The sequence below is a fragment of the Motilimonas sp. E26 genome (genome assembly GCF_021278025.1).
GTDB lineage: Bacteria > Pseudomonadota > Gammaproteobacteria > Enterobacterales > CBDFNC01 > Motilimonas.
Window position 1 is genome coordinate 1 of sequence record NZ_JAIBHJ010000010.1, and the last position, 53,420, is coordinate 53,420.

A 53,420-nucleotide genomic window follows, 5' to 3' on the forward strand; every position below is an offset into this window, starting at 1 on the left:
TCAGCCAATGGTGATCTGTCACCAGTGGAGTTTGAAAATTCTCAACTAAAGGTGTCCAGTTTTGGTTGACCAGAACAAACATTTTGAAACACGGCGTTGAGACTGTAGAATTGCCCTTTTTTAATAAAAACTGTAGTGCTCAACTAAAACTGGCCATCTCGTTATAAGTTTTGAAGTATTCTGCTTCAGCCTTTTGTGGCGATAGCCCTTGTTAAACTGGTGAGGCCTGTACCGATTAAATAACCGGTAATGTACCTGTTAATCGATTCAATACCCGCTGCAAATGACTGATAACCTGACATTGGCATCCATTCGGTTTTAAAACTTCTTAAAACGTTCTGTGGGTTGCGCTGACACCTTTCGCGTCATACTTCGACCGCGATGATGTAGCTGTCCATTGGCTTTTAATACCCGATAAAACGTCGATTCAGAGTCATAATACTCATTATTATCTAATAGCGCTGGCACGATTTGTGACGGTGGTAAACTGGCAAATTTACTCAAGTTACACACCTCAATAATCTTTGCTTGCTCGGCTTCTGTTAGCTTGTTCGCCGGTGTCGGACGGACCGCATCCGGCCGCTTATCGGCGGAGATACTGCCATCGCGATACCAGCGCCGATAGGTACGTAAAGTGATCCCCGCTTCACGGCAAGCAACATTGAGCCGAGCGGCAGACTGATTTGCCTCTTGTATCCATGACACGTATTTTGTGCGCAGTGGGAATGAGGTTAGTCGTCTTCGCTGTCGCTCTCCCAAAGCGCATTTAACTTTTTTCGCAGCACCAAGATCGCCGCGGTTTCAGCTAGCGCCTTTTCTTTTTCGCGTAGCTCGCGTTTTAACTGTTTTATTTCTTTCTTATCTGCCTGCCGCTGGCGTTTCACTTCAATTTCATGTTCGCGAGAGCTCATAAAACCTCTAAGTGAATCAGCTTTCCAAGCTTTAACTTGGTCAACATAGAGCCCTTTTTCACGGCAATATTCACTTAATTCGGCTTCGTTTAAACTGGCAGTTTCAATGACCGAGGCCAGTTTAGCTTCAGCAGACCATTGATCAGATGTTGGTTTATTTCCGGGCACAGGACGACCTTGTTGTTTGGCTTTATCGCGCCAATTATACAAGGTTTGCAGGCCAATCCCTTCATTTCTAGCGACTTGTGCAACAGTCATGTTGAAGGGAGGTAATAATTTATTCAAAACCTGCTGTTTTCGTTCTTCAGTGTAGCGTGGCACAATCAAGCCTTAACCCCCAACTGGTTAAATTTTAAGTAGTGACAACTATCCTGCCAGAGGGGGCAACAGTAAGAGCCGTTCGAAACTCACTCGACAACCCATTTTCTGCATCTTCCAGAGTCGATTCAATGCTCCCCCTTAACCCCCCATACTTTTTGGAAGCTTTAATATTGAATTCAGACAATAAGGCTAATAATTGATTCTTTGCTGCTGTTTTGTGCCTGACACTTAGCTCCCTCAGTCGCATGACGGATTGCAATTGTTGCTGATCCATTGTTTTCCCTGAAATAAAGGCGATATCTGGTAGCGAGGACGCTTGAACAATGGCTAAAGCATCATTTTTGTCTGTTTTCTGATTTTGCCTCACTGAAGCGACTAATTTAGTGGAGATTAATCGAGCGTCATGCCCTAAGGATGCTGCAAGCTGCTTCCAGTAATTCGAAGTCCCACAAGCTTCAAATGTAACAGTTACTGTTCTGAATTTGCCAACTAAGAAGTAAACTCATTCGGTGTCATTTCTGTATTAGAACGCATTTTTTTGTTCGCATAAACGCAAACTTGAATCACTCTCTTGGCTAAATCTACACCAGCAACTGTCTTCATCATGTTGAACTTCAATTATTTTTCTACTAGCAATTAGAGGCTACGACTTATGAGGGGGGGAGTCCAATTATCTATCCTGCCAGAGGGGGAGGAGCTCTCAGAGGATAATTACCCTAGCAGGCTGGCGTTGTCTGTGAGCGAGCTAAAGTGAAAGCTTCAAGGTACATGTCCTACTCACACAAAATGAGTATAAGATCACGATTGCTTTTAGGCGTCAAATAAAATCGAGTGATTACTTAAAAAACGCTCTCGATCCTGCCCTAGGAACGGTTTTTTCTAACAATCTATTCTTAATAGATATTCTTCATGGTTTTGATTCTCATTAATATTTATTGCTCCTATATTTAATTATAAATCGATAAAAATATTGCCGTTTTTTATAATGTGATTCAAATCAATTGATGGTTATTTATAAAAACCAATTAAATTAATCTGTTATGTGATTGGTGTTTTGTTTTTTGTAGTTGTATTTTTTAATAGGTTTTTTTTATAAAACTTTGCTCTTTAATATTGTGATTGTTATTAATAAGTTACATTTTTATTCATTTTAAGATGAGATGGAGATCTTACTTTGATTACTTTCAAGGTGTACTAATGCTTTTCTAATGCTAAATTGAAGTAACTGAAGCAATTCAGTGTCGCGTTGAAAAAGGCAGCACATTCGAAAGGGTGTTACGCAAAGCTACTGGTCTAAGGGAAACTATGATGGCAGAGCTACCAACGGAGTTAGTTTTATACAACCTCCAATTTTTTCCGCGAGAAAACTAATTGTTAATTATTAATTAATTATTGAGGTAATTGTATGAAAACTATTTCGTTCAAAAAAACTTTATGTAATATAGCAATATTAAGCGCTATGTCCCTTCCTGTATTTAATTCTTCAGCATTTGAGTTATGTGAACCGGCACGGTCTGATAACCCTCCTGTGATAGCAGCCTCTCAAGGTGAAAGTCTATCATTAAGAGGCTTTGTTAATTGGAGTAATACTGAAGAATTTACTGTAAGCGTAGAGTGGACAGGTAGTGGTGTTCAGTATCTTTCTAACAGCCATTCTGAAGATGTAACCTTCTCCGGTTTCATCCCTGCTGTCTACGAGTTAACTAAAACTGTAACGAGTAACCTTGGTAATGTATCAGTCATTCCATATACCATAGAAGTCATTCATAAAGAATTGCCTCAAGTTGAGTTCTTTGAAAACAGCACTCCAACTAAATTAGTAACTGATTATGGTATGCATCCAGATGATAATATTGATGACTCGGTAGCGTTTAAAGCAATGTTAGAAAACCTAAATGATGGTGATGTAATTGAATTTCCTAGTGGAACATTTATTTTTGAAAAAACGGTTAGAATATTAGACATAGCTAAGAATATTACCATTCAAGGTAATACTGGAACGGTAATTAAAAAAACAATCGCGCCAGGTAGTAATCCTGATCTTAGAGATTCACTAATATTTATTGATAATAGTGAAGGTTTAATTATACAGAATTTAAGCTTCGTTGGTGTGTTTAATTCAATAGGAGAAGCACCTAGATGGACTCATGATGGTTTATATATAGGTAGTGCAAATGATGCAATAATTAGGCAAAACACTTTTTTTGGTTTTGGTGATGCATGTTTGAGGGTGAATACTTCACCTTACCATGAGATAGGTGGAATTTATTCTAATAACGTGCTGGTTAGTAATAATGTATTTGAACAGTGTATGCAAATATCTACCACCATTAAGATTGATAAATTTGGCGGTGTTAATAACCTTGAATTTTCTGATAATACTTTTAAAAATATGCGTGGACCGCTTAAGTTGGCAACAAGGCAACCAACATTCGGCTTGAAAGTTATTCGGAATAAATTTATAAATGGCTATACACATGCAATGGATATTCTTGGTTACAGTGATGTCGAAGTAAAAAATAACCTTATTAAAGATTATCCAAATGGATACTTTCTTGATATACGCCCTAATGATGAAATAGAAAAAACCTTAGAAATAAAAAATATTGATGTTAGCGAAAATGTAATTCTTAACACTGGTAGAGGATTGAGGATTCAACCACTTGATATAGATGATGAACTTATTCCGATGTCAAATGTGAAAGTTGAACGTAATTATTTTGAAAATACACGAATTGCCGCCAGTGCAACAACTCGATCTGTTACTTTGGCTAACTATTACCTTGATATATTTACTGGGCTAAAAATAAATGACAATATATACTGGGAGCCTAACTATCAAAGGGCGGATATGTTTTTAGATATGGAACGTATAGATAGAGCTGCTGATATATGGGAAGCTAAAAATAATGTAAACCATCAGCTTGACATTAATTTGTTACGAGTTCCAAAAGTTTAAGTCGACTATCCTTTCTTTACTATAAAACCTGCCGCATGGATGCGGCCATAAAATTTACTTACTTTCTAGCTTTAGATATTACCCTTTAATATTGCAAATCACTTGACGAGTTTTACCATTTTTTGTTTTGGGGATTATATCGACTAATTCAATTTCGATCTCTAGAGATGCTCCTAAATCTTTTTTTGCGCTATTTATTAATTTGGTTTTCTGAAAACTGTCAAACTTATTTTCATCTACAACAAGTAGTAACTTTATCTTCGTTTGGCTATCTTGCAAAAACTGTGCCGCAATAATTCCAGGAATGGCTTTAGTTATTTGGCTTAAATGGTAAACCTTTTGACCATCTTCTGCGATTAAGTAGTCTCCTCTGCGTCCTTTAATGTGGTCAATAATAGGGTATACTCTGCCACATGGACAATTTTTTTTATTCGACAAAGCGACATAATCACCTGTCCTATAACGAATTAATGGGTGAATTCTATTGTTGAAGTTAGTCCCCACAATTTCATGATAACCGTTGTCCTCTTCGAGTAACTCAACATGGGAATAGTCAGTTAATATGTGGTAGTTATTATGTTCACAGCTGGCTATCGCCGCAACTCTCTCGAATAAACCATACCAATCAAAAACTGTGCATTTAAAATGCTTTTCAATAAGTAACTTATGCTCTAGTGATAAAGATTCAGACGATGTAACAATAGATTTTAATTTTCCTTGATAATAAGTGTCGTTCATTTCGAGGTATTTAGCCAAAGTAACAACTGATGATGGGGCTGCTTGAATAATATCAACTTTGTTATCTTCCATCGCTTTTATATACATTGGAATTACTTCTTTTGTCATATGAAAAGCAGAAAAAAATATCATGTTATTAAAGTAGGAAAAGCGCCAGTAAGGCGGCTTCTTTTGTTGCATTGGAACGATTTTATCTCCTCTAAGCCAAGCAATTTTATCGCCCTTTTTGAATCCTGCCCATTGAAGGTGACGGTCGGTAAATGCTTTTTCAGCTCTAACTGAAGATATGTCTTGATAAATAGTAAGAGACTTACCTGTTGTGCCGCTAGTTTGACCTGATATTTTTATTTCTTTCGACTTGCAGTTTATAAACTGATTAGTATGCTTCCTAACATCTTCTTTACTTGTATAGGAAAAATCACTGATATTTAAGTTTTTTTTGTTTTTATACTTCGAATAGTACTCTGTATTATTTATTGCATTGTTAATTACACTTTCTAATTTATTTTTACTATATTCTTCTAATGCTTTTGAGTCCTTTTCGTGTGAAATAAGTTGCTGCATGAGAGCATTGCTTGATTTAGTTGCTCGTAATTTTCTTTTTATTAGTTCGTGGCAGCTTAACAATAAATTTTGTATGAATATTGGTGAATATTTATACGCAACACTATTTAACATTCTGGTGTAACCTCGGTCATAAATTTTTAAACGTTAAGTTTGTTGTGCACATGTTAAATGAGGTGCAGAGAGGCATCAAAAGCACCGCTTGAGATAGCTTTATCTGTGAAAAATAGGACAAATATCACAAATTTACTCTAACTAAAGCTTAAAAACAAGCATTTGTAGGCCTTCTTACAGATGAACTATTCAGTAAAATCAATCACATATGGGCTTAGTGTTGATATAGTGTATTAGTCTGGTTTTAGTAGGTTTTTATTATTATTTTACCTGTTTTAGTCGTTTATCGAGTGAATATTGCTGTCATTTTTTTAAAAATTAGAGTTGGTTTTTGTTTTTATTTAATGGTTTTTGTTGACTTCGTAGCTGATAAGACTGAAATTTAGTTAATACTTTTCCTATTCGTCGACTAACTTGAGCTAAATAGAACTTTATTCTGGTATTCTTTACTAAACTTTTTCCTAAGTTGAATGGGTTAGCATGAGCACATTTAAAACCACATGTGTTCCATTCTCCCCCATACTAGTCTTTAATTACCATAATCATCCAACGGATCTGGAGTGTGTTATGTTACTTCCTGTGATCATGGCTGGCGGCTCTGGAACTCGCTTGTGGCCGCTTTCTCGTAAGCTACATCCTAAGCAATTCCTATCGTTATACGGTCAGGCGACAATGTTACAAGCTACAGCTAGGCGGCTGGTTTCTATTCAACATCAACCACCGTTGATCATCTGTAACGAAGAGCATCGTTTTACGGTGGCAGAGCAAATGCGCCAAACGGATTTGTCTCATAGTGGTATTTTGTTAGAGCCAGAAGCGAAAAATACCGCGCCGGCGTTGGCGCTGGCGGCGTTTCAAGCCTTGGCTCAGCATCCCGATGAGGATCCCTTATTGTTAGTGTTAGCGGCGGATCACGTGGTGAAAGACGAGCAAGCTTTTTGCAATGCTGTAAATGTGGCAATGGCGGCGGCGCTGGCGGATCATTTAGTGACGTTTGGCATAGTGCCGGATCATCCTGAAACCGGTTATGGCTATATAAAACGAGGTAAGGCGGTGCAATTTCCCGATGCCACGGGTGATATTTTTCAAGTGGCTCAGTTTGTTGAAAAGCCTGATTTAGCGACGGCAAAAGAATATGTCAGCACTGGCCATTATTCGTGGAATAGCGGCATCTTTTTGTTTAAAGCCAGTGTGTTTTTGGCTGAGTTGAAACAACACAACCCTGATATTTACCACGCTTGCCAAGCGGCCACACGTGAGTTTAATCCCGATTTAGACTTTATTCGCATTGATGCAGCGGCCTTTGCTACTAGCCCTGAAGACTCTATCGATTATGCGGTGATGGAAAAAACCAGCCAAGCCGTGGTGATCCCAATGGATTGCGGTTGGAGTGACGTGGGCGGTTGGTCGGCGCTGTGGGAAGTGTCTGACAAGGACGAGCAGGGCAATGTGTTTCGTGGTGATGTGTTAGATATCGACTCACATAACTCGTATGTTTATGCCCAGGATACGCTGGTTGCCAGCATTGGCTTAAAAGACATCATAGTGGTGAAGACCAAAGATGCGGTGTTGGTGGCCGATAAGTCACGGGTGCAGGAAGTGAAGCACTTGGTTGAGCAACTAAAAGCGGCGCAGCGCAGCGAGGTGTTACATCACCGTGATGTGCAGCGTCCTTGGGGTAAGTATGATTCTATCGATACCGGCAATCGGTTTCAGGTTAAGCATATTACGGTGAAACCAGGCGCTAAATTATCGGTACAAATGCATCATCATCGCGCCGAGCATTGGGTGGTGGTGTCGGGAACGGCCAAGGTAACCAACGGTGAGCGCACCTTTTTACTCAGTGAAAATGAGTCTACTTATATTCCTATTGGCACTACTCACGCTCTTGAAAACCCTGGTAAGGTGCCTCTTGAGTTAATTGAAGTGCAGTCAGGCTCGTATTTAGGTGAAGACGACATAGTACGTTTTGAAGATAGATACGGTAGGACTGAATCATGAGTGTGGCGAATATCATTAAGAACAGCGGCATCGCTTTTGGTACTAGCGGGGCGCGCGGGTTGGTGGTGGATTTTACTCCCGAGGTGTGCGCAGCATTTACCTTGGCTTTTATTGAGATAATGAGAGAACGCTTTCGTTTTTCACGAATCGCTATTGCTGTTGATAATCGCCCGAGCAGCCCTGAAATGGCACAGGCTTGTATTGCTGGCGTTCGAGCTGCAGGATTAGAGGTGGATTTTTATGGCGTGCTGCCAACGCCAGCGCTGGCGGTAACTTCAATGGCCGATGGCGTACCTGCGATTATGGTAACGGGCAGTCATATTCCTTTTGATCGCAATGGTTTAAAGTTTTATCGTCCTGATGGTGAAATCACTAAGATAGACGAGCTGGCAATTTTAAGTGCGCAAAGTGAGCTGGCAGCGCTGGATTTAAGTGGCTTGCCACAAGCTTCGGCTCGTGCCGCTGATGCTTATATGGCGCGCTATCTTGATATTTTCCCCACTGATTTATTAGCTGGTAAACGCATTGGTATTTATGAGCATTCTAGCTCTGGTCGTGATCTTTATGGCGATTTGTTTACACAGTTTGGCGCAGAGGTGATTAGCCTTGGCCGCAGTGACAGCTTTGTGCCCATTGATACCGAAGCGGTGGGCTTGGCTGACATAGAACAAGCGCAAGATTGGCAGCGTGAATTTGAGTTAGATGCGCTGTTTTCTACCGACGGTGATGGCGATAGGCCGCTGTTATCTGATGAAACGGGCACTTATTTACGCGGTGATATTTTATGTTTACTGGCCGCGCAGTATTTAAAAATTGATGCGTTAGCGGTGCCGGTAAGTTGTAATTCTGCCATCGAAGCCTGTGGCGAGTTTAAGTATGTAGCGCGTACGCAAATTGGCTCACCTTATGTGATTGCAGAGTTTATATTGTTGCAAAGTCAGTTTGGCCGAATTGCGGGTTTTGAAGCCAATGGCGGTTTTTTATTGGGCTCGGACATTGAGGTGAATAGCGCTGCGCTGAGTGCGTTGCCAACGCGCGATGCGGTGTTACCTGTGTTGGCGGTGCTGGCAATGGCTGAGAAAGGGGGAATTTCAGATTTAGTGGAGCAGTTGCCAGAGATTTATACCGCGAGTGACCGTATTCAAAACTTCCCCCGAGAAAAAAGTTTGGCGATTATTGAGCGAGGATTGGCCGAGCCAAAGTCGCTGTTAGCTAGTTTAGGTCTAGGCGAGTTTGATGCCGAGAGTGTTGATACCACCGATGGCCTGCGCATGACATTGAGCAATGGTGAAGTGGTGCATTTGCGTCCTTCGGGTAACGCGCCCGAGCTGCGTTGTTATGCCGAGGCGAGTTCATCTGTTCGCGCGATGCAGTTGGTGATACAAAGTTTAGGCGCGCTTAATCAGGCTTGATGAATCGATCCATGACTGGGGAATCTTACAGGTGAGTAACACGCTTTTGTGGGAGATATTTATATCGCGAATGAAGAGGGCGCTGTTTTTCGCGGAATGAATTCCGCTCCCACGTGGGAGTAACGTGCTTTTGTTGGGACATATCGCTCATCATATGGGCGCTGTTTTTCGCGGAATGAATTCCGCTCCTACGTGTGGGGAACACGCTTTTTGTTGGGGGCATATCGTTCAACAGGTGGGCGCTGTTTTTCGCGGAATAAATTCCGCTCCTACGTGGGGGTAACACGCTTTTGTAGGAGCAGAATTTATTCTGCGAAGCATGCTTTGATACATAGATATATGGAGATTGAATGGATATAAAACATTGGGGCGCGGTTGATGGTGTCACAGGCTCTTGTCATCAGTTGATACTAAATGAACATAACAGCATTTTAATTGATTGCGGTTTGTTTCAAGGGGCTGAAACAGCCGGTAAAGCAGGCGCTGAGTCGTTGGCTATTGAGTTTGACCTCTCAACAGTTAAAGCCCTTGTTGTTACCCATTGCCATATTGATCACGTTGGCCGCATTCCATATTTATTAGCCGCTGGCTTTAATGGCCCCATTTATGCTACCCAAGCTACGGTGGCGATGTTGCCGATGATTTTGCGCGATGCCCTTAAGCTTGGTGTCACACAAGATCAGCGTTTAATCGATGCTTGTATTCGCAAGCTGAAAAGCCAGATGATTGCGGTGGACTATAAAGTTTGGCAACGTTTACCGGTTGATGGTTTGGCTAAGGTGAAGTTTAAGCCAGCTGGGCATATTTTAGGCTCGGCCTATTTAGAGTTTGATTGTGGTAAAGGGAAGCGCGTGGTGTTCTCCGGTGATTTAGGTGCGCCTTACACGCCATTGCTCGCCGCACCGAAAAGTCCTTATCAAGCCGATGTATTAGTAATTGAAAGTACCTATGGCGATCATTGCCATCAAGGACGTAAAGCGCGCTCTGCTTTATTGAAAACCACCATTGAAAAAGCAGTGGCAGATAACGGTGTGGTGTTGATCCCTGCTTTTAGTATTGGTCGCACTCAAGAGCTGTTATATGAGCTTGAGTCTATCGCTTATGCTGAATCGAAAAAGAACCCCGCGGCCATGTGGGCCAATTTAGAGGTGATTATCGACTCGCCAATGGCGGCAGGCTTTACGGATTTTTATTGTGAGTTTAGCGAGCTGTGGGATGCCGAAGCGCGCCGGAAAACCCAATCTGGTCGTCATCCACTCGACTTTGAAACGTTATATACAGTTAGTAGCCATAAAGAGCACATCCAAGTGCTCAATTATCTTGCCAAACGCAATAAGCCTGCGGTGGTGATTGCTGCCAGTGGCATGTGTAGCGGTGGTCGTATCGTGAGTTATTTAGAGCAGTTTTTACCCGATGAAAAAGCCGATGTGTTGTTTGTCGGTTATCAAGCCCGTGGCAGTTTAGGGCGTGATATTCAACAATATGGTCCAACGGGCGGTTACGTATTTATTGACGATAAACGCATTGATATTAAAGCTGGCGTACACACTTTAAGTGGTTATTCAGCCCACGCCGATCAAAAAGATTTGCTGAACTTTGTGAAACGGATGCGCAAGCCGCCAAAGCTAATCAAAATTGTGCATGGTGACGAAGAGGCGAAAGCAGAGCTTGCACGTTTGTATCGTGATTTACTGCCTGAGTGTGATGTGGTGATTGCTGGTTATGGCCTTGAGTGATACAAGTAGCTAGCCGAACATAATGCGATTGAGCGCAAAGGCTCAATCGCAGCATCATTATTCTTCTTCGTTAGCGTCTTCCAATAACCATTGGGCTAGCTCGGTTTTCTTTTGTTTGATCACGTCATTCACTTGCTGCTCAAGATCTTCAGCGTTGATGTCCTGTACTGCGGCCAGTGGCTCACCAATGGTTTGCTCAACCACGCCGTCAATATGCTCAAGGGCAGCTTGCTTGCCTTCTTCAATTGAGTTGACGCCTAGCTCTTTTTTCGCTTCGAGTAATTCGTCAACGTTAATGCCTGTACTTTCTTCTAATAAGCTTTTACTCGCCGCTTTGGCTTCTTTTTTTGTTTCTTCATACGCTTCTGAGATTGGCCCACATCCCGCTAATAAGGTGAAAGAAAAGGCAGCTATGATAGGTAATGCTTTCATATTATGGGTCCTTCTAATTAAGAATGTGTGACATAAAATGTCATGATGACTATACCTAATATTTATTAATTAGCTACAGAATATCGAGACTTGATAGCTTAATTTTTTATCAACTTGGCTTGCAATCAGGTGATGAATTTGAAGCCATGACAGTGGAGCGCTATAATCGGCGCTGTTTTTAAATGCGCCGCTAACTCATCGTGCGTTATATTTCCATCCTATTGTTATTTAAGGAATATGTAGTCATGTCGCACAATGTGTCGCACCTTCAGCGTTTCTCCGTTGCTCCGATGTTAGATTGGACGGACCGTCATTGTCGCTACTTTCATCGCTTGATGTCACAGCACACTTTGCTTTATACCGAAATGGTGACAACGGGCGCGATCTTGTTTGGTAAGGGCGATTACTTGGCATTTAACGAAGAAGAGCAACCCGTTTCATTGCAGCTCGGAGGTAGTGATCCGAAGGCGTTAGCTGAGTGCGCAAAAATTGCCCAGCAACGTGGTTATAATGAAATTAATTTGAATGTAGGTTGCCCCTCAGATCGGGTGCAAAGCGGTCGTTTTGGTGCGTGCTTAATGGCTGAGCCAGCGCTGGTGGCTGATGCCGTTAAAGCGATGCAAGACGCCTGTGATTTACCTGTTACGGTGAAAACACGCATTGGTATTGACGAACAAGATAGCTATGCCTTTTTAACCACGTTTATTGATCAAGTGGCGCAGGCTGGCTGTGATACTTTCATTGTGCATGCGCGCAAGGCATGGTTGAGCGGCTTAAGTCCAAAAGAAAATCGCGATATTCCGCCGCTGGATTACGAGCGTGTGTATCAGCTTAAACAGGATTTTCCTGAGCTGGTGATTGCCATTAACGGTGGCATAAAAACCTATGAGCAATGTGATGAGCATTTACAGCATTTAGATGGGGTGATGTTAGGCCGTGAAGTGTATAGCAATCCTTATTTGTTGGCTGAGGTTGACCGACGTTATTTTGGTTCGACGCGCCCTGTGCTGAGCCGCGTCGAAGTGATTGAAGCGATGTTTCCGTATGTTGAAAAGCATTTGGCATCGGGGGCTAAGCTGTCTCACGTTACGCGCCACATGTTGGGCATGTTTCAAGGTTTGCCCAATGGCCGTGCTTATCGCCGTCATTTAAGTGAGCTGTCACCGCGGGGGGATGCGACGTTAAAAGTGCTAGAAGATGCGCTAAAATTGGTGACGGAGTTTAGACCTGCAGAATAAATGTGAATAACAAAGTGCTTGTTTAGATTATTTTTGAACAAGCGCTTGCTGTAAAAGTAAGGTCTTTTGTTTTTAATAATTAAGGTCAAGTTGTTAGTGGTTGTTTTTATTTCCTTTCTATTTATTGCTACGACTTTGGTTGTAATGCTGAGCGCTGTTGGCTTTTCTTCCGATATTCAATATAACGTTTTCAACTAAATACATGGTTTTTGCTTCTACGACTTTAGTCTAATATGTCGCTACTTTTTAATAACAGCGACGTGTTTTAAGTGGGTAGTAAAATGGCCAAATTAGCCTTAGTTAGAGTGATGTTTGGGTTAACAACGTTATTAGGTTTTCATGTTAGTGCTTTGTACTTTTTTTTGGCGCTGCTTATTTACTGCACCCATCACCGTGAAGTGTTTGGCTGGTAGGGTAGGTCTGTCTCACGCTTTTCGGCTTTAATTTTAAGCATCTCGTGTTATATTCTTTTTAGATTTATGCGGTTAGCGTATTTAAAAAGGATAAGTGTGTGTTGAGAAAAATTTCAAGTTATTTATTACTCCCCGTACTTGTAGTGCTGTCTGCTTGCTCTAAAGATGAGCCGGTGACAGAGCAAGCTGTCGAGAAACCGATGCAGCGCACTACGATAGTAAGCGATGCAACACCTGGTCAAACTATTCCTGCGTCTAAAACTTACACTTTTGTTGACGCGGTGAATGTGGTGATTGAAGACTCCCGCTTGGATAGCACAGCTGTGCAAGGTGAGCTTCGCAATGCGATAGCTTCGGTAATGCAGGCAAAGGGCTATGGCTATGAGCCTGATGTGACGAAAGCTGATTTGGTTATGGGCTTTTTGTTCTCTCTTGAATCTGGGTTACCGGACGCTGAGTTGATTAAAATATTTGGTTTGTCGCCAGGACTAATGAGTATTAACAGTGATGGCCGTTATGAGAAAGCGACGCTAGTGCTCGGCGCGATGTCTAGTGACACCAAGCAAGTTTATTGGAAAACCATGTTGCAGGGTTTTGCTGATTTTGAACGACCACGTGATGAGGCGACGAAACGCGCTGATCGTCTAGTGGGTGAAATGCTGGCTAATATTCCAACGGCGGAGCAATAATATGCGTGGTGCAGGTGGCAGTGAAGGTGGCGTTGGCCAGTTTTTTATTGGTTTGATTATGATGGTTGCTGGTGGCTATTTGTTACTTAATGCCATTATGGTGACTAATCATTTTCATATGGGTTATAGCTTATACCGAGTTGGCGGGTTTTCATTAACCAGCGGCATGGTCATGGTGCCTTTTATTTTTGGTGTTGGCTTGGTGTTTTATAACAGCCGAAATATTTTAGGCTGGATTTTGGCTATTGGCGCGTTAGTGATGCTGATATTCGGCGTGATCACGTCCATTAATTTTCAATTACGTCATATGTCAGCATTCGATTTAATTGTGATTTTGGTGTTGTTGGTTGGTGGTATCGGGTTGTTTTTACGCTCGTTAAGAAATTTGAGTAGTTAGGCTTTAATATCACATCACGTTTATTTTTGGTTAATTCGCCGAGCAAGCTCAGCTCCTACGTGAACGATTTTATCGAGTAGGAGCAGAACTTGTTCTGCGAACAAGGACAGTTTAACTATAATTAGAAGATGATTACTGTCGCGATATTGCTATGAATTATCATGCTAACCATCTGCGCTTTGGTCGCGTTTCACAAGCAAACCAAGCATATTCTCTTACATCAACCACGTTTCAGCGTCGGCCTATTTTTCATTCGTTTAGCTCTGCGAGGTTGTTGATAAATTCAATGGCGAAAGCCGATCATGAACGATTGTGTTCAACGTTAGCTTTTGTTGTCATGCCTGACCATTTTCACTGGGTTATTCAGTTGGCTGATTTAAGCACACTTAGTCAGTTAGTTGGTAGGGTGAAGCGGGAAATTAGCTATCTTTTGCATCAGCGAGGCTTATGCAGGGGAAGTATTTGGCAGCATGGGTTTTACGATCACGCGATTCGCAATGAGAATGATCTTTTACCAATTTGTCGATATGTGGTGGCGAATCCACTTCGCGCAGGGCTGGTTAAGAGTGTGAAGGATTATCCATATTGGGATTGCGTTTATTTGTAGGTTTGTTCGTCGAGCGAGCTCGGCTCCTACGTGGGAGGTGTTAACGACTATGGATTTAATTTGTGGTGAATTCGCCGAGCAAGCTCGACTCCTACGTGAACTATTTTATCGCGTAGGAGCAGAACTTGTTCTGCGAATGGTCTCTAGTAATGATTTAAATAGCGTTATTTCAATTATAAGGCTTTACACCACTTTCCATTTTGCTCTTCATATCCCATTGCTACTAAAAAGCCACTAAAGGGTTGCTCTTGTTCATTTAGGGTTGTCACTATTGTGGTCGCTCCCTGCGCTTTGGCGATTAATTCTAATTGGGTTAATAAATACTTGCCGACACCGCGTCGTCGGGTTAAATCTCTAACCGTGAAATGGCTTAAATTTGCGGTGCTTCCCACTATATTCAGCAATGCAGCTGCGATATGGCGTTCATTGAACATGGCGACATATAGGCTTGGTTGCTGTTGTTCAATTAATGAATTTAGTGCGGCATCCGTGAGCTGGTTTTGCGGCCAAACAGAGGCGTAAATTTTTTTTAAATCAATCAGTAATTGAGACTCGACTTGCTGCGGATGAAAAACGCTTAAGCGCATGTTGGCTCCTAAGAAATGACAAGCGGTATGCTTATGACGATATGCAGGTTAGAATTGCCCGCTATTATAAAAGGTTCGCTGGCTAGGACAAAGGGGTTGTTGATGGAATGTCGCTTAGGGTGCGGCGCTTGTTGTATTGCGCCAAGTATTAGTTCCTCTATTCCTGGGATGGAGCAGGGCAAACCAGCGGGTGTCCGCTGTGTTCAGCTTAATGAGCAGAACTTATGTCGTTTGTTTGGTAAACCTGAGCGTCCCAAGGTATGCGTTGATTTTAAGCCTTGTGCTTCAGTATGTGGTAGCACTAACCAGCAGGCAATGACCAATATTGATGAGTTAGAAAGGTTGACTTAATTAACCGCGTCACTGCCGTTTTCATTAGCCGTTTTGGCTATTGCTGCCTCAGCAAGGGGCATGAGTTCAGTAATGTTTACTAAATTAACTGGGGCGATAGGCTGACTAAGCCTTTGCTGTAAAAAGCTTAACGTTTCTGGGTAAGGGTGGCCAATAATGACCACATCGCGTCCTGATCTGGCAAGTTTTAAGGCGAGATTAAACTGCTTTTCAATGGCCGCTCGGCTGCGCAAATTATCTAAAAAAACATGACGACGCAGTACTGGCACGCCTAATGACTGGGCAGTACTTTCGGCTAGGGTATTTTTACTGGTACGGCTATCGAGAAAAAATAATTCATGATGGCGCAAGGTTTCCATCGTCCAGCGCATTTGTTCGGCCATGGTAGTCAGTTTACTGCCCATGTGATTATTCATGCCTTGAATGAAAGGCAAAGCGATAATAGCTTGCTCTAGTTTATGTTTTAGCTCTTGCTCACTCATATCTGCGCGCAGCGCTCCAGGGCCAAGCAACTGATTATTGGCCACTGCTTCCATTGGGATATGCAGTAACATATCTCGGTTTTGTGCCCATGCTTGCTGGCCTATAGTGAGCGCTTGTGGGGTAAAAGGAAGCAGAGAAAAGGCAACTTCACTCGGTAGCTTAAGGGCTTGAAAGTCATGCTCGCTATTGCCTATATCATCAATGATGATAGCTAGATTGGCGGCATTACAAGGTATTGATAGCATTAATAAAAATACGCTCAATAACCGTAATACTACGGTCGCTTTGCGCTGGTGTAAGGGCATATTATTTTCTGCTTAACCATTTCCGTGGATCTTGCGGTTTGCCTTGATAACGAATTTCAAAGTACAAACCACTGCGTTTTTGTCCGCCACTGCGTCCTGCAAGGGCGATCACTTCATCATTTCTTACGGTTTCACCTACGCTTTTTAATAAGGCTTGATTATGGCCATAAAGACTCATAAACCCTTTGCCATGATCGATAACCATCACCATGCCGTAGCCCTTTAAATATTCAGAGTAGACGACTTGGCCATGAGATAAGGCTTTTATTTCAGCGCCTTCTTTTGCTGCAATAAGCATGCCTTTCCAGCGCAACTGACCACTGCGATGACCACCGAAGCGATGTAATACGCGACCTTTTATTGGCCAGCTTAGTTTACCCTTGTAGTTTTGCAGGCCATCAAGCACTGGCTTTTTAATGTTATCTAGCTCTTGTTCGATTTTTTGTTGCTCGATACTTTCGGCTAGTTGTTTCGATAGATGTTTTTCGGCATCTTCTAATTGTTTGATTTGCTGCTGTTCTGAGGTGATCGTTTTATTTAAGGCGGCCATCGCATCTTCACGACCCGCTTGTTGTGCCGTCAATCTTTTCTGTTGCTCAGCATGATCCAGCTTGAGTCTGGTCAGTTGCTCAATTTTAGCGGTTTGTTGCCGTTGGTTTTCATTAAGATCGGCTAAGGTGTTCTGCATTTTTTGCAGGCTCTTAATGCGCGCTTTGTTCAAGTACTGATAATAGCTAATTGCTCTGTCTATTTTTGTTGGATCTTCTTGATTAAGCAGAACTTTTAAATAATCGTGCTGACCGGTTCGATAAGCGCTGGCAATTTGATTAGCTAATAGCTTTTGTTGTTTCTGTCTATTTTGTTCTAATTTTTCAGCGGAGATCTTGAGCTTGTCGAGAGTTTTTTGTGCTTCACGGGTGGCTTCAGCATTGATCTGCAATTTACCGGCAAATTTGGCGATTTCTTTTTCGGCACTCTCTAGCTCTTGTTGCAGTCGTGCGATGGCTTTATTCTGTTTTTGGATATTTTCTTGGTGGGATTTTATTTGCTGTTTTACATTGTCCAGCTCAGATTGCTCGGCATAGGCTAAGTTAAAAAATGAAAAAAGCAAAACAGCGGCGATAACGCCGGCCATTTTGCTTATTTGCTTAAACAATTCATTCCCCTTCATGGGGAAAGATTATTTCAAAATCATCAGAGGCTTACCAGTCATTTCAGCTGGAATTTCCATGCCCATCAAATTTAGCATGGTTGGTGCTAAGTCACTTAGCTTACCATCTTCTAATGCAGTTGCTTCACGGCCTACGTAGATAAGTGGCACAGGCAGATTGGTGTGTGCAGTGTGCACGCCACCTGTTTCTGGGTCGATCATTTGCTCTGCATTACCGTGGTCTGCGGTGATTAAACATTCGCCGCCGACTTCTTTTAATGCCGCAACAACTTCACCGATACTGCTGTCTACGGCTTCACAAGCTTTAACTGCTGCCTCGTAAACACCAGTGTGGCCTACCATGTCGCCATTTGGATAGTTACAAATGATGACGTCGTATTTATCGCTCTTAATTGCGCCAACTAGTTTTTCAGTAAGTTCAGCAGAGCTCATTTCTGGCTGTAGGTCGTAAGTTGCCACTGCTGGAGAAGAAATTAATGAACGCTCTTCGCCCTTAAATTCTGCTTCTACGCCGCCGTTGAAGAAAAAGGTAACGTGGGCATATTTTTCAGTTTCAGAAATACGCAGTTGCGTTTTACCGTGATCAGATAACCATTCACCTAGGGTGTTCGTCAGTGATTCTGATGGATAAGCACAAGCCGTATCAATATCGGCTGCGTATTCAGTGATCATCACAAAATCAGCTAGTTTCGGCTCAACTTGACGTTTGAAGCCATCAAAGTCTGCATCGGTAAATGAACGGGTAATTTCACGCGCACGGTCAGCGCGGAAGTTCATGAAAATAACCGAGTCTCCATCTTCAATAGGAGCTGCTTCACCGATGACAGTTGCTTTCACGAATTCATCGTTTTCTTCACGAGCGTAAGCTGCTGCTAATGCGTCTGTGGCGCTGTCGTATTGATATTCAGCCTGGCTTTGCGTTAGTAGATTGTAGGCTTGTTCAACACGATCCCAGCGGTTGTCGCGATCCATTGCAAAGTAACGACCAATTACAGTCGCAAAACGGCCTTTGCCTAAGGCTTTGAATTTTTCTTCAAATAATTCGATTGAACCTTGAGCACTACGTGGTGGCGTGTCACGGCCATCAGTGATTGCGTGTAGGTAGATTTTTTCTGCACCACGTTTAGCAGCAAGTTCAACAGCTGCAAGCATGTGATCTTCGTGGCTGTGAACGCCGCCTGGAGAAAGTAGGCCCATGATGTGAACCGCTTTACCCGCGTTAGTCGCTTTATCAATTGCGCTCGTTAATACTGGGTTTTCATCAAACGTACCGTCAAGGATGTCTTTGGTGATGCGGGTTAAGTTTTGGTAAACCACGCGGCCCGCACCGATATTGGTGTGACCCACTTCAGAGTTACCCATTTGACCATCAGGTAAGCCCACGTCCATGCCTGAAGCAGAGATTAGGGTATTGGCATATTCTTTACATAGACCGTCAAGTACTGGTGTATTGGCATTTGATACTGCGTTGTCTGGCATATCTGCACGATATCCCCAACCATCCATAATGATAAGTACTAAGGGCTTCTTAGCCATATGTTGAACCTCTTTTGGTTAGATTTGTTAAAACAAAATTAGCGTAATTTTACTACATTTAGATGCTATGTTGTAGATCTCGCTCAATCCTTTCGTATTATTTCAGACCTTTCTCCTTGTTTTGCTCACTTTTATCACTGCACGAGAAAAAGTATCGCATTTCGGTTTTGGCAAGGCTGATCTTCTGGCTCGGCACAGGTATACTCAGCTTTTTTCAAGCTAACGAAGTAATACATTATGCAAGAATATATGGATTTTGCGGCCGCTAACCCAATGTTGGTTATTGCGTGGTTTGGTTTAGCGGGGGCGTTAATTTTTACCACAGTAAAGAGCCGTTTTTCAGCTGTTACCAATGTGACCCATCAGCAAGCAACGTTGATGATGAACAAAGAAGATGCCGTGATTGTTGACGTGCGTAGCTTAGATGAATTCAAAAAAGGCCACATTGTTGGTGCAAAACATTTAACTGAGTCACAAATTAACGCAGGAACCTTCACCGGTGTTGAAAATCTAAAAGAGAGCCCCATTATAGTGGTATGTGCCACGGGAATGCGCTCTTCTGGAGCTGCCAATAAACTTGTTAAAGCAGGTTTTACGCAAGTGAGTAACTTGACGGGCGGTATAGCGGAATGGAAAAACGCCAACCTGCCACTAACAAAGAAATAATCGTCGCCTAGTTATTATCAGTAGGTTCAGCTCTTTTGAGCTAAGCTCTGACACTATTTTTGCGGCGTTGTCATTCATATAAGTGCAAACGGAATGCATTATTTTAAATGACATGGTTTTTTATTCGGGGGAATCCCCCTTTGCAGTTTTTTATTATTAAGGATTTTAAGATGGCCGAAGAACAACAAAATGCGCAAGAGCAACAACAAATTGATTTCAACATCCAGCGCATCTTTCTAAAAGATATCTCTTTTGAATGCCCTAACTCTCCAGCAGTATTCCAAAAAGAATGGCAGCCAGAAGTTAAACTTGATTTAGATACTAAAAGCGCAAAACTAGCTGATAATGTTTTTGAAGTAGTACTATCTTTAACAGTAACAGCAACAATCGCGGGCGAAACGGCTTTCCTATGTGAAGTGCAGCAAGCAGGTATTTTCACTGTTGGTGAAATGCCGGATCCACAGCTTGCACATTGTTTAGGTGCATTTTGTCCAAACATTCTTTTCCCGTATGCGCGCGAAGCAGTAACGAGCATGGTTACACGTGGTACTTTCCCACAACTTAACCTTGCGCCAGTTAACTTTGACGCACTTTTCGCCCAAGCTATGCAACAACGTGCAGCTGAAGCGCAGCCGGAACAACTGGATTCATAATATTTATGGCTAAATCTGCAGCCATTTCTGTATTGGGGGCGGGGTCTTATGGCACCGCCCTTGCTATTTCTTTAGCCAGAAATGGACATCAAACTTTGCTGTGGGGGCATGAGCCTGAGCACATGGCAAAGCTTAAGCAAGAGCGTTGCAATCAAGCGTTTTTACCCGATTGCCCCTTCCCTGAAACCTTAAATATTGAAGCCGATTTGGCAACTTGTGTGGCTGCGTCGCGTAATATTTTACTTGTGGTACCAAGTCATGCTTTTGGCATTGTATTAAAGCAAATAAAGCCGCTATTAACGCCTGAGCACCGTGTGGTATGGGCGACTAAAGGCCTTGAGCCAGACACCGGCAGGTTACTTCAAGACGTTGCTATTGATGTATTGGGTCGCGATATTTCCCTTGCTGTGATTTCAGGGCCAACCTTTGCTAAAGAATTAGCGGCCGGTTTGCCTACGGCAATCTCGTTATCTTCTACTGATCCCGTATTTGTTAACGATTTATCTGATCTGTTACACAGTGAACATTTTCGCGTTTATACCAATGAAGACTTTATTGGTGTGCAATTAGGTGGTGCAGTGAAGAACGTCATTGCTATTGGCGCAGGCTTGGCCGATGGCTTGGGTTTTGGTGCCAACGCCAGAACCGCTTTGATTACCCGTGGTTTGGCCGAGCTAACTCGGCTTGGTGCAGCATTAAATGCCGATCCTAAAACCTTTATGGGCATGGCGGGGTTGGGCGATTTAGTGCTGACATGTACCGATAATCAATCGCGAAATCGACGCTTTGGTTTAGCGTTAGGCCGTGGTTTATCGATGGCCGATGCGCAAACTGAAATTGGTCAAGTGGTTGAAGGTTATCGCAACACAAAAGAAGTGTTTATGTTGTCGCAGCGGCTAAATGTAGAGATGCCAATAACTGAGCAAATATACCAAGTATTATACCAAGGCAAAGACCCAAAAGCGGCAGCGATTGCTTTATTAGCACGCAGTAAAAAAGATGAATAATGTTTTTTAGCTTTGCCTCTGAGCATAAAAAAACCGCTTATTGTTAAGCGGTTTTTTTAGTCAAAAGTAAGCTTACTTATAGTAAGAATGCTCGCCACTTTCATGGTCGGTAATGTCACGAACACCTTTTAGCTCACCTTCAAAGGTGACTAGCATTTGTTTTTCAATGCCGTCTTTTAAGGTGACGTCAACCATTGAGCAGCCATTACAACCACCACCAAACTGGACGATAGCAAAGCCATCTTCGGTGATTTCGATTAGTTTTACATTACCGCCATGACTTGCTAGGCCTGGATTCACTTCCGATTGAATAAAATATTCAATTCGCTCGATCAACGGTGCATCATCTGCAACACGTTTCATTTTCGCGTTAGGTGCTTTTAGTGTTAACTGAGTGCCAGTTTCTTCCGTTACTAAATCGATGGTAGCGTCTTCTAAAAACGGTGCACTGACTTCATCAACTAAAGCATCAAAACCCTCAAAAGGTAAGAACACATCGGTGCGTTCAACCGCTTCAGGTGGGCAATAAGAAACACCACATTCAGCGTTAGGCGTGCCAGGGTTAACTACAAATACGCGAATATTGGTGCCTTCTGGCTGCGAGCTTAGCAGCTTTACAAAGTGTTGCTGCGCGTCACTGGAAATACTAATCATCACTATCCTCAAAAAACCTGACTAAATCACTCAGGCATTATAGCGTCAATAACAGGGTATTTAGTATCAAAAAAAGCACATTTGTGACGATTTTATGGCCTTGTGGTGGGCGTCCGGCAAATACACCAGATTTCAATTTGACTAACACCGGCCTTTTGTAGCTCTTTACACAAGCTATCTACAGTGGCGCCAGTGGTGACGATATCATCGATAATGGCAACATGGTTCAGTTGTGCTGGTAGTGCAGTTACTTTGAAAGCTTGTTGCATATTCCGCTTGCGTTGTTTGACATTGAGTTGTGTTTGGCTGGTGGTATTTTTAACTCTTTTTACCCAGTTTGATTGGCATGGGAGGTTTAACGTTTTAGCGCAATGCTCGGCAATCAATTGAGCTTGATTAAAACCACGTTGTCGCTCTTTGCGGGGATGAAGGGGGATTGGCAGCAAGGCTTGGGGTAAAGTTATATTAGCGGAGCTTGCTGTATATGCGCTGATTTTTTCAGCCATTAATTGGCCAAGAATATAGCTGTAGATGCTCTGTTTTTGGTATTTGAGGTGATAGATCAACTGATTGAGTGGGGGCTGAAATAAGCCACATGCATGTAATGACGAAAATTTGGGTGGTTTGCGGATACACTGGCCACACATGGATTCAGTGCTAGTGAGAGGTAGACCACAGCGTAAGCAATGTGGGTAAGTTTGTTTTAGGTCTTGATAGCAGGTGTGACAAACAAGGCCTGTTGTAATGCCTTGTTGGCAAAGTAAGCAGCTTAATGGCAATAGACGCTGGGCGTATTGGCTAAGCTTCTTTCTTGCAAGTGTTAATGCATGGGGTAACATGGAGGCTTTTTGAAGACTGAGCATAGGCACCATGACAAAAAAACTGAATATAACCAGTGTAGGACAAGGACGTGACCTTGTGTTGTTACACGGTTGGGGGTTAAACAGCGCGGCGTGGCAGGGCGTGCTACCACTACTTGAAAGCTATTTTACGGTGCACTTAATTGACTTACCGGGCTTTGGTGACAGTGAGCCTTTTGCGCTTCATACATTGCAGAATATGGCGCAAGCGGTGCTAGATAAAGCGCCAACTGAAGCTGTTTGGGTGGGATGGTCTTTAGGTGGCTTAGTTGCTACACAAGCTGCGTTGATGGCTCCTGACAGAATAAGGCGTTTAGTAACAGTGGCCTCAAATCCTAAATTTTCACAAGACCAAGATTGGCCGGGTATTCAACCTAAGGTACTGCAGCAATTTATTGACTCATTATCGGGCGATTTCAAAACCACTATTGAACGTTTTTTGGCCATTCAAGCGATGGGCAGTGAATCGGCAAGGCAGGATATAAAAGCGTTGAAAAGTTGGTTGGCAGAAAAACCGTTACCCGATCCTAAGGCATTAGCAGATGGCCTGGCAATTTTGCAGCAAGATGATTTACGAAGCCAACTAAAGACACTAGAGATGCCTTTTTTGGCGATGTTCGGTAAATTAGATCGCTTAGTTCCGATTGATGTTGCACAGCAAGTGACATTATTAGCGCCGGACTGCGAAATCTATGTCTTTGAAAAAGCATCACATGCGCCGTTCGTGACCGACAAAGAACAGTTTTCCGCTCAGCTTATTCACTTTTGTTTGGTATAAATAAGCAATTACTGCTGTAAAAATGAACAATTTTGAGCGATAATTAGCTTAGTTACTGGGCGAGAATTTAGCCATGAACATACAGTCTGCATTTAACATTGGCGTTGAAGGTTTTCAACGAGCACAGCAACAGGTGACAGAGAGTGCGTCAAACATTGCTCGTCAAGCTGTCGACAGTGCCAATGTCAGCGCTAGCCCCGAAGTTGTTCAAGATGGGCAAACAAGCGCAACCTTGTTACCTGCTGATCGTACCCAGCAATCGGTAGTAACAGAGCTGGTTAATTTGACTGTGGCTGAGCATCAAGCCAAGGCATCTGCCAAAACGATTTCAGCCGCGGATGAAATGATAGGCAGTATTATTGATATAAAAGTGTAATAAAGTATTTTGCAAGCAGGGGTTTAATTCGGGGCTGTTGGGTTAAACAAATTAGGCGAGATAGTATCAAGGAGTAATGAACATGAGGCAACGATCATGAATATGAATGTTCAGCTCCCTCCTATGGTGCCCTTGTCGTTGCAACCGCAGCAGAATGTTACGCGTAATGAAAACCGCTATCGCGAGCTTGTTCCGCAATTAACTAAAACAGAGCCATACAAAGCCGAGACAGAAGTTGGCTCGGAAAAAGACAAATCTAAAGTTAGCCAGCAGCAAGCTGGTGGTACCCATTCAACTGAAGCGCAAAATTCTGATATTCGTACTGTTCAAGGTAAAGAGCAGGGTGAGGGACAAGGCTCAGAGCAGCAGCCTAATCAGCAGCAGGCTTCTGATCAGCAAGATAATAACGGCGAAGGCAATCAGGCAGCTGGCCAACTTACACCACAAGAGCAAAAGATAGTTGACTCTCTTGAGAGCCGTCATAATGAAGTTGTCATTCATGAACGTGCGCATGCCAGTGTTGGTGGCCAGCATGCTGGCCAACCTAGTTACGGTTATGAAAATGGTCCCGATGGCAAACGTTATGCGGTATCTGGTGAAGTACCAATCAGTGTGTCGCCAATCGCAGGTGATCCTCAAGCCACAATACAAAAAATGCGTCAGGTGCGTGCGGCAGCGCTAGCACCACAGAGTCCTTCTGTTGCCGACAGAAGAATTGCAGCTGAAGCGACTCGTCAGCTTAATGCTGCTTATTCAGAATTAGCGGCTAGTCAAAAAGTTAAAAGTACAAGTGCGGATAGCGGCGAAGGTGATAACGAGACTCAAGCTTCTCGTGGTGGCTTAAGTGCTGCAGATACTCAAACGTTAAAAAGTGAAGATATTCATTCATTTAATCCAAGTAAAAAATATGGCCCTATTGCTCGCTCTGAGCAAGCCATGCAAACCGATAGGGCAATAGAGCAACGCTATTTTGGCTCTGTTGTGCCAAATGAGCGCCCAGCACTGCGTGCTTCCATTTAGCGTCTACTTCCTCGCGCCACTAACACTCCATACATGATCGCTCAATGACCGAGGATCCTATTCAAGTAGGAGCTGAGCTTGCTCAGCGAACATTACAAATGCCCTGAGCAAGCTCTGGTCCAACAAAAAACACGAAGCAACAAGTTCAACATACAAGGAGCGAAGTGATTCTGCGATCAATGATTCTACAAATCAGCTATCGTTAGCGTTTCTGTTTCGCCTTGTTAAAAGCATCAGCAAAAGCATTATTTAGCGGCGCAGCTGCTTTTTGCGGCTGGCGAGCCTTTGGTGCGTTAGTTTTTGACTGATGATTGTCTTTAGGTGCGTGGCGCAATGTTGGTTTAGTACCTTGCTCAACGGCTTGGTCTAGCTTCATAGTTAATGCTATACGCTTGCGTTGCACGTCTACTTCAACCACTTTTACTTTGACTATTTGTCCGGCCTTTACTACTTCACGAGGATCGGAAACAAACTTATTGCTCAAGGCTGAAATGTGTACCAAACCATCTTGATGGACACCAACATCAACAAAAGCGCCAAAGTTGGCCACGTTGGTCACCACGCCTTCTAAGATCATTTCAGGCTTTAAGTCATTAATGGTGTTTACGCCGTCTTTGAAGGTGGCGGTTTTAAACTCGGGGCGCGGATCGCGTCCAGGCTTATCGAGCTCTTTGATAATATCCGTCACCGTGGGTACACCGAACTCTTCACTGGCATAGACTTGCGGTTGAATGGTGCTTAACAGTGCGCTATTACCCATTAAGCTGGTGATATCCTGCTTGATATCTTTAAGCATCGCTTTAACTACTGGGTAGGCTTCGGGGTGCACCGCTGAGGCATCAAGTGGGTTTTTACCACCGCGAATGCGTAAGAAACCAGCACATTGCTGAAACGCTTTTGGCCCTAAACGTGCGACTTTTTTCAGCTGTGAACGGTCAACAAAAATGCCATTCTCATCCCGGTAGTCGACAATGTTTTGCGCCAGAGTGGGGTTTAACCCTGCCACATGGGTAAGTAACGCGGCAGACGCACTATTCACATCAACGCCAACCGCGTTCACACAATCTTCAACCACACCATCCAGTTTTTTCGCTAGTAATGATTGGTTTACATCGTGCTGATATTGGCCAACCCCAATTGCCTTGGCTTCTATTTTAACTAATTCAGCCAAAGGATCTTGTAAACGGCGCGCAATGGAAACGGCGCCGCGAATTGACACATCCAGTTCGGGGAATTCTTTAGCGGCCAGTTCAGATGCAGAGTAAACCGATGCGCCGGCTTCACTCACCATAATTTTTGTGAGCTTCAGTTCCGGCTTCGCTTTGATTAATTCTGCGACCAGTTGGTCGGTTTCGCGTGATGCGGTGCCGTTACCTATGCTGATCAGTTCAACTTTATGTTGCTGACATAATTTAGCTAACTCACTGAGCGAACCTTGCCAATCTTTACGTGGCGCATGAGGATAAATAGTACTGTATGCCAATAATTTACCTGTGCCATCCACCACTGCAACTTTAACCCCTGTACGCAAGCCTGGGTCTAACGCAAGCGTGACTTTCGGGCCACCGGGAGCGGCCATTAATAAATCATTTAGATTTTTGGCAAACACATTGATAGCTTCAATTTCTGCCGCTTCACGTAGATTCGAAATCAATTCATTCTCTAACTGCATCAATAGTTTAATGCGCCAAGTCCATTGCACCACGGTTCTCAACCAAGGGTTGCAAGTAAGTTGATTCACTTGCATGTAGCGGGCAATCAAGGTTTCCCCAGTGCTGGGCAAGGTTTTATCTTCACGCTCAGGGTCGGCGTTTAAACTGAGTTGCAGTATTCCCTCATTGCGTCCACGTAAAATAGCGAGAGCACGATGTGATGGGATCTGGCTAATTTTTTCGCTGTAAGCAAAATAATCTTTAAATTTGATGCCTTCTTGTTCTTTGCCTGCAATCACTTGAGCATCTAAGGTTGCGTTTTGCTGCAAATAAGAGCGCACTTGGCTGATCAGTTCGGCATCTTGTGAATAACGCTCCATAAGAATGTATTTTGCGCCCTCTAACACTGCTTTGGTATCGGGGTAGTTTTTTTCGGGGCTAAGATAAGCGCTTGCTTGGGTTTCTGGATCAAGTGAAGGCTGTGTTAATAGCATATCTGCAAGGGGCTCGATACCTGCCTCAATCGCCATTTGACCTTTAGTGACACGCTTTTGCTTGTAAGGTAAGTACAAGTCTTCAAGGCGAGTTTTGGTATCAGCATCAAGCAGTAGCTGATGCAGCGCATCACTGAGCTTACCTTGCTCTTGAATGGTACTAATAATGCTGTTGCGTCGATCTTCTAGTTCGCGTAAATAAGTTAGCCTTTGTTCTAAAATACGCAGTTGGCCATCATCAAGGCCGCCGGTAACTTCTTTACGATAACGCGAGATAAAAGGCACGGTTGCGCCTTCATCTAATAGTTGTACGGCGGCGTTGATTTGTGCGGTGCTGGCACCAATTTCTTGAGCGATTGTATTATGAATAGAATGCATTGTTTTCTCAGAGTATAAAATTTGGGAAAGCGAGGGGATTCATCAAAGATCGTAATCTATTTTATTGATATACCAAGTCTTCTCACCCGAAGGCGTGTGAACGATAGCTTCGTCATCAACGGATTTTTTTAGCAGCGCTCGCGCCATTGGCGAGTCGATGGAAATGTAGTCCTTGCGGCCATAAATTTCATCGGGGCCGACTATTTTAAAATTCAGTGTTTCGCCTGCATCGTTTTCAATATTAACGATGGCACCAAAAAACACTTTTCCTTGTTGTTGAGGCGATGGGGTAACGATGGTGAGCTCTTCGATGCGCTTGCGCAAGAACCTGACTCGTTTATCAATTTGCCTTAAAACGCGTTTATTTTCTTTATAATCGGCGTTTTCAGAACGATCGCCCAAGCTGGCTGCCCATGCTACTTTTTGCGTGATTTCTGGGCGGTATTCGCGCCATAGATGATCGAGTTCGGCTTCTAACTTTTTCATGCCTTCTGGCGTAATGAGATTTGTCTTCAATCTTGTAATTCACCATGCTGTCGATTGCTTGCGCTCTTTATAGCGTCTATGGCTAGCTTTTTAAAGTCTAGTGATGCAAATAAGCGAGGAGTGAACGACTATGTGTTGCGCTGGATTGATGAGAAGCGTGAAAAGCGGGACTCATGGTCCCGCATTTATTTGCTGGTTAAGTGAACCTTATAGTTGTGGCCCGGCGGCTACCAGTGCTTTTCCTTCCTCGTTGTCAGTGTATTGCGCAAAATTATTGATAAACAATTGCGCCAAATTCTCTGCTTTAATATCCCATTGCTCTGCAGACTCATAGGTGTCTCTAGGATCAAGGATCGCAGGATCTACACCGGGCAGAGCGGTTGGCACCGCCAAGTTAAAGATTGGAATCGTTTTCGTTTCCGCCTTTTCAATCGAGCCGTCTAAGATAGCATCGATGATGGCGCGGGTGTCTTGAATCGAGATCCGCTTACCGGTGCCATTCCAGCCTGTATTAACTAAATATGCTTCCGCGCCTGCCGCTTCCATTCGTTTCACTAGCTCTTGGCCGTATTTGGTTGGGTGCAGTGTTAAAAACGCCGCGCCAAAACAGGCTGAGAAAGTCGGAGTTGGCTCGGTAATGCCGCGTTCAGTACCGGCTAATTTGGCGGTAAAACCAGATAAGAAGTGGTACTTAGTTTGAGCTTTGGTTAGCTTAGATACCGGTGGTAGCACGCCAAAGGCATCAGCCGTTAAAAATATCACTTTGTTAGCGTGGCCCGCTTTAGATACCGGCTTAACAATGTTATCTATGTGGTAAATGGGGTAGCTAACACGGGTGTTTTCGGTTTTACTGCCATCATCATAATCGACTGTTTTATCGTCGCGCACGGTTACATTTTCAAGTAATGCGTCACGTTTAATGGCTTTGTAAATATCCGGCTCGGCTTCTAAACAAAGGCGGATGGTCTTGGCATAACAACCACCCTCAAAGTTAAACACGCCTGAGTCATCCCAACCGTGCTCATCGTCACCAATTAAGGCGCGTTTAGGATCCGTTGATAAGGTGGTTTTACCGGTGCCGGAAAGACCAAAGAATATAGCAGTGTCACCATTAGCGCCGACGTTTGCAGAACAATGCATTGATGCCATGCCGCGCAGTGGCAGCAGGTAATTCATCATCGCAAACATGCCTTTTTTCATTTCACCGCCGTACCAAGTTCCACCAATAATTTGCATTTTTTCGGTGAGGTTAAAAGCGATGAAGTTTTCAGAGTTTAGGCCGTGTTGCTGCCAATTTGGGTTGGTGGTTTCAGAGCCATTTAGTACCACAAAATCGGGTTCAAATTCTGCCAATTCATCTGCGCTAGGTCGAATGAACATATTCGTGACGAAGTGTGCTTGCCATGCAACTTCAACAATAAAACGCACGGCCAGGCGAGAATCTTTGTTAGCGCCACAAAAGGCATCAACAACAAACAGGCGTTTATTCGATAGCTCTTCTACGACTAAAGATTTGAGATCTTGCCAGACTGCTGGGGTGATGGGCTTGTTATCATTCTTTCCTTGATCTGACCACCAAATTGTATCGCGAGTAACATCGTCTTTAACGATGTATTTATCTTTTGGTGATCGCCCTGTAAAAATCCCTGTGTCCACCGCGACAGCACCTGACTCGGTTACAACTCCACGTTCAAACCCCACTAAGTCGGGTTTTGTCTCCTCGACAAACAAGGTTTCATAAGAAGGGTTGTGTACCACTTCTTTCACACCTTGAATGCCGTATTTACCTAAGTCTTGTGCACTTAATAGAGTTCTTTCCGCGTCGATAACTGTCATATTTATCTCCAAGGTTACTTTTTAGTTTGTTCATTAATGATTCTATTACTTTATAAATAGAATAATGGGATACGCTTCAAACTTAAGAGTAAAGTGTCGTGATAAATACAACTACTTGTTAGTTTCTCCGGTTTTTTCTAGTGTTTTGTTTTATTGCTCTGCAAGGATGGGTTATTGGTAGCAAATAATGCTTCCACGTCTAGTGCATCGAAATGGTAAGCGGTGCGACAATATTCGCAATCCATATCGATTTGACCTTTCTCTTGCAGAATATCAAGCAGCTCACTTTTCTCGACCGATAACAAGGCTCCTTCACACTTTTCTCTTGAGCACCCACATTCAAAAACAATGGCTTGTGGTTCAAAAATACGAACAGCTTCTTGGTGATATAAGCGGTACAGCAAGGTTTCCGCGTCTAGGCCAAATAATTCATCGTCTTTTAAAGTCTCAGCCAACGTTGTGACATGGCTAAATTCAGCTTCATGTTCTTCTTTTGCTGTCGGCAGCTTTTGTAATAATAGACCAGCTGCCATTTTTTGGTCGTTATAAAGGCCTGTTTTTAAGATAAGTTTGGTAGCTAATTGCTCTGACTGGGCAAAGTAGTTTTCTAAGCTGTCGGTTAACGAGTTACCGACTAGCTCAACCACGCCTTGGTAGCGCTCACCTTCGTTTGGCGTGATGGTGATTAATAGAAACCCTTTACCCACCATTTCGGTTAAGTTCGCATCGTCTGCTGGGGTCGATTTATAGCGCGCTACGCCACGTAAAGCTTGATTATGATCACCGTTAATAGCCGCTAAATGCACCGGACCATCGCCTTGTAATTGAACGTTTATATGGCCTTCAAATTTTAGAGTGGCAGTTAATAGGCTGGTGGCTACAAATAACTCACCGACTAAACGCTCAATTGCGGCCGGGTAGTTGTGGTTACGTAGAACGTCTTGGTAGCTTTGGCTAAGTTGTACGAGTTCGCCACGCACATCGTAATCTTCAAATAAAAAACGGTGTAGGTGGTCTAATAAAGGTTGTGTTGGTGCTTGGTCCATGGGAACTCCAAAAAATTAGTTTTCACTGCGCTGTGATTTTACTTTAATTAATTCTCTGCGCTGTTTTTTATCCGGCCGACGATCTGGGTGCGGGGCATGCAAGGCACTTAGCTTTCTTAGCTCAGCGTGCTGTGCTCTTAGTGCAATACTGGCCTCAGTTTCTTCGTAAAGTAGTTGGGCTTGCGGTGCACTTTTACGTTGCCCCTCAACTTTTAGTACCACCACTTCTTTATTATCATGACCTTGGCGAACAGTAATCGTTGCGCCAACCTCAACCAATCTACTTGGTTTAGTGCGCTGACCATTATACTGTACTTTACCTCCTTGAATCACGTCCCTAGCAAGACCGCGAGTTTTAAAAAACCGAGCCGCCCATAACCATTTATCAAGGCGTACGCCATCGTGCTCTGACATTGGAATTTCTCGTTCTTGTTAAACTTATCATGCTTAAGATATGGTGACGGTAACAGTTTTTATCAAGTCTCACCGTTGTGGCTGTTTTTTGTTTTCATCATCGTGTTACACTCGCCATCATAAAAAATGCATTGTATTTAATGTAATGTGATGCGTGTAGCGTATATATTTGAACTTAACAAGACAGAATCGAGTATTTATTATGTATTGTGAGGGCTAAGAATATTGCCCATCTCTCATAACCCAATTTTTATACTTGAGTGAAACACTCGCCGCGGGCTAGTATGGTCTCTATCGGCAGGATGCTGTGTTGTAATAAATTAGGAATGTAGTAATGGATAAGTTCTCTGGTGTACTGATGCGCCTGAGCGGCTTGCCCCAGCAAAAGCTTTCTTCAATCGCTTTTTATTCTTTGCTGGTGCTGCTCTGTTATCAGTTAGCCCACTTGACTTGGATGGTCATGCCTTCAGGTTCAACAAAATCAACGCCTTGGCGTCCCGCCCCCGTTGCACAGCAGGGAAATAGCAATCAAGGTATTAACTTGACTGCTATCACTGCATTGCATCTATTCGGTGAGTTTAATAAAAAAGTCGCTCCAGTGTCGGTTGCGGCTAAGCCGAAGGTTGCTCCTAAAACTAAGCTCAATGTTAAGTTGACGGGTGTATTAGCTTCTACTGTGCCACAAAATGCTGTCGCTATTATTGAAGACAGAGGTAGGCAGGATTCCTATTTCATTGGTAATAGTATTGGTAACACGGGGGCGGTGCTGAAAGAGATTAAGTTTGACCGTGTGATTTTAGAGTATCGTGGTGATTTACAAACCTTGATGCTTGATGGTGAGACTTATGCGGCCAATAAAAATGCGTCTAGTCAGCCAGCTGAACCTAAAGCCATACGTGAAGCACCTGTTGAGCTAGAGCTTAACCGTGCTGAGTTATTGGCTAACCCCAGTAAAATCACTGATTTCATTTCTATCTCACCTGTGCGTAATCAAGGTGCGCTTATTGGCTATCGGATTAATCCTGGCCGAGACGCCACTATATTTCAGAACGCGGGGTTACAAGCAAACGATCTCGCCGTTAGCCTTAATGGCATTGACTTAACTGATATGCAGCAGTCAATGAGCTTAATGCAAGAGTTTCCTACTATGCGTGAAATGACCTTGTCGGTAGAGCGCGACGGCCAAATTCACGATTTATATTTTAGTCTGCCCGAATAATAAGAAAGTTGGAGCAAGTAAGAATTATGAGAATTTCAGGGACCCGGCGTAAATTAAGCGCCCTTTGTGCAGGATTGCTATTAGCCGTGAGCGCTAACATTTCTGCTGCTGAATATTCAGCCAGCTTTAAGGGCACTGACATCAACGAGTTTATTAATATCGTTGGTAAGAACCTCAACAAAACTATCATTATCGAACCCTCAGTTCGCGGCAAAATAAACGTCCGTAGTTATGATTTGCTTAATGATGAGCAATATTACCAGTTCTTCCTTAATGTACTTGATGTCTACGGTTTTGCTGTGGTGGAAATGGATAATGGCGTGATGAAAGTCATCAAAGCTAAAGATGCCAAGGTTTCAGCCATTCCCGTTGTTGACGGTAAAAATCCGGGCAAGGGAGATGAAATGGTGACGCGAGTGGTGCCCGTGCGTAATGTATCGGTACGAGAGCTTGCTCCTTTGTTACGCCAGCTAAATGACAACGCTGGTGGCGGTAACGTGGTTCATTACGACCCGTCAAATGTTATTATGATCACGGGCCGTGCAGCTGTGGTTAATCGTTTGGTGGAAATTGTTCGCCGCGTAGATAAAGCGGGTGATGAAGAGGTTGATATTGTTCGCCTTCAGTTCGCTAGCGCTGCAGAAATGGTGCGAATTTTAGAATCTATTCAAAAGCCAGGCGATGGCAAAACCAATACACCAAGCATGCTAAAACCTCGAATGGTTGCTGATGAGCGCACTAATTCCATTATTATCAGCGGTGAGCCGCAAGCGCGTAAACGCGCAGTGCATTTAGTTAAGCAGCTTGATAGTGAATTAGAAACCAGTGGTAACACCCGCGTATTCTATCTTAAATATGCTAAAGCCAAAGAAATGGTTGATGTCTTGAACGGTGTGAGCAAATCAATCGAAGGTGAAGTTAAGGGGGCCAATGGCGCAGCTGCAGGCGGTTCAAAGAATAAACAGTCTACCTTAAATATCGAAGCTCACGAAGGCACTAACGCGATTGTCATTACTGCGCAGCCTGATGTGATGGGGTCGTTAGAAGCGGTTATTCGTCAACTCGATATTCGCCGTGCTCAAGTATTGGTTGAAGCCATTATTGTTGAAGTAGCAGAAGGTGACGGCATTGGCTTGAGTGTGCAGTGGGCAACCCTTGCTGGTGGTGGTACGCAATTTAATACCAATGGTGCATCACTGAGTGAAATCGCCGCGGGCGTATACCAAGCGAGACCGCAAGACGGTACAACAATTTATGATCCTGCAGGAAGTGGACAGCCGATCAAAAACCCAGACACTCCTGGTGATGTGACAGCACTCGCGAGCGTATTGAGCAAAGTGAGCGGTATGGCGGTTGGTTATGCGACTAATGACTGGGGCGTAGTGTTACAAGCCTTAGCAAGCTCGAAAGGTTCAAACATTCTTGCCACGCCAAGTATCACGACATTGGATAACCAAGAGGCCAGCTTTATTGTTGGTGATGAAGTACCCGTTAAAACAGGCTCAGCAGCTAGCGGTAATAATGACAATCCATTTACCACCATTGAACGTAAAAAAGTGGGTATCCAGCTAAAAGTGACCCCACAAATCAATGAAGGCGACGCGGTACAGCTGGTTATTGAGCAAGAAGTTTCTAACGTAAATGGTAATACGGGTGTCGACATTACTTTTGCAACTCGTGCTGTGAAAACAACCGTGTTAGCAGACAGCGGCGATACCATTGTCATCGGTGGTTTAATTGACGAAAAAGTAGATGAATCGGTCGAGAAAGTGCCTTTACTGGGAGACATTCCTTATCTTGGTAACCTATTTAAGTCGACCAGTAGTAGCACCTCGAAGCGTAATTTGATGATTTTTATTCGTCCGACCATTATTCGTGACAGTAATAAAATGGCGAGCCTAAGCTCTCGTAAGTACAGCCTAATGCGTGCAGTGCAGCTACAGCAGCAAGCACAAGGTGTTAATTTAATGCCTAATACCGATGTGCCGGTGTTGCCTGAATGGGGTCAAAGTCCAGAAATTAATCCTGAAGTGTTCGACTTCACCAAGAAAAAACGTCGTGCGCCAGAAGCCAGCAGTAATTAAGGATGCAGTAGATGGAAACGCCGCTTATTGATGAAAAAGCCATTGCTGACGAAGTACCTCATTTCGATGAGCTTGATACTTCGGCTAAGCTACTGCCTTTTGCTTTTGCAAAAAATCATGGTGTAGTTTTTTGTCAAACCAATGGCCAAGCTAAGGTGTTTTGCAAAGCAGACGCTAAACCGGAAATTTTCCTCGAAATTCGCAGGCAAATGGGTAAGCGTTTTAGTATTGCTATTTTAGCGGATGAAGTGTTTGAACAAACGCTAACACAAACTTACCAACGTGATTCTTCACAAGCGCGTCAGCTGATGGAAGACATAGGTAACGAAGACTTTTTTACTTTGGCAGAAGAGTTACCGGATAATGAAGACCTGCTTGAAGCTGATGATGATGCACCGATCATTAAATTGATCAATGCCATGCTCAGTGAAGCGATCAAGGAAGGTGCGTCAGATATTCACATTGAGACGTTTGAAAAAACTCTCATTATCCGTTTTCGTATTGATGGTGTTTTACGCGAAATTCTTAAGCCGCAACGCAAGCTGGCATCACTGCTAGTATCACGTATTAAAGTCATGGCGAAGTTAGATATTGCTGAAAAGCGGATCCCGCAAGATGGCCGTATTGCCCTGCGTATTGGTGGTCGTGCGGTCGACGTGCGTGTATCGACAATGCCGTCAAGTCATGGTGAACGTGTGGTATTGCGTTTATTAGATAAAAACGCGGTTAAGCGTATGTCTGAATTAAACATGACGGCGAAAAATAGCGAAATTTTGAGTGACTTACTGCGTAAACCTCACGGTATTATCTTAGTTACTGGGCCTACTGGCTCGGGTAAAAGTACGACGTTATATGCCGGTTTATCAGACATAAACTCAAAAGACCGCAACATTTTGACGGTTGAAGACCCCATCGAATACCTACTAGAAGGTATCGGTCAAACCCAAGTAAATACTAAGGTTGATATGACCTTTGCACGTGGCTTACGTGCTATTTTACGTCAAGACCCTGATGTGGTGATGATAGGTGAGATACGTGACCTAGAAACGGCACAAATCGCAGTTCAAGCCAGTTTAACGGGTCACTTAGTATTATCAACCTTGCATACCAATACGGCCATCGGCGCATTAACTCGGATGCAAGACATGGGGGTAGAGCCTTTCCTACTATCTTCTTCTTTATTGGGCGTGTTGGCTCAACGACTGGTGCGAACCTTATGCCCAGATTGTCGAGAGCCACATTTAATGACAGATAAAGAAAAGTCGATGCTTAACATGCCGATTGAAGATCCCATTCAAGTGTTCAGAGCCAATGGCTGTGAAGCGTGTAACTTCTCAGGTTATAAAGGGCGAACCGGTATCTACGAATTATTAGTGATGGATGATGATGTGCGCAATGCTATCCATGATGGCGCGAGCGAACAACAAATTGAAAAAGTCGTCCGTCAGCACACCCCAAGTATTCGCAGTGATGGCTTATCGAAAGTTCGCGAAGGTATCACCACGATAGAAGAAGTCCTTCGTGTGACCAGAGAAGGCTAGCAAAATGGCAACATTCGAATATAAAGCGCTAGATAAAAAAGGTAAACAAAAGAAAGGCTTGCAAGAGGCTGATACGGCTCGTCAAGTACGCCAAATTTTGCGAGACCGAGGCCTAACCCCTATCGAAGTGATGGCTGCTGCAGAGCAAGCTAAAAAAGAGAGCAAAGGTGGCTTTTCGTTTAAGCGTAAAATCTCTACCCCAGAGCTCGCCCTAATGACACGTCAGCTGTCTACTTTAGTGGCGTCTTCAATGCCCATTGAAGAATGCCTTAAAGCCGTGGTTGAGCAAACCGATAAACCGAAAGTAAAGTCCATGTTATCGGCGGTTCGTAGTCGCGTGTTAGAAGGTTACACTTTAGCGGGCAGTATGGCTGAGTTTCCGCATATTTTTGATGATCTCTTCTGCGCAATGGTAGCTGCGGGCGAAAAAGCGGGGCACTTAGAATTAGTACTTGATCGTCTGGCTGATTACACCGAACAACGTCAGCAAATGCGCAGTAAATTGATGCAGGCGATGATTTATCCATTAATGTTGACACTGGTGGCGATAGGTGTGGTGTCAATTTTGCTTACTTCGGTTGTCCCTCAAGTAGTGGGGCAATTTGAGCATATGGGGCAAGACCTTCCTGGCTCAACCTTATTCCTCATTGCAAGTAGTGATTTTTTACGCGATTACGGATTATTTATTGTAAGTGGCATCGCCTTAGGGTTGTTTGGCCTAAAGCAATATCTTAAAAACCCTAAAAATCAGCTTAAATTCGATCGGGTGTTATTACAGGTACCGGTCGTGGGTAAAGTGAGTCGAGACTTAAACACCGCTCGTTTTGCCCGCACCTTAAGTATTCTAAATGCCAGTGCGGTCCCGCTGTTAGAGGGGATGAAAATAGCAGGCGAGGTACTAAGTAACCTATATGCGCGCGGGAAAGTAGGTGAAGCGACAGAGTTTGTTCGTGAAGGTAGCAGTTTGGGCGCAGCATTAGAAAACACCAAATTGTTCCCACCGATGATGCTACATATGATAGCCAGCGGTGAGCGCAGTGGTGAATTAGATCAAATGCTGGAGCGCTCAGCAGATAACCAAGATAAGCAATTTGCTGCGCAGGTAAATATGGCATTAGGCGTATTTGAGCCAGCACTAGTTGTGAGTATGGCTGGAGTGGTATTGTTTATTGTCGCTGCTATTCTACAGCCAATGCTAGCCCTTAATAATATGGTAGGAGGGTAATCCTACCTAGATTAAGCTGTGATTTTAGATTTAGTTTCGTTTAACCCTTAGCTGGCATTTATGCCATTTTTATAGAGAGTGTAGTCATGAGAGTACAGAACAAACAGCAAGGTTTTCAACAAGGCTCCCAACAAGGTTCTCAACAAGGTTTTACCTTGCTTGAGGTGATGGTTGTTATTGTTATTTTGGGCGTGTTGTCAGCCATGATTGTACCTAACTTACTAGGTAATAAAGAAAAAGCAGATCAACAAAAAGTAGTGTCAGACATTGTTGCACTAGAAAACTCATTGGATATGTACAAACTGGACAACAGCCGCTACCCAACCACAGATCAAGGCCTAGAAGCGCTAGTTAGCAAACCTGCTGGCTCTCCTGAGCCACGTAACTACCGTGATGGCGGTTATCTAAAGCGTTTACCTAACGATCCGTGGGGTAACCCTTACCTGCTAACTAGCCCAGGTGAAAAAGGCAATATTGATATCTTTTCGGTTGGTCCTGATGGCGAAGAAGGTACCGATGATGATATTGGTAACTGGAACATGGACGAAATCAAGTAAATGAAATTTGATTACCGACCATTTTTAGCGAAACCGGTAAAGCCAGCCATGGCTGGCTTTACCTTGCTGGAAATAATGTTGGTAATCATGCTGATGGGCTTGGCATCTACCGCGGTGGTGATGACCATGCCCAGTAACTCAGGTTATAAATCCCTTAAATTAGAAGCGCAGCGTTTAGCTGGCTTTATCGAAGTGATGAGCGACCAAGCCTTAATGACATCGCGTGAATTGGGCATAGTGGTTGAAGAGCAACGCTACCAGTTTGTATTTTATGATGTTGCAAAGAAGCTTTGGTTTCCCTTGCCTGCGGGAAAGTTTAATACTGAGGTAACACTGCCTGAAGACATGAAGGTTACACTCACACTTTCAGGTTTTGTTTGGGATGATAGGGATGAGCAAGAAGAGCTATTTGAAGACGAAAGTGTGTTTGATGAGCCTGAAGAACCTATCATCCCACAAATACACATTATGTCGAGTGGCGAAATAACCCCTTTTGTAATGCGTTTTAGTCCAACTGACGAAGACAACAAATTGTGGATTGAGCTGCAAGTGAAAATGACAGGTGATCTGGCTATTAATGAAGAGCCTGAAGAATGAAGAAATATACCTCATTAACTAAGCAAGCTGGTATGACGTTACTTGAAGTGATGGTCGCCTTAGGTGTGTTCGCTTCCGCCGGGCTAGCGGTGATGAACACTGCCAGTGAGCATGTACGTAGCTTGAGTTATTTACAAGAAAAAACCTTTGCGACTTGGGTTGCCAGTAATCAATTAACGCAAGCAACCCTTGAAAAGCGCTGGCCGGGCGCGTCTTGGGTGAAAGGCTCTGAAGAAATGGCAGGGCAAACATGGTATTGGCAATGGAAGGGCGTAGAAACCGGCGATCCTAACTTTAAAGCGCTTGATATTGAAGTGTCATTGGATGACAAAATGGATGTTGCCATTGCAACTGCTCGTACCTACGTTGGCCGTTAAAATGAAATCAATGCAGCGTGGTTTTACCTTACTTGAGATCCTGATCGCCATAGCGGTTTTTTCTGTGTTGAGTATGGCGGCGTACCAAGTGTTACAAGGTGTGATGACTAGCGACAAAATATCATCCGAGCACAGCGAAAAATTAAAACAAATGCAGCGTGCAATGATGATTATTGAGCGTGATATGACGCAAATGGTTGCCCGAACCACGCGTAATGGCGCTGAGCCAAATGGTTCTTTGCTCCGTGCGGGAAAGTATGTGGCCGAATCAGAAAGTGATGGTATCGATTTTGTGCGTTTAGGCTGGTCAAACCCTCAAGGGCAATTACCGCGCTCTAACTTAGTGCGTGTGGCCTATCGAATTAAAGAAAACAACTTAGAGCGGCTGTATTTTTTATATCCCGATACCGTTTCAGGGCAAGAGCCTGAAGTACAAGTGTTGATTAAAGATGTGAATAGCTTAACGTTGCGTTATTGGGATAAGAGCTGGCAGGCTAGTTGGACTAAAAAAGATAAATTACCAGCGGGCATCGCTATGGAGTTTGACTTTGAAGCTTACGGCGTGATTTCAAGGCTGTTTTTGACGCCAGAAGGCGAGGCGGTGAAAGCGAAAGCGCCTGTTGTGCCAGCAAACCCGGATCGTAAACCTGATGAAAATCAGCCTGGCTCGAATACAGAGAATGGCGAGCAAGATCCGAACGTCCCCAACGGCGGTCCTGTCAATGGCGGTCGAACTTAATGAAAGGGCTAACGCAAAACACACCATCAGCTCAACAAGGGGTTGCGTTGCTCACTGTATTGCTGATCCTTTCAGTAATGGTGGTTGTAGCAACCAATATGACCTCTCGGTTGCAACTGGAACTGATGCGTACGCAAGGACAGGTTATGAGTCAACGTGCGTATTGGTATGGTCATGCGGCAGAAGCGCTGGTTAAAATGACGTTAAAGAACGCCTTAAAAGACGATGAAGTCGTGAGTTTAGATCAAGCTTGGGCCATGAGTGGGATGAGTTTCCCCCTTGATGGCGGCACCATTTCTGGTGAGATTAAAGACCGACAAGGATGCTTTAACCTTAATGCCTTAGATGTGCCTAATAAGCCCGATGGTCAGCGACCACTTGTTGCTAACCAGTTTCAGGCATTATTGGAAATTGTTGGTGTCGATGGTTACTACGCCGAGCAGATAACAGATTCGACCCGTGATTGGCTTGATGCCGATGACATCGCTATTAGTAGCCAAGGCGCAGAAGACAGCTTTTATCAAGGACGCGGTGTCCCCCATCTGACCGCTAATGCCCCAATGGTGGATGTCTCTGAGTTCAGAGCTATCCAAGGTGTGAGTGCTGGTGTGTATAAAAAGTTAAAGCCTTACTTATGTGTAGTGCCTGATAAAAGTTGGCTGCTCAATGTTAATACTGTGCCTGCTGACCAACCACAGATTTTCCAAGCACTATTTACCCCAATGCTTAGTGAAGATCAGGCGCAAGGTTTACTTGATGAGCGGCCACAAAATGGCTGGGCAAATAAAGAAGAGTTTTTGGCCTCATCATCCTTAGCGGGCTTAAACATCAGTGATGAAGTGAAAGCGCAAATTGATGTTAAAAGCCAGTATTTTGAGTTAGAAGGTATCGCCGAATTTGATGAAACAAAAGTCGCCTTACAAGCCTTGTTTCAAGCCAGTAAAAAAGAAGTTAAGACGCTTAGACGTCAATATGGAGGCGTTCAGTGAGTGAACGATTAGTAGTTCGATTAGGCAGTGAAGCCAACCACGGAATTGACTGGCTTGTTTGGTCGAATAGTGAGCAAGAGATCATCGCATCTGGGCAGCTCAATAATGCCCAGCAGCTGTCACAATTACATGAAAAAGCGGGTGGTCGGCCGGTCATTGTTTTATTACCCGTTGCTGATGTATTACTAACGCAGGTAGAAGTGCCTGGTAAGTTAACTCGACAATTGCAGCAAGCTTTACCTTATATGGTTGAGGAAGAGCTCGCGACAGATGTCGATAAATTGCACTTTACCGTGCTCGATTGCAGTGATGGCGTGGCTAGTTTAGCTATTGTCGAAAAAGCTAAAATGGATAACTGGCTGGACTGGTTAGAAGCTGCCCAGCTCAAGTGTCGTCAGTTTTTACCTGATGCATTAATGCTACCTGAGCATGAAGGCCAATGGTCTGCAGTGCAAATGGCGGATGATTGGTTGATTCGCCAAGGTCGCTATAAAGGCTTTAGTGCGGATGAAAGCCTGTTGCCATTTTTAATGGATAAATGGTTACAAGAAGGCGAGTCCGCTGTTGACAACGAAGTTGAAGCCAGTGAACAAGTCATTCAAGTATATACCCCGTTACCATCAGGCGTGGCCGGTAATTGGCAGCTAAATACACCTGAACTACCGATGCAATTACTCGCTCAAGGTGCATTGGCGAGCCATATGAACTTGTTGGTTGGTGAATATCAGCCGCAGAAGGAATATTCTAAAAATTGGTTGTTATGGAAACGTGTTGGGATTGCCGCTGCGGCATGTTTGGTGCTGGCATTAGTGTCAACGGTATTATCGCTACAGCAGCTCAAGCAAGAAAATGAACAGCTAACGGCAGAAATTAAAGATATTTATGTCACGTTGTTTCCCGATGAGAAAAACATTCGTGAAGCCCGTATTAAAGCGCAGCTAAAACGTCACTTATCTAAATTAGAAAACCAAACTCAAGGTGCAGACTTATTATCAATGCTGGCTAAGATTCAACCAGCATTTAAGCAAGTACCTGGTTTTAAGCCGATGTCACTGAAGTATGAAGGTAAAGATAGTGAGATTAGGTTACAAATTAAAGCCAACACCTATGCTGAGTTTGAAAAGTTTCAAAGCTTGCTTGATCCTAGCCTCAAGGTGCAACAAGGTGCGATGAGTAATCAAGATAATAAAGTGACAGGCACGTTAACTATCAGGGGACAAGGATGAAAGAGTGGTGGGAAAATCTCGCAACCCGCGAACGTAACTTAGCTATTTTATCAGCGGTAGTGCTTATCGTGGGCGCTTTTTACTGGGGCCTGTATCAGCCATTGAGTAATGCCTTAGCCAATGAGCAAACTCGGCTTAAAAGTAACCAGCAAACCTTGGTTTGGATGAAGTCAAAGGGTCAAGATATTGTTAACTTTCAGGCGCAAAATGCCAGTCAGGTGGGCAAGGTAAACCTTAATCAGTTAATTGGTAATAGTGCAAGACAAAGTGGCATCACTATTAGCCGAATTCAGCCTAAGGGTGATGAGCTAGAAGTGTGGATTGATAACATCGAGTTCAATAAGTTACTGAGTTGGTTAAAGCAACTGAAAGAGCGCCATGGGGTTGTTACCTTAAATACGGATTTAGCCGTAGGTGATGCACCAGGAACAGTGAAAGTAAGACGTTTGCATTTAGGAGTCGCTGGATGAAACTTAGATTAAAGCCTCTGCTAATCTGTTTATCTCTTTATGGCTTGTTTTTAGTTTATTTAATGCCGGCGAAGTGGGCGTTTCAGTTTATCCCGCGTAATCTTGGTATTGAGCTATCGGGTGTCTCTGGCAGTGTTTGGCAAGGTAAAGCTGAACAAGTGATGGTGCGCGGTGAAAATATTGAAAAGTTGCAATGGCAAGTTAAACCTTGGTCTTTGTTTACTGCTCGTTTAGCGGCTGATGTTAAATTTGGTCGTGGTAAGGGGTTAGCCGGTAAAGGAGAGTTAGCATACGGTTTCTCCGGTGGCGAAGCGTCTGATTTAACTGTTACAGTGCCCGTGCAACGAGTGATTAAGTATTTACCATTACCGATGCCAATAGAAGCGCAAGGTTTATTGGATTTAAAAATTAAATCCGTTAGCCAAGGTCAGCCTTTTTGTCAGCAGTTAGATGGTTTCTTATTTTGGACCGATGCCAGTGTTACAACGCCAATGGGTGAAGTGATCTTAGGCGACCCTAAAGTTAAGTTAGAGTGTGAAAACGGTGGCTTGGCGGCGATCTTAGATCAGCAATCGGATCATCTAACCATCAGCATGAAGTCTTGGTTGCCGAACCAGCAACAGTATCGTGTTGAAGGTGAAATTAAAGGCGGTAAATCGTTAGCGCCGGCGATTAGCCAAGCGTTAGATTGGATTGGCCCACAACAAGAAAATGGCAGCTACCGAATTAGCTTGTCGAATATTCCTAACTAGTTATCTTGGATAGCCGCTCCCGCAAAGCTTGATCACTTCACGTAGGAGCGGAATTTATTCCGCGAAAACAGGGCTCTAGAGTCGTTTATCAAGGCGTAAGCTTACTTAGCTCACCCTTGCTATTAAGCTGATAGGTGGTGAGATCCTCAGCTAAGAACAACTCGCCGTGATAAAACCGCTTTGCTTCCTGTTGTAGTATTCTCATTGATGACTTCCCTTCACCGCCAAAACGCGCACTAAAATGTGTCATCACCAGATTAGGTAAGGCTACTTGCTGGGCAAACTTAGCTAGTTGCATGGCACTACTGTGCATGGGGTCGGGGCCAACTTTGTCGGCGATGGCTTGAGTATAGGTTGCTTCGTGGATCAACACATTTGCTTGCGCTGCGGCTTGTTGCAGTAACTCAGGTTGATCATTGTCACCTGCAACAATAATACTTCGCGCCTCATTGTCTATGCGCCAAAAGTCTCGGCCATTAATCAGCCTGCCGTCGGCCAAGCGCACTTGCTCTCCTTGCTGAATCTTCCCCCACAATGGGCCCTTTTCGATACCGGCTTGGCCTAGCTTCCCTTGGTCGAGTTGGTGAGCAATATTACGTTCAACAAAGTGCCAGGCATGGCAGGGTACGCGATGTGATAGTCTAATGGCTGAGACGGCGAAACCGGCGACCTCGATCTCTTGGTCGAGGCTTTCAACATCCACAAACTCAATTGGGTAGCACAAGTACGTATCGGTTAATTCAAGGGTTAACGGGATAAACTGCGCTAATGCAGCGGGTCCATAAATGGTAAGGGGCGCTTTGCGCCCAGTCAGAGATGCACTGGCTAATAAGCCAACTAAACCAAAACAGTGATCGCCATGAACATGAGTGATAAATACAGCGGCCAAGTTTGCTAGTGAGTAGGGTACATGCAGCAATTGATGTTGTGTGCCTTCGCCACAGTCAATTAAACACCAGCTTTTTTCTCGTTTTAAACGCAATGCCAAGGCTGTGACATTACGTGCTTTCGTTGGTGTACCGGCACTGGTGCCAAAAAAGGTAAACTCCATCTTATAGCTCTCTTTTAGATTGGCTGATTTAGCCCTTTTACCATTGCGCTTTACTATCACTTTTTGGTTAAACAACCCGGATCCTGATAAGTGAAATAGTATGATTTCTGCAGAAACGCTGTGAATATGTTGCTATACGCTTCTCGTTTTCGTCTCTGCAAATCTGGATGCAATAGGCTTAAGCAGAACTAAGGTTTATCAGCATTTAAACGTTGTCCATTAAGTAAATAGCCATGCTTGTCGTAGGCGTCTGAGCCTGTTTTATCATCATAGTCTGTCACAACTAGGCTCTCGCGGTCGACATCTGCTAATACCATCGTAGGTGCATATTGTTGGCTCAGGTAAACGCGATGTTTATCTTTCATATAGCCGCGGCCTAAAAACTCAAAGCTAGCAGGGTCTGAATCAGTAATCTCTTGTGAGTTATCAGCAATTAAGTCGTACACGCTGTTTTTGTCAAAGGCGTAGTATTGTTCATTTTCATAAAGGGTAAAGCTGGTAATATCTGCCTCAGGTAAAATAATGGCATCTTCATAGTAAATATGGTGTTTGTCTTTGGCGACGGGGCCAAATAATACGGTAAAGCTGGCAAGATCAGCGCCAGCAACTAGCATGCTTTCACAATAGAGTCTTTCGCCATCGGTTAAATACGTTGCATGGCTGTCTTGATGAAAAACTCTGGTCTTGCTTGGAGTTAGATTAAGAGGTGTGGCGTGATAAAAAACCTGATTTTTATCAGCCCAATAGTCATCGTTGTCGGCAAACAAGAGTTTAAAGCTCGTTGCGTCGGCTTCAGGTAGCGGCTGACCATGATAATAAACCCGCTCTGCGTCACGGGCATATTGTGAGCTGCGATAACTCGGCTCGTTATCAAATACATTAAACGACTCCGCGAGTGCGTCTGGAATAAGCTTGCCACTGTAATAAACATTCTGCTCAACCACACTGTAACCTGAATTCGAAATACCTCGTAAGGTGTTGCTCACTAGCGAGCCGTAGCTGGCATAAACCAACAATAGATTAAGAGGTATACCGATAATCATTAAATACTTAGACGGTATAAAAAACAGTGGCCAACCCATCAAGCCATAGAGTAAAAACAGCACACAAGGATAGAGCAGTAAGGCAACCGTGCTATAAACGGTATTGGGGTTATCGGTCGCACCGGGGCCGCCGAACATCATCACGCTGCCTATCCACATCATGGGCCAAAACAGCAGGGCCAGCGCGGTGAGTATTTGAAACGTGGTTAGCATGTTACTTCCTTGTCTTGATGGCTAGTGTGACCTTCTTTAACACGACACTTGAACTGGCAGGGTTAAAGTCGTTCAGTTGGCCTTATTGCGGCATGATTTCGCTAAAGTGGCTAATGGCTTGATGGCGATGAAAGGTCTTTTTCCCTAACTGGGAGTCGGGTAAATCAATAGCGATTAAATGTTTGATGCCAAAGGTTTTAGCGGCATCTAAAATCAGCTCATTATCGTCAATAAATAGGGTGCGGGCAGGATCAAAACCGATACGCTGCTGCACTTTATGCCAGAGTTGTTGCTCTTCTTTTGGTTGGCCATATTCATGTGTTGAAATGCAAGAGTCAAAAAATGCCACTAGCCCAGTGTATTCATTTTTAAGGCGTACACCTTCCGGGTGCGCATTGGTTAATATATGACGCGCCTTATTGGCCTTAATGAGTTGCTTGAGAAACAGTTGCGCATCTTGTCGCCAGTTGATTTTATCGGCCACTTGGTGTTGCAGTTGGTAAATATCAAGCTCTAAGGTTTGGGTCCAAAAGTCGTAACAATACCAATGCATGCTATCGGCAACGTCTTGGTATTTTTGTGCCATGATTTGTTTTGCTTGCGGCAGTGAAATTTGCTGGTGATCGGCATACGCTTGCGGAACAATATGATTCCAAAGTTGATTATCATAGTGTAAATCCAACAAGGTGCCGTCCATATCCAGTAGTACTGTGTCTATCTCTTGCCAGTTGAGCATGGTGTTCCTTATAAATATCTGATATTAATGTTCTAGTATGGACAGCAGTGTAACTTTTCTTTTTCTAACAGGCGAGAAGATGGCTAAATCGGCAGAAAAACCTAAGATTATCAATGCAGAGATTGTTGCGAAAAGTCGCTTTTTTAAGGTGGAAGCATTGGATTTATGCTTTAGTAATGGCGAGCAACGTCGTTACGAACGCATGAAAAGCAACGGACGCGGTGCAGTGATGATGGTGCCTATCTACAACAATGAAAGCCTGATTTTGGTGCGAGAATATGCTGCTGGAACCCATAGTTATGAACTCGGGTTCCCCAAAGGTTTAATTGATGAAGGCGAGCAAGCAGTGGCTGCAGCGAATCGCGAGCTAATGGAAGAAGCGGGCTTTGGTGCGAAACAATTCTATCCACTTAAATCACTGCAACTTGCGCCGGCCTATTTTGCTAATGCGATGTCCGTTTTTATTGCCGATGATTTATATCCACAAACATTGGCTGGCGATGAGCCCGAGCCACTAGAAGTGGTGTACTGGCCGATTAAAGATGCATTGCAGTTATTAAATGAGCCAGACTTTAACGAGGCGCGCAGTGTTTGCGCACTGATGCTGGCATTAAAGTGGCTAGAAACTGACCCTAGGCTCAGTGCTTAATTATCACCTCGTTCAGGAGTGAATATGCAACCAATAGATTATTTAGATTCCGCTTGTCAATTTGCCCGCGAAGCAGGGGCGATTATCAAGCAAATTTATGATTCAAAAGACTATGAAGCTTGCACTAAGGGAGATGATACCCCCGTTACCAGTGCGGATATCGCTGCACATCAATATCTGGTAAAAGCATTTCATGAACTGACGCCTGAGATCCCGATGTTGTCAGAAGAGGCTGCCGATATTCCACTAGCCAGAAGATCAAATTGGTCGACTTATTGGCTGGTTGATCCCCTTGATGGTACCCAAGAGTTTATTTCTCGCAGCGGGGATTTTGCCACCATTATCGCCTTAGTACATGAAAATAAGCCGGTGCTTGGAGTGATTTATGCTCCGATAGCGGACGTATGTTATTACGCCGTGAGTGGTCATGGTGCGTTTAAACAAGTGGCCGATCAAGCGCCAGTGGCTATTTCTAGCATGCAATATGACGTACAAACCAAGCAACTTAATGTTGCAGTCAGTAAAGTGCAGTCCCTTTCTAAAATTTCTAATTTACTGGCGCCTGACTATAACTACAACATGATCCCATTAGGCTCAAGCTCACTGAAAAGCTGCCTAGTAGCGGAAGGTAGTGCTGATTGTTACGTGCGAGTGGGGCCTACAGGTGAATGGGATACGGCGGGGGCCCAATGTATTGTTGAAGAAGCGGGTGGCAAAATTCAAAGCTTAAAATTAGAAGCGTTAAGTTACAACGAACGTGAAAGCTTAGAAAACCCTAACTTTATTGTGGTTGGTGATAATCAACTGCCTTGGCAGCGTATTATTCTGTAACTAATCCGAATCTGGATAAGCGAAATAGTATGCATTCCTGCAAAAACGCAGTAAATAGTCCCTATTCGCTTTACGTTTTCATCCCTGAAAAAGAAATTTTGCCCTAAAACATACTTTATCTGGCTACGATAGGATTCAGCAAAACTAAGGTTAACTATTCTTGACCATGAAAAAAGCCTTCAGTGTCAATCTGAAGGCTTTTTAAATTTAAACTAGAAGATAGTTGGTTAGACCTTGTAAGGATCGTCCGCAACCAAATAAGCTAACATTTCAGCTTTGTGCTCTGAGTCTTTTAGCCACGCTTTAACTTGTTGTAGCTTTTCATAATCAGCGTCACCAAAACGATTTTCATATTGCGCTTTTAGCACATCAGCGGTTTTTTCTAGGCGAATATTACGCTGCCACGGGTCGGTGAAAATCTTGTTGAGTTGGTTACTCAGACCAGACTTAACTAACAGTTCCCACTCGCCCTTATCTAGCCAAATGCCATTAACTGCAACACTTAAATCTACTTTATGCTGATGCTCGCTCGACATGCGGTATTTGCGCATTAAGCGGCCTGTAATTGGACAGATAATCGCCTTAGTGGTTTCACTTGGTTCAATATCGGTAATATCCGTTTCTTTTAGTGGCTCTGGGTTTGTTTCTTTCCAACGCAAGTAGTCGGCTAAGTAGAAAAAGTGGCCACCGCAATGATCACAAGTTAAAGAAGGCAGTAGCTGGGCTAGGTTTCCTTGGTGTAATTTACCGGTTTCACAGCTGGTACATTGCATTAAAATCGACTCCTTAAAGATGATGTCGCTATTATAAAGGTGAAGGCGCAACTGAACAGTGCTAAATAAAAAAAAGGTGAAGTAGATACTTCACCTTTTAATCATCACAGCTAGGTTGCTTTGCGATTAAGCGGTAATCGAGCGTATCACCAATAAGCCCACTAATATCGGGCAGACAAACTTAACGTAAGCCGGCCAAATTTTCCAAAACAGGCTGTTTTCAATGTTGTCATCACCTTGTCTAATTTCAGCTAACACCTTATTTCGGTGCCAGACCCAACCAGCAAAAATACACACGGCTAAGCTGGCAAGGGGCTGAGCATACTGAGTTGAAATTTGAATGATGAGTTCAAATAACATATCAAAGTTAAAAACAATCAAGTTACTAAAGCTAATCGCCGTTAAGCCCACTATCCATACCGCTTTACTGCGGTCAATGCGGGTTAGCTCGCACACAAAAGCCACTGGCGTTTCTAGCATCGCGATAGAGGAAGTCAGTGCCGCAATCACTAATAGAAAGAAAAAGCCGGTGCTAACGATATATTTTGCTGAGCCCATGGTGTCAAACAAAGCAGGTAACACTTTAAAAACTAAGTTGCTACTAGCGATGAGATCGCCATTGGCATCAAAAATTTCCACCCCTTGACTCATGGCAACATACATCGCGGGTACAATCAATAAACCAGCTAGGAAAGCTACGCCAGTGTCTACTAAGGTAACTTGTGCCGCTAGCTTAGGCACGCTGTCTTGTTTACTTAAATAAGAGCCATATACCATCATGGCGCCAGAGCCTAATGAAAGAGAGAAGAAGGTTTGACCGAGTGCATTAGCCAGTAAAGTGGCGTCAAACACTTGACTGAAGTCAGGTAGCAAATACGCCTTAAGGCCTTCCATTGCTCCGTTTTGGGTCATCATATACATGGCACTGGCTATTAATAATAAAAATAGCAGCGGCATTAAACGGGTTGACCACTTTTCAATGCCATCTTTGATGCCTTTTTTCACCACTAAAATGGTAATAAGGCCAAACAAGGTGGTAAACACTAAATTACGAGACAGTGAAAAGTCTGTAAGCCAAACGCTTTTTCCTCTATCTCCTGCTAATTCCACGACTGGCGCTAAGGTAAAACTGATAAACCAGCCGGAAATAATACTGTAAAAAGTGAAAATTAAGGTCACCACGAGAATTGATACTATTCCCGCTGTTGCGCCAATATGGCGAGTAAGGGGCGAGCTTGCCACACTTTGCATCGACTTCATTGGGTTAGCTTGGCCGGCGCGACCGATGAGTAATTCAGCCACTAACATGGGGTAACCAAGCATAAAAATCAGCACAAGATAGACCAGTAAAAATGCGCCACCACCATTACTGGCCGCTTGAGTAGGGAAGCCCCAAATATTACCTACGCCGACAGCACAGCCTGCTGCCGCTAATACGAACCCCAGCCGAGAGCTGAATTGTCCTCTGGTTTGTGCCATTTTTATCCTCTATTTAATGTTGTGTATGTGCGCTTTTTATAATTGTCGATGGGCGTTGCGAGGTGTAACGCCTTAGCTTCGGCTGTTAAACAGATTATCTACTTAATCAGATCAGCATACAGCGTCACCTAAAAATTGAGCCTAGTGTGACGTGAACGCGAAGGTTGTCAAATCTAATCCACAAAAAATGTGAACATTAAAGAGTGAATACTTGTTTTTTTGTTTTTCTTTAGCTTGTTGTACTGTTGATTTTACATTGTTTGATGCTTTTGTTTGTCAGGGCCACTTTAGCCCTGACTTTAGGCTGTTGTCTAACTAAGTAGGCTGAGGTGCAAGTACTGCTTTGGCGTTTGAGTTTCCGCGTAGCAGTAGAAAGCCCGCTGGCACGAAATAGAACGAAACCAATGTTGTTAGCGCGGTGCCGCCCGCAATTGCTATGGCAAAAGGTGGCCAAAAACCGCCGCCCGCTAATATTAGGGGTAAAAAGCCGCCGACCGTAGTAATAGTGGTAGAGGTTATATGACGGGTGCAACTCATTACGCAGGCTAATGCTGCCTCTTTGTTGCCAGCCATGGCATAGGGATTTGATTTCAGCTCCGCCAATATAACGATCGCCGCATTAATTGCTAAGCCAATTAAGCCGAGTAAGCCAATAATAACGGTAAAGCCAAATGGAAATTGACCTAAGTAAACACTCAACAGACCTAAGCCTGCTGCTTGTACCGCTGTTAGCATTATAAGTAAGCTTAAGCGAAACGAGTTAAACGAGAGCACCACCACAGTAACCAGCAGGGTCATCACTAAACCTAAGCTAGCTAATAGGTTACCCACGGCGTCATTACGTTTAGCTGACTCGCCGCCAAACTCTAAGCGATAACCTGATGGTAAAGTGAATTGGCTCTGTTCCAGCTTTTGTTTGAGCTGAGAGAGGACACTTGCTGGTAAAACCCCCTGTGTTAAGTAAGCTTCGATCACATTGACTCGCTCACCATCTCGTCTTGGAATGGCTCCTCGACTGGGGGCTAATTCAAATTCTGAGATTCCTGACAGTGGGATCATGCCTTGTTGGTTAGAAGTGACATTAAGAGAATTTAAATCAGATAACTCTTGCCTAGCATCGGGCGCAATGCGGATCCGAATAGGAATTGATTCCGTTGACTCGATAACACGGCTGCCTATTTTACCTTGGGTTGTACTTTCTAACTGATCGGCTATTTCGGTTAAGCCCAAGCCCATTACTCGGCTGGCCTCTTCGTTGACGTTTAGCCACACCTTAGGCGTTCCTGCTAGTAAGGTGCCACGGGTATGTAGCACATCGGGAATAGTGAATAACAGAGCCCGAACTTCATCACCTAGCGTTTTTAACTGATCTAAATTTTGACCGTATAAACGCACCTCAATGGGGGCGTTAAATGGCGGGCCTTGCTCGAGTTGACGTACCAGAATTTGCGCTTCGGGTACCGCTTTATCTAGCTCAGCTTGTAGCTCATGTATCAAGCGATTAGCGGTGCTAAAGTGATCCGCTGTGATCATGGCTTGGGCATAATTTTGTGCGCCTTGCTGGCGCATTAACAAGTTGTAATAAAAGGTGGGAGCATTGTTACCAATAAACCAATGAACAGACTCAATACCTTGGTATTTTGCAAGTATTTCATCTACTTCTGCGGTAACAGCACGGGTACGTTCGATGCTGGTTTGCGGCGCAAGGAACATTTCAATATGAAACATATCGCGATCTGATGGTGGAAAGAATTGCTCCGTTAATTGCCCTGCACCGTAAAAGCCGCTAACAGGGACCAAAAACACCAAGATCACACTGAGTTTCGGGTAGTTAAGTGAAAGGCGAACAGTTTTCTTAAATAGATTCGCTAGTGACGGTAGCTGAATACCATTTTGATACCAGCGATGATTCGCCTCTTTTTGGCGTAGAAAGCGCCCCGCGATACTGGCTAAAATAGTATGGGAAATAAGGTATGAGCCGATCAATGAAAAGATCACACTTAAGGCAATACCACCAACAAATTCTCCAGCGGGTCCGGGCATTAAAATAATTGGCATAAAAGCCAAAATAGTGGTCAAAGTGGAGCCAAGTAGCGGCAGCCATAAATGTTTTAATGAGCGTTGCACCGCAAACAGAGCAGACATGCCCTGATGTCGTTTTTGTCCAATGGAGTCAACCATGACAATGGCGTTGTCAACCATTATCCCTAAGGCGACGACCAGCCCTGTCACCGACATTTGGTGAATGGGCAGGCCAAAATACTTCATGCAACTTAATGTGAATAACACAGTGATAGGTAGCGATAGCGCCACGATTAAGGCCGAACGCCAGCCTAATGTGAGTAATAACACTACCGATATAATGGCAAAACCAAATAACACGTTGCCCATTAACTCAGACAAGCGGGTTTGGGTGTAGTCATTTTGGTCGAAGATAACCTGACTAAGAATATTGCTTGGTAGCTGCTGACTAAATTCGTTTAGGCTACGGTCTAATGAGGCTGACCAAGTATCAATGCGCAAATCTGGCAGCATACGAGCTGACACCACAATACCTTGCTGACCATTGATAATAGCGAGACTGCTTTCGGGGGTTTTAATGCTACGTTTAACTTCTGCCAGATCGCCAACTCGATAAACAAAGCCTTTGCTATCACTGAGTAAGGGAATTTGCCGGATCCGCTCTAACGAGTCCAGCTCGCCCCTAAGCTCCAGTTGCATGGTATTGTCATTATTGTGTAATTCACCAGCGGATACCTTGGCATCGGCCGTATTGATTAGCTGGGCGACTTGCGCGCCAGTGAGTCTAAGAGCGGAAGCAGCATTTAAATCAAGTTCAACAAGAATTTCTTCTTCTGGCGCCCCTTGTACCTCAACAAAGTCAGTGCCAGGTATTAAGCGCAAGCGATTTTGTAACTCGCGGCCATAGCGGCCTAATATAGCCAAGTCGGGCTGAGTGCCGCCTTGCCAAGTGAGAGCGATGATTCGGGTAAATGCATAGCCGCGATCATCATCTAATTGTGGCACTGAACTGCCTGGCGGTAATTCTGGCGTAATATCACTTAATAAATCGCGGATCCTTGACCAAACGGGGGCTCCTTGCGTGATATGGTCTTTCAATTCCGCTTGGATCACTGAAATACCCGGACGAGAGGTTGAAGTCAGCACCTTGATTTCTGGGAGCTTACGAATTTTACTTTCTATTTTTTCACTGATCAGGGCTTCGACTCGCTCAGCCGATGCGCCGGGGAAGTGAGTAATAACTGTTGCAAAACGATTAGATATTCTAGGGTCTTCCATTCGTGGCAAGGTGTGAATAGCACCGAGGCCAGATACGATTAACACCACTAATGCCAGAACCAGTAGACGGGTATTATGAACCAACATTTTGATCATCTTTGTAGCTCCAGTTGCTCCAGTCGCTGTCTTGTGTGGTGACTTGTTGCCCTGGCATTAGCTTGTGTGAAATGAACTAATATTATTTTGATCATCTTCGTAGCTCCAGTCGCTCCAGTCGCTGTCTTGTGTGGTGACTTGTTGCCCTGGCATTAGCTTGTGTGAAATGAACTAATATTATTTTGATC

The 53,420-nt window shown here is 43.8% G+C and carries 48 protein-coding genes, 2 pseudogenes and 1 riboswitch; of the genes and pseudogenes, 29 read left to right on the forward strand and 21 right to left on the reverse strand.

Annotated elements, in window-relative coordinates:
* Nucleotides 1–369 precede the first annotated feature (369 nt).
* A pseudogene (locus tag K1M91_RS10285) lies at nt 370–1,232 on the reverse strand (transposase); the annotation flags it as partial.
* Nucleotides 1,233–1,302: 70 nt separating this feature from the next.
* Nucleotides 1,303–1,838: pseudogene (locus tag K1M91_RS10290) on the reverse strand (transposase); the annotation flags it as partial.
* Nucleotides 1,839–2,476: 638 nt separating this feature from the next.
* Nucleotides 2,477–2,557: riboswitch (cyclic di-GMP riboswitch) on the forward strand.
* Nucleotides 2,558–2,637: 80 nt separating this feature from the next.
* Here K1M91_RS10290 and K1M91_RS10295 point away from each other — a divergent pair.
* On the forward strand, nt 2,638–4,191 hold the full coding sequence (locus K1M91_RS10295; protein WP_232801671.1) for a glycosyl hydrolase family 28-related protein: 1,554 nt from the start codon (nt 2,638–2,640) through the stop codon (nt 4,189–4,191).
* Between the two features lie 78 nt (nt 4,192–4,269).
* Here the strand turns inward: K1M91_RS10295 and K1M91_RS10300 are convergent, their stop codons facing one another.
* A complete protein-coding gene (locus K1M91_RS10300) occupies nt 4,270–5,607 on the reverse strand; it encodes a phenylacetate--CoA ligase family protein (protein WP_232801672.1) in 1,338 nt (445 codons plus the stop codon).
* A 567-nt stretch (nt 5,608–6,174) separates the two neighbouring features.
* Between K1M91_RS10300 and K1M91_RS10305 the strand changes: the two genes are divergently transcribed.
* The 3 genes from K1M91_RS10305 (at nt 6,175) to K1M91_RS10315 (ending at nt 10,756) form a co-directional block, all read left to right on the forward strand.
* Nucleotides 6,175–7,608: a mannose-1-phosphate guanylyltransferase/mannose-6-phosphate isomerase gene (locus K1M91_RS10305; protein WP_232801673.1), complete on the forward strand. Its 1,434-nt coding sequence runs from the start codon at nt 6,175–6,177 to the stop codon at nt 7,606–7,608.
* Entirely contained in the window at nt 7,605–9,020 is a 1,416-nt protein-coding gene (locus tag K1M91_RS10310; protein ID WP_232801674.1) for a phosphomannomutase, read from the forward strand. Before K1M91_RS10305 ends, K1M91_RS10310 begins: the two co-directional genes overlap by 4 nt.
* A 350-nt stretch (nt 9,021–9,370) precedes the next feature.
* Complete coding sequence (locus tag K1M91_RS10315) at nt 9,371–10,756, forward strand: MBL fold metallo-hydrolase (RefSeq protein ID WP_232801675.1); 1,386 nt, start codon at nt 9,371–9,373, stop codon at nt 10,754–10,756.
* Nucleotides 10,757–10,813: 57 nt separating this feature from the next.
* Here the strand turns inward: K1M91_RS10315 and K1M91_RS10320 are convergent, their stop codons facing one another.
* Entirely contained in the window at nt 10,814–11,188 is a 375-nt protein-coding gene (locus K1M91_RS10320) for a hypothetical protein (protein ID WP_232801676.1), read from the reverse strand.
* 245 nt (nt 11,189–11,433) lie between these two features.
* Between K1M91_RS10320 and dusA the strand changes: the two genes are divergently transcribed.
* From dusA to K1M91_RS10340, 4 genes are all read left to right on the forward strand, one after another.
* Entirely contained in the window at nt 11,434–12,426 is a 993-nt protein-coding gene (gene dusA / locus K1M91_RS10325; protein ID WP_232801677.1) for a tRNA dihydrouridine(20/20a) synthase DusA, read from the forward strand.
* A gap of 511 nt (nt 12,427–12,937) precedes the next feature.
* Complete coding sequence (locus tag K1M91_RS10330) at nt 12,938–13,528, forward strand: DUF4136 domain-containing protein (RefSeq protein ID WP_232801678.1); 591 nt, start codon at nt 12,938–12,940, stop codon at nt 13,526–13,528.
* Nucleotide 13,529: 1 nt separating this feature from the next.
* Nucleotides 13,530–13,925, forward strand: coding sequence for a hypothetical protein (locus K1M91_RS10335; RefSeq protein WP_232801679.1), 396 nt, complete (start codon nt 13,530–13,532; stop codon nt 13,923–13,925).
* Nucleotides 13,926–14,076: 151 nt separating this feature from the next.
* On the forward strand, nt 14,077–14,532 hold the full coding sequence (locus K1M91_RS10340; RefSeq protein ID WP_232801680.1) for a transposase: 456 nt from the start codon (nt 14,077–14,079) through the stop codon (nt 14,530–14,532).
* A 173-nt stretch (nt 14,533–14,705) separates the two neighbouring features.
* Here the strand turns inward: K1M91_RS10340 and panM are convergent, their stop codons facing one another.
* A complete protein-coding gene (gene panM / locus K1M91_RS10345; protein ID WP_232801681.1) occupies nt 14,706–15,119 on the reverse strand; it encodes an aspartate 1-decarboxylase autocleavage activator PanM in 414 nt (137 codons plus the stop codon).
* Between the two features lie 102 nt (nt 15,120–15,221).
* Here panM and K1M91_RS10350 point away from each other — a divergent pair, with 102 nt between their 5' ends.
* Nucleotides 15,222–15,470: a YkgJ family cysteine cluster protein gene (locus K1M91_RS10350; RefSeq protein WP_232801682.1), complete on the forward strand. Its 249-nt coding sequence runs from the start codon at nt 15,222–15,224 to the stop codon at nt 15,468–15,470.
* Here the strand turns inward: K1M91_RS10350 and K1M91_RS10355 are convergent.
* From K1M91_RS10355 to gpmM, 3 genes are read right to left on the reverse strand one after another with little or no spacing between them, the layout of a single operon-like run.
* Nucleotides 15,467–16,258 carry a divergent polysaccharide deacetylase family protein gene (locus K1M91_RS10355; RefSeq protein ID WP_232801683.1) on the reverse strand — a complete coding sequence of 264 codons (792 nt, stop codon included), beginning with the start codon at nt 16,256–16,258 and terminating at the stop codon, nt 15,467–15,469. The two genes, K1M91_RS10350 and K1M91_RS10355, sit on opposite strands and share 4 nt — an antisense overlap.
* Nucleotide 16,259: 1 nt before the next feature.
* The gene (locus K1M91_RS10360) at nt 16,260–17,414 is read right to left on the reverse strand and encodes a peptidoglycan DD-metalloendopeptidase family protein (protein WP_232801684.1); all 1,155 of its coding nucleotides are present in this window, start codon (nt 17,412–17,414) and stop codon (nt 16,260–16,262) included.
* Between the two features lie 24 nt (nt 17,415–17,438).
* Nucleotides 17,439–18,965 (reverse strand): 2,3-bisphosphoglycerate-independent phosphoglycerate mutase, encoded by a 1,527-nt coding sequence (gene gpmM, locus K1M91_RS10365; protein WP_232801685.1) that lies wholly within the window; start codon nt 18,963–18,965, stop codon nt 17,439–17,441.
* A 237-nt stretch (nt 18,966–19,202) separates the two neighbouring features.
* On the opposite strand from gpmM, the gene K1M91_RS10370 reads away from it, so the two are divergent.
* The 3 genes from K1M91_RS10370 (at nt 19,203) to gpsA (ending at nt 21,291) form a co-directional block, all read left to right on the forward strand.
* Nucleotides 19,203–19,631, forward strand: coding sequence for a rhodanese-like domain-containing protein (locus K1M91_RS10370; protein WP_232801686.1), 429 nt, complete (start codon nt 19,203–19,205; stop codon nt 19,629–19,631).
* A 170-nt stretch (nt 19,632–19,801) separates the two neighbouring features.
* Nucleotides 19,802–20,284 carry a protein-export chaperone SecB gene (gene secB, locus K1M91_RS10375; protein ID WP_232801789.1) on the forward strand — a complete coding sequence of 161 codons (483 nt, stop codon included), beginning with the start codon at nt 19,802–19,804 and terminating at the stop codon, nt 20,282–20,284.
* Nucleotides 20,285–20,289: 5 nt separating this feature from the next.
* Complete coding sequence (gene gpsA, locus K1M91_RS10380) at nt 20,290–21,291, forward strand: NAD(P)H-dependent glycerol-3-phosphate dehydrogenase (protein WP_232801687.1); 1,002 nt, start codon at nt 20,290–20,292, stop codon at nt 21,289–21,291.
* A gap of 72 nt (nt 21,292–21,363) precedes the next feature.
* On the opposite strand, the gene nfuA is transcribed toward gpsA, so the two are convergent.
* Both nfuA and K1M91_RS10390 read right to left on the reverse strand, forming a co-directional pair.
* A complete protein-coding gene (nfuA, locus tag K1M91_RS10385) occupies nt 21,364–21,945 on the reverse strand; it encodes a Fe-S biogenesis protein NfuA (protein WP_232801688.1) in 582 nt (193 codons plus the stop codon).
* Between the two features lie 92 nt (nt 21,946–22,037).
* The gene (locus tag K1M91_RS10390) at nt 22,038–22,808 is read right to left on the reverse strand and encodes a ComF family protein (protein ID WP_232801689.1); all 771 of its coding nucleotides are present in this window, start codon (nt 22,806–22,808) and stop codon (nt 22,038–22,040) included.
* A 7-nt stretch (nt 22,809–22,815) separates the two neighbouring features.
* Between K1M91_RS10390 and bioH the strand changes: the two genes are divergently transcribed.
* From bioH to K1M91_RS10405, 3 genes are all read left to right on the forward strand, one after another.
* A complete protein-coding gene (bioH, locus tag K1M91_RS10395) occupies nt 22,816–23,583 on the forward strand; it encodes a pimeloyl-ACP methyl ester esterase BioH (protein ID WP_232801690.1) in 768 nt (255 codons plus the stop codon).
* A gap of 73 nt (nt 23,584–23,656) precedes the next feature.
* Entirely contained in the window at nt 23,657–23,959 is a 303-nt protein-coding gene (locus K1M91_RS10400) for a hypothetical protein (protein WP_232801691.1), read from the forward strand.
* 96 nt (nt 23,960–24,055) lie between these two features.
* On the forward strand, nt 24,056–24,979 hold the full coding sequence (locus tag K1M91_RS10405) for a putative metalloprotease CJM1_0395 family protein (protein WP_232801692.1): 924 nt from the start codon (nt 24,056–24,058) through the stop codon (nt 24,977–24,979).
* A gap of 202 nt (nt 24,980–25,181) precedes the next feature.
* Here the strand turns inward: K1M91_RS10405 and K1M91_RS10410 are convergent, their stop codons facing one another.
* The 5 genes from K1M91_RS10410 to hslR form a co-directional block, all read right to left on the reverse strand.
* Nucleotides 25,182–27,503 (reverse strand): Tex family protein, encoded by a 2,322-nt coding sequence (locus K1M91_RS10410; RefSeq protein WP_232801693.1) that lies wholly within the window; start codon nt 27,501–27,503, stop codon nt 25,182–25,184.
* Nucleotides 27,504–27,545: 42 nt separating this feature from the next.
* Nucleotides 27,546–28,019: a transcription elongation factor GreB gene (gene greB / locus K1M91_RS10415; RefSeq protein WP_232801694.1), complete on the reverse strand. Its 474-nt coding sequence runs from the start codon at nt 28,017–28,019 to the stop codon at nt 27,546–27,548.
* 177 nt (nt 28,020–28,196) lie between these two features.
* On the reverse strand, nt 28,197–29,825 hold the full coding sequence (gene pckA / locus K1M91_RS10420) for a phosphoenolpyruvate carboxykinase (ATP) (protein WP_232801695.1): 1,629 nt from the start codon (nt 29,823–29,825) through the stop codon (nt 28,197–28,199).
* Nucleotides 29,826–29,962: 137 nt separating this feature from the next.
* Complete coding sequence (gene hslO / locus K1M91_RS10425) at nt 29,963–30,871, reverse strand: Hsp33 family molecular chaperone HslO (RefSeq protein ID WP_232801696.1); 909 nt, start codon at nt 30,869–30,871, stop codon at nt 29,963–29,965.
* A gap of 15 nt (nt 30,872–30,886) precedes the next feature.
* The gene (gene hslR, locus K1M91_RS10430) at nt 30,887–31,285 is read right to left on the reverse strand and encodes a ribosome-associated heat shock protein Hsp15 (RefSeq protein WP_232801697.1); all 399 of its coding nucleotides are present in this window, start codon (nt 31,283–31,285) and stop codon (nt 30,887–30,889) included.
* A 334-nt stretch (nt 31,286–31,619) separates the two neighbouring features.
* On the opposite strand from hslR, the gene gspC reads away from it, so the two are divergent.
* The 12 genes from gspC to K1M91_RS10490 all read left to right on the forward strand — a co-directional run bounded on the left by gspC (nt 31,620) and on the right by K1M91_RS10490 (nt 43,061).
* Nucleotides 31,620–32,504 (forward strand): type II secretion system protein GspC, encoded by an 885-nt coding sequence (gspC, locus tag K1M91_RS10435; protein ID WP_232801698.1) that lies wholly within the window; start codon nt 31,620–31,622, stop codon nt 32,502–32,504.
* A gap of 26 nt (nt 32,505–32,530) precedes the next feature.
* Entirely contained in the window at nt 32,531–34,588 is a 2,058-nt protein-coding gene (gene gspD / locus K1M91_RS10440; protein WP_232801699.1) for a type II secretion system secretin GspD, read from the forward strand.
* Nucleotides 34,589–34,599: 11 nt separating this feature from the next.
* Nucleotides 34,600–36,129, forward strand: coding sequence for a type II secretion system ATPase GspE (gspE, locus tag K1M91_RS10445; protein WP_232801700.1), 1,530 nt, complete (start codon nt 34,600–34,602; stop codon nt 36,127–36,129).
* Nucleotides 36,130–36,133: 4 nt separating this feature from the next.
* The gene (gene gspF / locus K1M91_RS10450; RefSeq protein WP_232801701.1) at nt 36,134–37,354 is read left to right on the forward strand and encodes a type II secretion system inner membrane protein GspF; all 1,221 of its coding nucleotides are present in this window, start codon (nt 36,134–36,136) and stop codon (nt 37,352–37,354) included.
* Between the two features lie 86 nt (nt 37,355–37,440).
* Entirely contained in the window at nt 37,441–37,911 is a 471-nt protein-coding gene (gene gspG, locus K1M91_RS10455) for a type II secretion system major pseudopilin GspG (protein ID WP_232801702.1), read from the forward strand.
* A complete protein-coding gene (gene gspH / locus K1M91_RS10460; RefSeq protein WP_232801703.1) occupies nt 37,912–38,508 on the forward strand; it encodes a type II secretion system minor pseudopilin GspH in 597 nt (198 codons plus the stop codon).
* Complete coding sequence (gspI, locus tag K1M91_RS10465; protein ID WP_232801704.1) at nt 38,505–38,885, forward strand: type II secretion system minor pseudopilin GspI; 381 nt, start codon at nt 38,505–38,507, stop codon at nt 38,883–38,885. The genes gspH and gspI overlap by 4 nt, the downstream gene beginning before the upstream one ends.
* Nucleotides 38,833–39,624 (forward strand): type II secretion system minor pseudopilin GspJ, encoded by a 792-nt coding sequence (gspJ, locus tag K1M91_RS10470; RefSeq protein WP_232801705.1) that lies wholly within the window; start codon nt 38,833–38,835, stop codon nt 39,622–39,624. Before gspI ends, gspJ begins: the two co-directional genes overlap by 53 nt.
* Nucleotides 39,624–40,613: a type II secretion system minor pseudopilin GspK gene (gene gspK / locus K1M91_RS10475; RefSeq protein ID WP_232801706.1), complete on the forward strand. Its 990-nt coding sequence runs from the start codon at nt 39,624–39,626 to the stop codon at nt 40,611–40,613. The genes gspJ and gspK overlap by 1 nt, the downstream gene beginning before the upstream one ends.
* Entirely contained in the window at nt 40,610–41,839 is a 1,230-nt protein-coding gene (gspL, locus tag K1M91_RS10480; protein ID WP_232801707.1) for a type II secretion system protein GspL, read from the forward strand. Before gspK ends, gspL begins: the two co-directional genes overlap by 4 nt.
* Nucleotides 41,836–42,309 carry a type II secretion system protein M gene (locus K1M91_RS10485; RefSeq protein WP_232801708.1) on the forward strand — a complete coding sequence of 158 codons (474 nt, stop codon included), beginning with the start codon at nt 41,836–41,838 and terminating at the stop codon, nt 42,307–42,309. The genes gspL and K1M91_RS10485 overlap by 4 nt, the downstream gene beginning before the upstream one ends.
* Nucleotides 42,306–43,061 (forward strand): type II secretion system protein N, encoded by a 756-nt coding sequence (locus K1M91_RS10490; RefSeq protein WP_232801709.1) that lies wholly within the window; start codon nt 42,306–42,308, stop codon nt 43,059–43,061. The genes K1M91_RS10485 and K1M91_RS10490 overlap by 4 nt, the downstream gene beginning before the upstream one ends.
* Before the next feature lie 88 nt (nt 43,062–43,149).
* On the opposite strand, the gene K1M91_RS10495 is transcribed toward K1M91_RS10490, so the two are convergent.
* From K1M91_RS10495 to yrfG, 3 genes are all read right to left on the reverse strand, one after another.
* Nucleotides 43,150–44,187, reverse strand: coding sequence for a ribonuclease Z (locus K1M91_RS10495; RefSeq protein WP_232801710.1), 1,038 nt, complete (start codon nt 44,185–44,187; stop codon nt 43,150–43,152).
* A gap of 113 nt (nt 44,188–44,300) precedes the next feature.
* Complete coding sequence (locus K1M91_RS10500; protein WP_232801711.1) at nt 44,301–45,368, reverse strand: DKNYY domain-containing protein; 1,068 nt, start codon at nt 45,366–45,368, stop codon at nt 44,301–44,303.
* An 82-nt stretch (nt 45,369–45,450) separates the two neighbouring features.
* Nucleotides 45,451–46,104, reverse strand: coding sequence for a GMP/IMP nucleotidase (gene yrfG / locus K1M91_RS10505; protein ID WP_232801712.1), 654 nt, complete (start codon nt 46,102–46,104; stop codon nt 45,451–45,453).
* 79 nt (nt 46,105–46,183) lie between these two features.
* Between yrfG and nudE the strand changes: the two genes are divergently transcribed.
* Nucleotides 46,184–46,753, forward strand: a complete 570-nt coding sequence (gene nudE, locus K1M91_RS10510) for an ADP compounds hydrolase NudE (protein ID WP_232801713.1) — start codon at nt 46,184–46,186, stop codon at nt 46,751–46,753.
* Nucleotides 46,754–46,777: 24 nt separating this feature from the next.
* Nucleotides 46,778–47,584: a 3'(2'),5'-bisphosphate nucleotidase CysQ gene (gene cysQ, locus K1M91_RS10515; RefSeq protein ID WP_232801714.1), complete on the forward strand. Its 807-nt coding sequence runs from the start codon at nt 46,778–46,780 to the stop codon at nt 47,582–47,584.
* Between the two features lie 227 nt (nt 47,585–47,811).
* Here cysQ and K1M91_RS10520 read toward each other — a convergent pair whose 3' ends face one another.
* The 3 genes from K1M91_RS10520 to K1M91_RS10530 form a co-directional block, all read right to left on the reverse strand.
* A complete protein-coding gene (locus K1M91_RS10520; RefSeq protein ID WP_232801715.1) occupies nt 47,812–48,357 on the reverse strand; it encodes a zf-TFIIB domain-containing protein in 546 nt (181 codons plus the stop codon).
* A 126-nt stretch (nt 48,358–48,483) separates the two neighbouring features.
* Nucleotides 48,484–49,836: a sodium-dependent transporter gene (locus K1M91_RS10525; protein WP_232801716.1), complete on the reverse strand. Its 1,353-nt coding sequence runs from the start codon at nt 49,834–49,836 to the stop codon at nt 48,484–48,486.
* 315 nt (nt 49,837–50,151) lie between these two features.
* Nucleotides 50,152–53,232 (reverse strand): efflux RND transporter permease subunit, encoded by a 3,081-nt coding sequence (locus tag K1M91_RS10530; protein WP_232801717.1) that lies wholly within the window; start codon nt 53,230–53,232, stop codon nt 50,152–50,154.
* Between the last annotated feature and the right edge of the window lie 188 nt (nt 53,233–53,420).

Bases quoted from the DNA above. Each gene is read 5' to 3' on its own strand.
- gspF (WP_232801701.1), top strand. From the start codon at position 36,134: ATGGCAACATTCGAATATAAAGCGCTAGATAAAAAAGGTAAACAAAAG.
- K1M91_RS10305 (WP_232801673.1), top strand. From the start codon at position 6,175: ATGTTACTTCCTGTGATCATGGCTGGCGGCTCTGGAACTCGCTTGTGG.
- cysQ (WP_232801714.1), top strand. From the start codon at position 46,778: ATGCAACCAATAGATTATTTAGATTCCGCTTGTCAATTTGCCCGCGAA.
- bioH (WP_232801690.1), top strand. From the start codon at position 22,816: ATGACAAAAAAACTGAATATAACCAGTGTAGGACAAGGACGTGACCTT.
- secB (WP_232801789.1), top strand. From the start codon at position 19,802: ATGGCCGAAGAACAACAAAATGCGCAAGAGCAACAACAAATTGATTTC.
- K1M91_RS10520 (WP_232801715.1), bottom strand. From the start codon at position 48,357: ATGCAATGTACCAGCTGTGAAACCGGTAAATTACACCAAGGAAACCTA.
- K1M91_RS10315 (WP_232801675.1), top strand. From the start codon at position 9,371: ATGGATATAAAACATTGGGGCGCGGTTGATGGTGTCACAGGCTCTTGT.
- yrfG (WP_232801712.1), bottom strand. From the start codon at position 46,104: ATGCTCAACTGGCAAGAGATAGACACAGTACTACTGGATATGGACGGC.
- K1M91_RS10405 (WP_232801692.1), top strand. From the start codon at position 24,056: ATGAATATGAATGTTCAGCTCCCTCCTATGGTGCCCTTGTCGTTGCAA.
- K1M91_RS10500 (WP_232801711.1), bottom strand. From the start codon at position 45,368: ATGCTAACCACGTTTCAAATACTCACCGCGCTGGCCCTGCTGTTTTGG.
- nudE (WP_232801713.1), top strand. From the start codon at position 46,184: ATGGCTAAATCGGCAGAAAAACCTAAGATTATCAATGCAGAGATTGTT.
- K1M91_RS10350 (WP_232801682.1), top strand. From the start codon at position 15,222: ATGGAATGTCGCTTAGGGTGCGGCGCTTGTTGTATTGCGCCAAGTATT.
- K1M91_RS10390 (WP_232801689.1), bottom strand. From the start codon at position 22,808: ATGCTCAGTCTTCAAAAAGCCTCCATGTTACCCCATGCATTAACACTT.
- gpsA (WP_232801687.1), top strand. From the start codon at position 20,290: ATGGCTAAATCTGCAGCCATTTCTGTATTGGGGGCGGGGTCTTATGGC.
- pckA (WP_232801695.1), bottom strand. From the start codon at position 29,825: ATGACAGTTATCGACGCGGAAAGAACTCTATTAAGTGCACAAGACTTA.
- hslO (WP_232801696.1), bottom strand. From the start codon at position 30,871: ATGGACCAAGCACCAACACAACCTTTATTAGACCACCTACACCGTTTT.
- K1M91_RS10530 (WP_232801717.1), bottom strand. From the start codon at position 53,232: ATGATCAAAATGTTGGTTCATAATACCCGTCTACTGGTTCTGGCATTA.
- K1M91_RS10400 (WP_232801691.1), top strand. From the start codon at position 23,657: ATGAACATACAGTCTGCATTTAACATTGGCGTTGAAGGTTTTCAACGA.
- panM (WP_232801681.1), bottom strand. From the start codon at position 15,119: ATGCGCTTAAGCGTTTTTCATCCGCAGCAAGTCGAGTCTCAATTACTG.
- K1M91_RS10310 (WP_232801674.1), top strand. From the start codon at position 7,605: ATGAGTGTGGCGAATATCATTAAGAACAGCGGCATCGCTTTTGGTACT.
- gspE (WP_232801700.1), top strand. From the start codon at position 34,600: ATGGAAACGCCGCTTATTGATGAAAAAGCCATTGCTGACGAAGTACCT.
- K1M91_RS10340 (WP_232801680.1), top strand. From the start codon at position 14,077: ATGAATTATCATGCTAACCATCTGCGCTTTGGTCGCGTTTCACAAGCA.
- gspH (WP_232801703.1), top strand. From the start codon at position 37,912: ATGAAATTTGATTACCGACCATTTTTAGCGAAACCGGTAAAGCCAGCC.
- gpmM (WP_232801685.1), bottom strand. From the start codon at position 18,965: ATGGCTAAGAAGCCCTTAGTACTTATCATTATGGATGGTTGGGGATAT.
- K1M91_RS10370 (WP_232801686.1), top strand. From the start codon at position 19,203: ATGCAAGAATATATGGATTTTGCGGCCGCTAACCCAATGTTGGTTATT.
- gspD (WP_232801699.1), top strand. From the start codon at position 32,531: ATGAGAATTTCAGGGACCCGGCGTAAATTAAGCGCCCTTTGTGCAGGA.
- dusA (WP_232801677.1), top strand. From the start codon at position 11,434: ATGTCGCACAATGTGTCGCACCTTCAGCGTTTCTCCGTTGCTCCGATG.
- K1M91_RS10355 (WP_232801683.1), bottom strand. From the start codon at position 16,258: ATGCCCTTACACCAGCGCAAAGCGACCGTAGTATTACGGTTATTGAGC.
- K1M91_RS10410 (WP_232801693.1), bottom strand. From the start codon at position 27,503: ATGCATTCTATTCATAATACAATCGCTCAAGAAATTGGTGCCAGCACC.
- gspK (WP_232801706.1), top strand. From the start codon at position 39,624: ATGAAAGGGCTAACGCAAAACACACCATCAGCTCAACAAGGGGTTGCG.
- gspC (WP_232801698.1), top strand. From the start codon at position 31,620: ATGGATAAGTTCTCTGGTGTACTGATGCGCCTGAGCGGCTTGCCCCAG.
- K1M91_RS10320 (WP_232801676.1), bottom strand. From the start codon at position 11,188: ATGAAAGCATTACCTATCATAGCTGCCTTTTCTTTCACCTTATTAGCG.
- gspI (WP_232801704.1), top strand. From the start codon at position 38,505: ATGAAGAAATATACCTCATTAACTAAGCAAGCTGGTATGACGTTACTT.
- K1M91_RS10300 (WP_232801672.1), bottom strand. From the start codon at position 5,607: ATGTTAAATAGTGTTGCGTATAAATATTCACCAATATTCATACAAAAT.
- hslR (WP_232801697.1), bottom strand. From the start codon at position 31,285: ATGTCAGAGCACGATGGCGTACGCCTTGATAAATGGTTATGGGCGGCT.
- K1M91_RS10485 (WP_232801708.1), top strand. From the start codon at position 41,836: ATGAAAGAGTGGTGGGAAAATCTCGCAACCCGCGAACGTAACTTAGCT.
- K1M91_RS10525 (WP_232801716.1), bottom strand. From the start codon at position 49,836: ATGGCACAAACCAGAGGACAATTCAGCTCTCGGCTGGGGTTCGTATTA.
- K1M91_RS10490 (WP_232801709.1), top strand. From the start codon at position 42,306: ATGAAACTTAGATTAAAGCCTCTGCTAATCTGTTTATCTCTTTATGGC.
- gspG (WP_232801702.1), top strand. From the start codon at position 37,441: ATGAGAGTACAGAACAAACAGCAAGGTTTTCAACAAGGCTCCCAACAA.
- gspJ (WP_232801705.1), top strand. From the start codon at position 38,833: ATGACAAAATGGATGTTGCCATTGCAACTGCTCGTACCTACGTTGGCC.
- nfuA (WP_232801688.1), bottom strand. From the start codon at position 21,945: ATGATTAGTATTTCCAGTGACGCGCAGCAACACTTTGTAAAGCTGCTA.
- K1M91_RS10295 (WP_232801671.1), top strand. From the start codon at position 2,638: ATGAAAACTATTTCGTTCAAAAAAACTTTATGTAATATAGCAATATTA.
- K1M91_RS10335 (WP_232801679.1), top strand. From the start codon at position 13,530: ATGCGTGGTGCAGGTGGCAGTGAAGGTGGCGTTGGCCAGTTTTTTATT.